Consider the following 57,671-nt stretch of genomic DNA (forward strand, 5'->3'; position numbering starts at 1 on the left):
TCATCTGTAAAATACTTGAAGTCTCCCCCGAATTTGTAGAACAAGTGCGGAAAGAGATGGAAGTGTAACGCACTTCGATCTGACAGGCACCAATCGAACGGAAATCCGATCCCCATTAAGTGTCCCCTTTGGCGCAGGTGAGACCGTTATATCCTTTACCTCACATGGTCCGGTATCTCCCAAGCGTATAATAGAAATGGAAGAAATGATGGCTTCATGTAGTGCTGGTAAAGTATATTCGGTTAGGGATTAGTTGTTGGTAATTAATTATTAACATCTGGAGCAGGAAATGAAAGTTCAAATTCCCAATCAACGTTTTGAAGTTTTACCTTTAGCTCTGCTAAGTTTTCAAGTAATGCTTCAAATGAGGGTTTAACTTCTTCATAAATCATATCTTCTTTCATTCTAGCATAATCCGCTTCCCATGCTTTTATAACATCATCAATTGGAATAGGATTAAGTGTCTTCGGGTTATGAAGGTTATAATCTACATGTCCCACTCTTGCATACTTATATCTATGAGAAACTATGGTTTCGTAAAGTTTTTTATCCTTAAATGTACTACCGACTATATCTGCTTTATATAGCTGGTATATATCATATAAATGACGACTTAACCGGTCTACTCTCATTTTATCTTTTGGTCGATGAAACTCCTCGTGAAGCAGAAAGAGCTTTTCTAACAAAGTGCGTTCCGGATCTACTGTTGGTACACTAAAAAGTGGACTGGAAAAACCTCTATCCTGATATACTTCATCCACCAAAGAACCAAATTCTCTTACTGTAAAAGGTTCACGTAAGGATCTACAGCTTATTTCTATTTGTACCCGGGGTAAAATGTATTCTGAAGAAGATTTAATGACGTTTGGGTAGTATATTTCCAGTACTCTCGGATCCTGATCGCTATCTTGTGCTTCAATGATTCTAAAATCCAGATCACTGAATCCATGACTTTCAAATTCTTGTTTTAGGTCTTCAAAAAATGTACCGGTAGTGTATTTCCCTGCCACTTTTCTTAACTTTTTTATTTGTGATTTGGAAATATCTCCTTCGTAACCTTCAAAAAATTCTTTATCAATTGCTAAATCTATATCCTCAGAAAATCGATGAATTAACTTCCATGCCTTGCTTAATGAAGTACCCCCTTTAAATACCAAATGTTTAGCTATTTCCATTTGGAAAATGATTTCTAAGGTTCTGCTTACCCACCAGTCTTTTTCTACCGCAAAGGGGGGCATTCCCTTTTCTGTTGCAATCGCATTGAAAATAGCTTATTTCTCAGCATCAGCTATAGTATAAAATGTTGCCTTACTCATTGATCAGGGCTTTTTTCATTATTTTTTGAATCCATACGGGTGCCAGTGCTATATCATGTGCTAAATGCTTTTGATCTTCTTCTTTAAGTAGGTGAAGTATTTTTTGTTCTTCTTTCGCACTTACTTTACCGTTGCCAATTTCTTTAAGTGCCTGAATGACTAAACGGCTTATTTTTCCTTTTGCTAATAAATTCTTGGGAGTTGTTTTTTTAAACTTTATAGTACGTTTTCCTATTTTTATTTCTCTTGGAGAACCGTCTGTAAGCAATACAATGTTCATAGGGATTTGGGTGCTCAAACCCAAAGCGTTTAAGGCATAGCTTCCTGTAGGTACGGTTCTTATTTTATCCCTTCTGGCAATGGCTTCTGCCACCTCTTCTGCAGTAGGAAGTATTGGACCAATCAATTCGCTGATTTTTGGACGTACATAAATACCATGAGCAATTCTAACAATGATCTTTTTGTCCTCTAATCTATCTAAGGCTTTGCGTACTGCATCGGAAGAACCATAGGCCTTATAATCACCGGGCATCACTAAAGACCCCTTTGGTTTGCTTTTTATTGATTTCTCTATTTTATTTTCAATGCTTTGCATTAATCAATAGTTGTTATTTTGTCACAAATTTAGTAAATATTTGTGACGACATAAATTATTTCTATAGCAATAAAAGATAGGGTTCCTATAAAGGAAATATCTTCTCCAGGGTGATCCCGGAACGAGTTCGGGACAGGCAACAATAATATATAATTATTGAACCGCCGTATACGAGGTACGTACGGTGGTGTGACCCGAAAGGGATGCCTATGGCAAGAGGCGCACTCCGTCCCTATTCAGGGTCGGAGCCGTCTACTCGATTGTGCGTTCGGCATTTTATTTCTTTGTGTTCAATAAGGTTTCAATCTTTTCAAATGATTCGTTCCAACCTTTTACCATATAGGGTTTCATTTCATTAAATGTTTTTCTTTCAATTTCTGTTGATTCGCCAAAGATTTCCCATTTAAAGGTCATCTTTACTTTATTCTCAGCTTCTTGTAAAAAATCAGCAGTTAGCATTAGACAGTCAGGATAGGTTTCTGAAAATGGTGCTTTTATAAAATTTCCGTTCTTATCGCTGAAGTTTTGCACATACACCAATTGTTCATTCGGGCTTATGGTTTTGTAATTTTATTTACCATATTTGGTCAATTGGTCAGGTGTTGTCATTTGCCAAAGTGCGGTTCCGTTTTCTTTTATGTCAGAATTCAAAAATGACATTTCTGCTCCTGTCGGTCCCATCCAACTTGTATAAGTTTCAGGGTCAATCCACATATTGAACAATGTTTTTTTATCCGTTTCAAATGTATGGCTGATGATAAATGTTTCTTCTAAATTTTCTGTTTCCTTTGTTTTCATTTTTATATTTTCATTGTTTTGTCCAGAATTTTTGTCTTCTTTATTCTTGCAAGCACTTAATGATACTAATGTCAAGATGAAAAATTCCAAGTGTTTTTCTCATTCTCTTTATTTGTTTTTAGGTTGTTTTCTTTAGCTGACGCACAACGGCCAAGCATATGGAGCGGACGCAGCGATAGCAAGTCTGATCTCATATGCAATGTTATTTACTTTTTTTCATTCTTTTTGTCAAATAAGTTTATTCCGATATGGTAGAATCTATGTATCATCACACCTACTTTGTCAGTCAGTTCAATTGCTTCGACTATTGTTGTTTGTTCTTCTTCAGTTAAATTACCAAATAACTGTGGAGATAGGAATGTATTATGGACATTCCCAATTAATAAAGACGAAGTTACCGCTTGAAAAGTTTGCTCATTAAGTGCTTTTAGTTCATCAATAAATTTTTGTGCCTTTTTATGCTCAGGAAGACATGAATAAAGTATGTGAGTTTTATTCTCCCTTGGAATTACAGTTAAAAATATAGGCTCATATTTATCATTGTGATCTTCAGAATGATTGAATAACTCATCTGAGAGATAATGTTTGGGAGTTAAAGTTGCAGAACAAGCTATTGGAATACAATAATTCATAGTTTGTGTTAGATAATCTAATTTCGAAAAATCTCTATTCTTCAATATTTCGTTCAATATTTTCTTGACATCCTCTGCTTCTCGTATCGCTGTTTCTGTTCCAATTACTCTACTTGTTTGTTCAAATTCCATTCCTGGAGAATTGAATCTGTCGTTTTCTTTAAAACCTTTAAGTTCTTCAATTTTTTGATGATATTCTTTTGCAGCTCCTCTATATATTAACAGAAAACAATGTTCATCTGATGAAATATCTATTTCTTGATCTTCTATTGGTTGAAAAACTCCTTTATCATGTACGGAACAAAAACCAAAGAAAGTAGATGCATTTTTCTTTCCTATTGGAGTCAGTCCAATGTACTGTCCAAAACCGTTGACTGTTGGGTTTTTGAAACAAAGTACTTTTTGGTTTCCATTTACATCAGATTCAACTAAACTCAAAACACCATTTCTCTGCAATGAGTGTGCTTGTATAATTTTATCTCCACAGTTGTCATTATCATAATGGTAACAAGATTTAATTCGAGAGTCCTTACTGAACTGTTTTTGAGCATCGCTCATTTCTCGTAGTATTTCACTTTCTTTCTTCATTTATCTAATTCTAATTGTAAATAACGGTAAATTATAAGTTACGTGGCGGATTGCGTGTGAATCTCTGTCCGGGTACGGACTAGAGATTAAGCGGAAATCCGCTGCTCGCATACCACTGAAACCGCCATGGAATTTATAAAATGTTATAGCCAGTTTTTATTTCGGGAATTCATTTTCATTGTCTCTAATTTCCTCAATATTTTTAAACCATCCGACCGTTTGTACATCCCTTCTTATCTCTTCTTCTAATGATTCTGGATATTTCTCCACTTTTTCGACAAATGCAAATTTAAATCTGTGGTCTTTGTTACTAGAAATCAAAATCATGGATTTACTTTTATAATTTGAAAAAAGATTAAAACTCTCAATAGCAAGGTTATTAAAAGTATTAATCATTTCAAGGGTCATTTCGTTTGTGTAAAAAGTGAAAACAATACCAACACCATTAAAATCACCATATCTTCTACCGAAATACAATCCTTTTTTATCCTTATATCTGTCGTGAAATTCAAAGTAACTATTTGAAATCATTCGTCTTGTAAGTCTATCAAATGAGAGGAGAGTCTTTGCTAATTTCTCTCTCATTGGATTAAGGTTTACAAACAACTCATGTTGTACAAACTTGTCAATAAAGTAGCTTGCTCTATTTGCCCTTAATTTGTTCCTTACCTTTTCCTCTTTTTGGAAATCTTTCCAGTCCTCGTCAATAATAAGGTAAAACCCATTTGAATCTTTGTTTAGTGCATCTGGAAAATTTCTCTTGTTTTTGAAAAAATGAGCGAGTAAATCTTTTTCTGTCCCCGATATTAAAATGAAGTCTGTGTTATTTTCTCCTGCAATTTGGAAAAACTCTTTTTGTGTTTCTAAAGGAAAATCGTACTCACCTCCTGGAAGGATTAGGGTAAATTTATTTTTGAATAGACTTTCCCTTTTTTCCAGATAATCAATAAAGTCAGGAATCGTATCCAGTTCTTTTATAATTGTTTGAAATGAATCTTTATCAAATATTGTTACATAATCGTCATTTTTTGTTACTTGATTGAACGGATAGAATTTAACGTCCTCTCCTAGATTAATTGTTAATAGAAAAAACTTTTTTATCTGATTTTTGGGAAAGGTCTCTAACTCTTTGTCTGGATGCTTAATCTTGACCTCTTGGTTTCCAAACAATAGTCTATAAGCTCCATGTAATTGTTTAACTGACTTTTCAATCGTATTATTAAAATACCGAAAATGTTTTCCTTTAAACTCATAATTTTTCACAGAAATAATAATTGCTATCGAATTAAATAGAATCAGTAAGTCACAGATTTCTTTTTTATCTCCATTCTCAAATTTAGGATTTGGATAGCACCAAAATTTAAAAAATGAATTGAATGCTAATTCATTAACAAAATTTTCTCCAATTGTTCCTTTGTCTTGCATGGGCGATTTTTAAATTGGCTATAACTTACTTATATATCTCATTTTATCAGACATAGCCAACACTATAGGATGAATATGTCTATATTTAGTATCTTTTATTCCCAAACTACAGCTCATCAAAGGGACTCTTTATGTTGTGAAGGCTCTTTGTACTTACATGGGTATACCCCCCTTAATGTAACAAATTAAATTCAAAACCTGACCTTTATTCAAAAAATTTTCATGAGATTTATCTAAATAAAGGTATTGAATATTCGTGATTAGTAGGATTATGCCAAATACGATAGGGTGATTTTAGAGGTGAGAAATAGAACTGTTACAACCTTCTTATTAATTCATAGTGACCCTCTATTTTTTTCAATATCTCCGGACTATGTGGATTTTTTCGGATAAGAGTGGACCAGGATTTGCTGGATTTTATAAAAAATAGAGTGGAGGAAAGGTAACGAGTGCGGATTAACGGGTTTTCAACCACTTACCCCTATAGGATATGAACCAGGGGGTCATCACGTTAGCAAACGGGCCCGGATTATTATTAGTTTTCTAACCGTTTTGAGGGGCTTATATTCTGCAACCTTTTCAATACTTACTGTAATACTGTCTATTTTATATTAATAAGAAATATATATTTTTATTGAGATTGTGAACTTTTCAATCTGCGGTTTCGTTTGCAAATTAGTTATTAATTAAAATTTCAATATGATGGAGTTGTCTAAACCTCATGAAACACAAACTTCAGAATACCTTTATGTGTATTTGATTAAAGGGAAAATTCAAATATCCGAGAATTTATTAAGAGATCACGATTGGCTCTTGAAGCATGATTATCAGGCATGTCAAAATAGTGAACTAAAACTTTATCAGCATAAGGATCGATTAAAAGATTTTGTAAGTAAATTTCATTTTACCACGATAGAAGGAGGTGCATTTATCCCAGCTTATTTATCACATAAGTTTAAATTTCAGCGGCTGGGATATTATAAACATGATGGGTTTTTATTACTTAATGCTATACGGGACAAAAAGATATACTCTTATCTCATTCAAGGAAGTATTCCGCAGAAATGTCAAAACATAGCTTCGAATGGAGACGAGTTTGATAAGTTTTTATCCAGGAATGCGACCTATTTATCCCAAATTGAATCGTTAACCAACTACGGCTTTGTACCATTATATTCATCTACGGATGAAAGATATAAATATGAGCTTTATAAATTAACTGACCTTTCTGGAAAAAGGATTCTATTTTATGTACAAACTACGTGTTGTCATGGAAATATAGAAGTACACACTTTTATGTCGGAGATTATCGCTAGAAGGTTTATTAGGGATTACAATGATTATTTCCTTTGCCATTGTTGTTAGTAGAATAAAAACTGATGAAAGATGGGAAGACAAAGAAAAAAATACTTGTTTAATAAATTCTCTGATAACCTAAAATACTTTGTAAATGTAAAAGTTGATTCAAGGCTTGTTGATGCATATTTGTGTCCTATCGGAATGTCATTACATTCGACCAAAGGCCTGGAAGGTGATTCGAATGATCCACTAACAGAGGAACATGTGCCTCCGCGGAGTATGGGTGGTGGTGCTATTTGTTTGGTAAGGAAAGATATTAATTCAATATCCGGGCATTCTATCGATAAGATGCTGCTTGATCATTTTAGATATAGGTCATTTATGAATGAAAATGGGGCATATCCGGTTCGTATAAATACCGACCATGAGCACCTTCGATTTATGAATGGTGAATTGATTATAGGGAAGAGAGAGAATCGGCCGTTCCTTCATTTTAATTTGGGGGATAAGAATCTTCAAAACTTCAAGAAAAAGGTCGTTGATAAGGGAGTTTTTCCGGGGTCTGGATATTCAGTGAAAATCCAAGAGCCAAAGGTTAATACCCAATTGCTCAATTCCGGATTTCTTAAAATAGCTTATTTAAAAGCATTCAGTAAAATAGGATATTCTTTGATATATAATCCGGATGGCGAAATTAATCCGACTTATGAAAAGGTAAGACAGCAAATATTGAACCCGGAAGAAAACATAATTGAATATCTACCTGTATTTTACAAAAATATTCCTCCGGTGGACGGTATATATATTGTGGGTTCTCCAGAAAGTTTACGATCTCTAATGGTGACATTTAATATTGTTATTGATGATAATGTAGAGTCATTTATGGTCGTATTGCCGTTGCCTTCAGATAGTATTTTCAAAGTTTATGATGCTTTTCAAGGCTATAAAGAAAATTCAGGATTATATCCCGAATTACATTTTCACCAGATTAAGGAATTGAAATTTGATGAAAACAGGTTGGATGCTTATTGGTTGTATCGTCTCCTCAAGACTTAATTAATTTAATAATGAAAGATATTGTCATTTTTATGCTTATGAACCTAATGATAGGCGCTTACCCATTAGGTAGTCAGGATTTGGCGATTGATAAGAGCGTAATTGGGATATTAAAGATGGGGGATATTAATATGGGGACTGCGTTTGTTTGTGAATACCAAAATATCATTGTATCATGCCGCCATACCTTTAACAATGTAGCAAATCTTTCTTTTCAAACTGAGAGTGGGCAATATAAAATTGAAGTATTACACATTGCATTCGAACAAGATTTTTCCATACTTAGAACCTTAGAGAAGTTAGATGCAGATCCCATTTCTATTAATCCCAGTTTGAAAGAAATTAATGTAAATGATACCATAAGTTATTATGGATACGATTCGAGAATAATGCATGATTTGGATACCATATTTCCAGTTGATTCCGGAAAAGCTACTATTAGAAGTATTGGAAAAACAAGTGAATTGAAAATCTATGAGTTAGATTTTATTGACTTTTATGGAAAAGGAATTCCGGGATATTCCGGAGGACCGGTCTTGGATAATAAAGGAAATCTGGTTGGTATTATTTATCAAGGGTATATAGAAACTTCTTTAAAGTCAGATTCGGACTTGATTGTAAATAAAGCCATTATTCCATTTAACCTAAAAGAAAAAATTGATGCCTTCAAGGACGAGATTAGTATCTACGAGAACCTGCTAAATCAAACAAAAAAAGGAAACAGGCAAAAATAGAAATACCTATCACAATTGTCCTGTAAAAATGGTGGGTAAGTTTACGGCACACATGTATTGTCTTTTTATATCCACTTCTGTAAGAATTCCGACCAAATAAGCTGAAGAATCAGGATCTTCATTATAAAGATCCGGTAGGAAATAGACTCCACATCCACTCAATCCTTTGGTCTTTGGCAGGATAATTCTTTGGCCATGAATCCATATTTTTTTCTGGTATTTAAGTATTATGTGATGTTCTGGATAATATCCTGACTTAATGAAGTCTTCTTGGTCAGGATGAGGATATGTAATAGTCCTGGTTGGAGCTGCATTGAATTCCCTAAGAGTCTTGTAATCTACAGATCCTTTGTTACTTGAATATCCAAAAACTAAATACCAGGAGTCATTATACTGTGGAACATGGTTAAATAAAACATAATCATCTTTAATTGGTGTATAACATTCTAAAAGTTCATTTACCAATTCATCTTTTGTTATTTCTATTAAGGCATAATCGAACGGACATTCTTCATCGCCTCTTTTACCTGTAGTTAATAAATTTCCCAATGTGTCAATATATAATGCTTCCTTTTTTCCGGGAAGTGGAACCATTAGTTTATTATAATCATTTAGCGAAATTAGGTGCCCCGCAGAGATCAGAAAGAATCGATCGTTTATTTCTGCAAAAATTCCTGAACCTAAAGGGAAAATTTTTCCTCCCTCACCTGTGACTATTTGTGTAGTTGCGTTTTGAATAATACGGGTAGATGAGTTTAAATTTTTTAAATTATAAGATAGGTCCATATTTTTTTGAATCCATAAGTTTGAACTAAATTAAAAAATATTATTTGTACATGTATTTTAAAAAAAATTATCAATCATATTATAAACCTCCTCGATGCCCTGATTATGTTATAAATCATATATGATGACCATACTCTCATAAGAATGTCTATTATAAAATAGCCTCCCGATAAGGAATTATCAAAGCTTCTGAAAGGGTTAATATATTCAAAATACTTTTCGGTAGCAAGCCAAAAAGCTTCCCCTGAAGAATTTATTAAGGAAAATCCCAATGGTTCGAAAACACCGTATAAAAGCGGGATAGAAAAAAATAGAAAATGTCCCAGTAGTAACCAGAACAATGGCTTTATAAAACTTTGCCCGTAGCTACTAAACCAATTACTGAAATATAAAATTAATTTATCCCAAAATTGATTGTACCATGGCCAGACCCAGGCCAATGATTTGTTATAATAATTCAGCTCTTCTGCATAAAATTTATCCTCCTGGATTTTGTCACTGTGTTTTGACATTGAAATCTTCAGCTGACGATAGGCTTCACGAATTTTAGGAACTTCTTTATTTGTTACACTGCTTCCTGAGGGTAGCGCCCCATCAGAGGCGTGAAAAGCTCGTATGTTTTTTCCCCAGTTACAATTGATGAATAAGGAATCCGTAATAAAGCTATCAATGATAATAAACTCCTGATATTTCGAAAATTGGGTCCTGAAGAATTCTGTTTTCCCAAGATTGGAGTTAGATATTTGAAAATATCTAGTATCATTGGTAGAATCTCTTGGTTCCATACTATAGAAATGTAAATAACCTTCATTCGTAAAATTTGAAATAGAAACTATATTGCTCTTTACACCTTTAAAATTATATGTATTCCCACTGTTCAGCCCTCCAATATTTATTTTAGTAAAATTTTGTCGACTGACATTGATATTCCCTAGCTTATATCCTCTGTCCCTAATTGTTAGTTTTTCAATATTTCCGTTAATTGGAAATCCTCCTATATCAATATCTTGAAACCGTCCTCCACATATTTCTATTTTATTTATAGTATATCCAGAAATGCGGATCTTCTCATATTTACCTCCCCAAATAAAGATTTTTTTTGACTCTATATATCTAAATGAAAATTCTCTATTAAATGTCCCATTTATCAAGTAAATATCTGAGGAAAAATTACAGAATTTGAATGTTACTTCACCATGACAAATCATTCCAATTATACTAAAGGGTTCGTCACTTAAAAAAGAACATTTATCAAAGATTAAATTTTCTTTTATTTCCAGTTCATCATCTAAATCAATTTCACCTTCAACATCATATCCCTCAAAATAAATAGTTCTTCCATTATCTCGAAGTAAGTAATCAGGTGGTGATTTTATTAATTCATTGAGTTCTTCCGAGTTGATTTTGGGTCTCGTAGTTTCCGGGGTTTCTTCTTGTTTCATTTATATTATTTTGATACTTATAATTTGGATTTAAATTTAATGATTTATAAGGTTTTAGACAGTTCTTCCAAAACCTTCTTTTTCTGCAAATGGCAATGTTTAAATTTCTTGCCACTACTACAGAAACATGGATCATTCCTTCCCCGGTCCCTTCCCATCCGGTTCAGAATTTCTCTTATTTCTTTCCGGTCTTTTGTATTGAATTCTTCTTCTAAGGATTCCCACACACCTTCCAAATGATGACTGTAAGAGCCGTTTTTATAAGATCCGAATTCCCGGCGGTATATTTGATTGCTATAAAAAGGAATTACATAATCCTCCAAAAAGCTTAAAACAGTAATCCGGCTATGGGATTGTTCGATTTTTTCCAGGGGACTGCATACGCAACATTCTCCATGTTTACTGATATGCCAGTCCTCTTCCCACGGAAAAACCTCGGAACGATCACGTAATATTGCAAAGCCCTTGGGATAGTTGAGGTGAAAGTAAACAGATATGGGAAAGGTCCCCCACGGGGTCCCTTCCCTATCTATAATGTCAATTTCTCCCTTTACCAAATGAGGATACTCGAATCCTTCAATGAATACATAATTCATCGAGGGGTATTTCATCTGTGCCTCGGACAAATCTCTAAAAAATCGACTTTCCTCCATCGAAGTACGGTTTATTGTCTCCTACTAGTGCACCCAATGCTTCCCTGCTTCCTTTTCCGGGTTCCTTTGGAGCCAATGGATATTTTGGCCCCAGGTGATTTTGCCACAATTTGGAAGCTTCATATCTGGATTCCTCATCAAGAGCCCGCTTAGCGTCTTGTATAAGATCCCAAAGAGCATGCATAAAGGATATGCGGAAAGATTCGTCATATCTGCTCAACAAGTCGTCGTGGGGCGTAGATGGCATGATGCATTCCCACCTCGAGTCCAAATCATTATAGATCCCACAAAGGGTATAGTACAGAGCTTTATCATCACGTCCGTCCCTCCCTGTAAAATGATTACAAACCAGCACGGTCAGGGTAAGGCCGTTAGGCATTTCGCACCACTTCTTTTTGAAGTCTGCCCATCCTTTCAGATATCGGATCAAACGTCGCAACTGTCCTTTCTCGTCCACATGTCCGTTCAGCCATTCGGTGAATTCCTGCGGGTCACTTTCTTCGAGGTTCCCGTTTTTGACTGTGAGAAGTGGGTGAGGCATGTCATCCGTCTTGTAATAGGAAGGATAATCTATGTGAAAAGGACCGAGGTAATCCGGTCTATAATAATTCCGGAGACATTTTTTCTTGTGCTTTGGCGGGGTCGATGTAGATCCCTTTAATGCTTCCAATATCCACTCCTGCAAAGTGGTACCATCTACGGAATCGGCCGGATCGCGATCAATATAGATGCCATCGTCCTGGTCGCAGTCTTCATCTTCGGTTCGGATATTCAGGTGATTCTTGTGACTGCCCTGTATCCAAAAACTGACCGGATAATCCGGGTGATGCTTTGAAAACCAATTCTTGATCCTTTCCCGGGTCGATTCACGGGATTCACTCATTTTTTCCCGTTTGGAATCAGGAATGGAAAGATTATTGTCATACGTGTCAAATAAAGAGTTTGTGTTTGCCATGTTTTTAAAATTTATACGATTTATCATGAGTAAAAAAATGTTCGATTTCATTCCATTGGGTACTGGTATAATGATGTCCGGCATCCTTCCCGTATGAGGTCAGGAGTTGGATTGACTTTTTGGAAGTGTTATCCATATCCACGATTTTGACCTGGGAGGAAGATAGCGATGGTGGAGTTAACCTGTAGAATAATCCGCCATCCCTCTCTATCAGTTTCCCGGTTTGATATGCGGCGATATAGTCCGAACCCGTCATAGCTGTACCGACCAATTTAGCCCCCCACTTGGAAAATGACCTGCGGGGATTAATAAATGGTCTTTCTCCTTTGGGATCACCCGGAAGCTTAATGGATAACATTGATACCCCGTCATAAGTGATTTTATGACCATCTATGGTATGCTCCTTTCCGATAAAATGATCCTTAGCTTCTGTGTACCCGATCATGCTGGGGTTGTTTACGTATAAGCCTCCATCCACATATTGGTCGCCTTCTATGGATACGGAAGGAAGGTAAGTAGGTGCCGCCGAAGTAGCCAGGGCTACTTCCACCATGGAGAACCGGCCATCCCGGTGATAGGGACCGAACGGTTTTTTGAAAACAGTGGGTCTGCCCTGTGTGATATTGAATGTGGGAATACACATCAGGTGATTGGCTGATGCCATCGTTTGGTGTCCTCCTAGAAATTCGTGCAATATATTTTCCAGGTTTGCATTGCCGTATTTTGTACCGAAAAAAGCCTGGCGGAGCCGCCGGAACGTTCTTTCTCCCCAGTTGCCACGTGGAAATATCAGTGGCCCGTGCTCTGTATAGAAGCGGGCTATTTGTTCACAGGGGATCCCGCACGTAATCCCCAAAGCGATAATGCCCCCGGTGGAAGTACCGCAGATCATATCAAAGTAATCACCGGTCAACTTCCCGGTTTTCCGTTCTATCCCTGCTAATAATTCAGCAGCATAAAGACCTTTTATGCCTCCTCCATCCAACGATAATATTTTAAAGTCAGTGGAAATTGGTATATTAACATCTGGAACGTTAATACCTTTGGAATTTAAGTTGTTTCTGTCGAAGTTTGGCTTCATATTATATTGATTTTATGAAATAAAATGCTTTATGATAAAGCTATCAGTACGATACGGAAAGCGACATAACGGATTTGCGTATAACTATATAGAAGGTCTTGTTAGATTGGGATAATCATAAGAAAATATCTACTGAGGATCTCGTTGAACTTATAAGTTGGCGGGGTGATGAGGATCCCGAAGTTCAAGAAAACTCAAAAAGAGCGGGTGCTATATTTTTTGACAGGTTTAGAGATAAGGTCATTCAAAAATGTGAAGTTTTGTGCAAACGATGGTCCCAGCCCCTTATGGTTGCAGAGGAATTGGTGGAAGAAACATTCAGTAAATTTTTTACGAGGCAAAAATTTGACATTAATAAATCATTGTCTGATGATTACGATGTGGCTGTTGAGCTTTATTTGTATAGAATTTCTTTTAATGCTCTTGTAGACAGATATAGAAGGTCTGTCAGTAAATATGCATCCAAATATACGGGAGAAGAAGATCTCGTATATGATATTACTGATTTGGATATTTTTAATGGGACAGTAGAATCTTCTACTAAACTAAAGGAAAAGTTATGGTTGTTGGAAAGAGCTTTGGATTCCTGTAATTGGAAACAAAGACTCATTTACTTAACCTATATGAATGCCGGGGTAGCGGAAAGCGAATACCCACCTCGTCATTTATCAAAAAAATTAAGAGACGTGACAGGATTAACTCAAAGGAGTATCCGTGTGAATAAAAAAATAGTGAGTGATAAAATTAAATTAATAATGGATATATATGCCAAAAAGAAATAGTATAAATATAAAAGCAGAACATTTGGACTTTTGGTTTGGTGCTACCGGATTTTATCTACCGAGAACCGAAAACGAACTCAGGCATTTTAATAAACTTTATGCGGATTATGAGTTTGAGTTGGATAGTGAAAATATAAAATTTGAGGACGTCTGGAAAGGTAATATCAAAAGGAAGAAGATAAAAACGCTCAGGCCAACTGGAGTGAAATCTTTTAAAATGGCTGCGAGGGGATTTAAAGATCTTCCCGAGGAGATACGGGCGAAAATTATCCGGAATCAAAGAAAAAATGAACAAGAATAGGAAAAGTGAAATTGCAGGAGTGGCCAAACATTACTCAAGAAATATTCAACAAAGTGTTCAAGTTACTGATTTGGTAGCTATTGCAAAAAGTGAGGACATAGGTTTAATTTTTGATCACTACAATGGATCTTTCGAGGGATTGACCGTATGTGATAAAGGGAATTTTTTTATTCATATTGATACGGATAGTACAAAAGATATCCATTCCGGAAGGACAAGATTTACCATTGCTCATGAACTGGGACATGCACTTATTGACGAGCATAGGATAGGTCTTCTAAGCGGTGCTATAGAACCACATATCTCCATATACCTTCTGGGTAATGAAGATAATGAAATTGAATTGGAAGCAGATTATTTTGCTTCTTGTCTGCTTATGCCGGAATCAATATTTCGAGCTGTGATTAATAGATATGAAAAGAAGTTTTCATTCGGGACATTGAAGTATTTATCAGACTATTTTCAAACCAGCTTCCTGGCTACGATACTCCGATTTGCAGAAGTGGGCCCCATGCCCGTATTTTTTACTTTCAATAACGATGGGAAAGTAAAATGGTATAAGCGGGGGGCATTTTTTCCGGAATGGGCTCTTAAATTCCGGGTACACGAAGACCTGCCAGAAGGGACATTGATTTCAGAGCTGTTTGAAAAAAGAATAATGCCTACTAATGAAATACGGGAGGTGGATCCGGATGATTGGTTTTATATCAATAGTGATGAATATGCATCCTATACTCTGTATGAACAATGCTGTTATCTGAGGGGGTATGATTATTTGATTAGTATGTTGTGGTTTGGAAAATAGATTAAAATAAAATAAGTTCATCTGAAAAAGGATTAATTAATCTTCTTCCGTTATTAGTTCAAAGTAATTATCAATATGGAAATTCACAAAATCGTATCCTGCTTCGGAAATGGCTTTAATATTTGCGTCAAACGCTCTTTTCAGAAACTTTTCATATAATGTTTTATTCTCATTCATTTCTGTTTTCGGATGGATGAAATCATCTCTTAATGAATTGCAATTTGATAAAGCCTCATACTTAGTAGGAAACTCCTGTACAAAATCCTTTTGAAAGAGTAATGGCATTAATTTTGTGATTTTTGTATTGAAGTCTAAGTATTCAGCTTTTTGCTTGGAAACTGATTCTCCATCTATAGTTTCTTCAAAGTTAAATGGTATGCAACTATTCATAAAAGCTTCTAGACTGGATATGGTTAGTATACAACCAACTGATAAAAATCTGATGTAGGAAACAAATCTATCGTATTGACTAAAATATTCTTCTGTGCCTATTGGTAGTAATTTATTTTTTTCATTTATTGCATATTCAAAGTTATAGTTGGCAGATCTATAGTAAATTCTTGAAAGGTCAGGTTCTGGAAACGATAGTACATTCTTTTTATTGGCAGCGGAATTGACCTGCAAGCTAATATGTGGAGAACTCCCCATTTCTTTTAGCATAATTACACCGTTCTTTTTTCGACTTTTAACCCACTTATTTAAGACTTTGAACAAACCTCTCTGTTTTTCACGTTCTAATGGTGTAAGATCGTATTTAATTTGTTGAGTTATACGAATATCTTTACCAGGTTTTACAGGACTTATTGGATTTGTTCTTATTTCTTTCAATTGTTTCTTCATGGTTTTCTCTTATAATTATTGGTTATTGTTCTTTGAATAAAAAACAGCTACTCCCTGATCCTATTTGAATTTGTTTTGATATATAATTTTGAAATTGAAAGTCACCTCTAAGTTGCCAATCTTGCACTTGATTAAAAAAGTCTTTATTTACCCTTGCTCCTTCGAAATTTGTATCAGGTGGAAATCGTACATTGAAGAAGTCAACCTTCTCTAATATTGCCTTTTCGAAGGAACATTCGCCTCGGAAGGTGGTATTAGAAAAATTTGCTCCAAATAGATATGCTTCTGTGAAATTAATTCTCTGAAAATCACAATTTATGAATTGTCCATTTAATATTTCACTATTTGTAAAATCGATACCGCCTCCACTAGACTTATTGAGTACTATGTTAGGCATGTTTAAATTAGAGAAATTAGTTTGGAATAGTTTAGCCCTAGATAGATTCATACCACTTAGATAATCAGGGAACAGTTCAATATTTCCAATTCTACCAAAATTAACATGGCTAAGATCAATATTTCCTCTATTCTTACTTCCTAGTTTATTCAACCTTTTGATTATGCCGATGATTCTAAATATGCTCTCCTTGGAATTCGAATATCTAAGATCATCAATTTCTTCAATATATCTTTTGATTTCAAGCTTATTTTCCCCTTTAGAATTTACCCAATTAAATAGTAGAACTAAAATTGCTGCGTCAACGATACTGGCAATCATGGATGGTTTTAAGTTCTCAAATAAGTTATCTATACTGGTTTTGGGGGAAAGTTGAAATATTATTATTGTGATCAAGATGACAATAAATAAAGTAAAAAAGGATAATTTAACTTTATCTAGTTGAATTCGTTGCCACATTATTTTTATCTTTTTAAAATAGCTTTTTTGCTTGATTTGTTTTTTTTCAGTCAGTAAGTTCAAAAACTGAATGAGAATTAATGTTATTAATGTTATTGTCACAAGACCTATAAGACACAATAAATATATTGTCATTTGCAGGATACTTAATTTTATAAAATTCTATACTCCCTCCTCCCAAACTCATCCCTCTCTTCCTTATTCAACTTCGGCACTCCACTCTTTCTATTCATATAAAAATTCAACACCCGGACCATATTTCGGGGATGAAAATCCGGACCAAAATGGTCATGGCAGGTGTGGAAGATATCCAAAGCCGTTCGTGGTGTGTTAAAATACGAATTATCCAGAAGATGATCGATATACGTTCGGACTTTATCAAAAGAATAGACAGTTAATGGAGTCGGCAGTTCTACGTGTTTTTCCTCATCTGCAAAAGTTTTGAAGTGCTGGTATTGTCCCTCCTGATTTTTGATATCGATATCGTAAACGGGCTTTCTTTTTTCATCCGGGTAAGTAGAGATTCGTAAATGATACATATCAACTTCCAATTTGGGCGCCATGAAAGTAGATAGCGGTTCTTGAAAGATCAGTTGCAAATAATTCGTGTCATTGGGATTGAATCTTTTGGTTTTGAGCGGATTTTCTGCATCGCGGAAAAAGAAATCTTGTTTTCCCAACAAGAAGGAACATTCATATGCTGAATAGCCCCACCGAATCCGGTAATCCCGGATTCGATAGATTTTGTCAAAATCCATCGCGCAACAGCTTTGTTTGAAGGTTTTCTTTTTGCGATTGGGCATATTGATATTAGAGAATTACGTTCCAACAAAATAAAAAGAAATTACAGCTTTTTATATAATGCCTCATTTTCACTCAATCGAATAAGCTTTTTTCTTTCTTCCGCTCTGGCAATAATAGCAGTGAAATGACTGGTCCTCCAGTTCTGAATAGCGTATCGATTGCAATATTCAGTAATTTCTTTTACAGAGTGCCAATCATTAAAAAAAGCATCTCCCTTTTCTAATAGGACGTTTAATATTCCAGTAGGGCCAAGGTATTCTGGAATTTCAATGACCTCCTTTTTCACCATTTTTTCAGGAAGTGGCTCGGGAGGATAAAAATCCTTCATCGTATATTCCATATAATTTCCCTGTTGTTTAGATATTTCCGTAAAAGCTTTTGCAAGTTTATTGAGGTTCTCATCTGTGTAGGAATTTGGTCTTGCACTACCTTCAATTCCTCCCAGCAAATTACTGGATGATTCTGGGTACAGAATTCTCGAAACATCCCTTTGTGATAGGCCTAATTCTAATCTTATATATCTGACTCGATTAATTATGTAAAGATGTAATTGTGGTATTTGAATGATTTCTTTCATTAACCACAATTTCGCATGAGAATAAATTATACATTGGGCGATAAATATTTTGTATTTATAGAATTATTCATTATTATTGCATTGTAGCTAGTTCATTAATGATTTATGAACAATGCTGCTTAGGTATTAACTAAAAGAGTCTCGACTACAAACTCTCACAATTTGTAATTACGGACGAGACGGTAGGTTAATGCCCATGATGATATTTTGTGTACCTTGGTATACATGAAGGAATCATGGGCTCTATCGATTTTCCGTTCCGTAAGGAGTGAGAGCCTTGTAGTACGGTAGATAGGGCCCTATTTTTCCCTTCTCTTCACACGAGGCTCGACAACGAATAATAAAAGATGCGAGCGAAGCAACCAACCGATCAGATGAAGTACTATGGAGCCGGAATCCGGGCGCTGGGAGATCTCGGTGTCATGGGGTGGACGCGGGATAGGTCTTCGTTTGGGCAGCTATCGTTGTATGAATTGATCTACCGGTTGAAACCCCGCAAGCCTGTATAGCTATTCCCGGCCTTTTCCTACGATAGGACCGGCTGCTAAGGACTGTTTAGCATCCGGCGACTCTATTATTTTTTCGGATTTACTAAACAAACAAAGATGAGTAAATATTTATGGATCCTACTCCTGGCAGGAGTATGGGGAGAGGGGTATGCACAGGAAGGAGACGAACTGATCGGGGACGGAGATACGGGTACGGCCCAGGCCGAGACAGGCTCGGCGGGCACAGCGGTGATCTATGGGGAGATCGAATCTGTGGAGCCGGTGGATACGATGAAATTGGTACTATGGCGACGATACCTGGGAAATGCAGGTGGTTTCCCGAGCGTTGAGCGCTTGCCTTCGAGGACGGAAAAGGGGAACCTATTCAACCGGACGATAGCCAGTAGGACATTTTCTTTCCATCTGGACCTGGACCGGCCGGGGTATTTTTCCCTATACCAGGATGCTTATACCTTCTGCGACCGGATGAAAATCCGGCCGGGCGACAGCGTATTTATCCATATCGATACCAAACGGGCGCTGGTACGGTTTACCGGACCGAATGCTATACGTTTTCAGGCCCAGTACGACCTGGCACGCGCCATCGATGCGGAAAAGAAGTCCCGCGATCCGGTAATGACAGGCATGGACCGGGAGACGTTTTTATCAGAAGAAAAAACACAGAAGGTATATCAAAAGGCTCGTGAAGCGGCAAAAGAAAGTATGCTTCCCCTGATGCGCATGATCTTCAACGATCAACAAAAATACCAATATCTGGAGGAATGGGTGGATAGGGATCCCTACAACCACCGGGGCTGGGAAGTGATTGCGATGTACCGCCCACTGGTGGACGAATCGGGTATCCGTTCAATGGAGTTCCGGCTCCTGGGGGAAATTCTTCAACCGATGGCTCAGTTTCTATACCTGGGTCTAAATGGCAACAAAGAATCCAAACGAATATGGGACACTTATACTGACCGGATGGAAGCTATTCCATTGCCGGATGATATATCCTACATAGAACCGGGAATCATTGATTTTTTGTACCGGAGTATCCAGGCATACCAAAAAGTAAATGGGAAAAATGTGAGTTTCGAGGAGATGATTCACAGGTATGGTACTCCACTGGGCGATTATGCCATTGCGTATTATGTAATCCGCCAATACAAGCATCAGGAAAACCCAGATTCCTTGTTTAGTCGCGCGCTGGAATTCATTCAAACATCGTGGTTACGTACCGGAGTGCAGCAAATGGCTTCCAGGATAAAGACCGGCACCCCTTTTCCTGATATCTCGCTAAAAAATGCAGACGGGAAGGAAGTCAGGCTTTCGGAGTTCCAGGGGAAGGCCGTCCTTATCGACTTCTGGTATACGGGTTGCGGGGCGTGCCTGAAATACTACCGGGAGACCCTGGGACCAGTGGAAGAGCGGATGCGGGAGGAAGACGAAGTGGTCTTCGCTTCTATATCCTCGGACCGGAACCGGGAGGTATGGCTGCGCAGCATTCAGGAGGGAAAATATACCTCTCCGGATTTGCTCAACCTGGCCACCGGGGGATTTGACCACCCGCTGCTGAAGTATTACGGGATACGTGCCTATCCCACGCAAATGTTGCTGGACCGGGAAGGGAAGATCTACCAGATCGGGAATTTTCCGAAGGACCCACGGGAATTGGAGGCATTGATCCGGGAGGTTTTGAAAAAATAAATAGAAAGTAATAATAAAAGTACCCGGGTGAATAAACCCGGGTAAAGAATTCATGCCATGCTTATGACCTGTGATTGCTGCGTCGCGTTCGGACCGGTGATGGCAGGTCAAAGCGGAGTTCTCCGGTCAAAGGACCGGAGGGAGAGTCCCGGTGGCCGGAGGGCGACCGGACAATGATTGACAGGTTGGACAGCCCCAGGTGCGCGGCGGGTGAATATTTTTTAATTAATTAGATCAAGTTGAGAATGTTTGAAAAGGACCCGATACGTACGACTGGATTTCCGGAGCAGTGTTATTGGATTCCTTCTGTCAGTACATTGCAATTCGCCATAACACTTCCGGAGCCGGTAGGGGCTGCCCCTGTTTTTATCAGGAAAAGAAAGGATTATTTTGAAGGAGCCTGGATTGATAAAGAAAAACTTTTGGTTATGAGAGAGAAAAGACGCTTCGATGATGGAACTGGATTAGAAAGAAATTAAAGAGAAAATGAATGGAAAAATTACAGAACAATTTGAAATAAATGCTCGGCTGCGGGAGAGGTAAGTCAAAATACGTGGGAGCGGGAGCCAGCATTGCGGAAGAGCATTTATTTTGACCGGCTTTTTGCTTCCTTTTTTCCGCAAAAAAGGAAGGGAGAAAATACAAACCGAAATATGAAGATGCCAATGAAAAGTAAAGATAATCTGGAAATTAAAAGCAAGGTAAAACCATGACAGAACTTAATTTGGAGAAGCTACACGAAATGTAATGAAAAAAAAATACGGAATCCGGGCTCACCAATCCTCGCTATCACACAGGCTGATGCGCGGCTTAGCGATCCCTCTAAAAAACAGCCTATGAAAACAACACAACGCATAACACTACTTATATTGATAAGCACAGCCTGGTTACAAGCCCAACAGGCCGTATACACCCTGCACGGTAGTGTATGGGACTCCTTGACACAACACGTATTGGTGGGGGCTGCCGTGCAGGTGATGGGGGAAGAAAACATAGGTTCTGTGACGGATGAATCGGGCCGTTTCACCCTGTCCCTCACCGAAGGAACCTATACATTGGAAGTCCGGTACCTGGGGTATAGACCAAAGCAACTACTTACGCACATACCGGGTACCGACTCCATTGGGGTGAACCTGGCGCCTTCGGGAATTTCACTCGGGGAAGTGGAGATCGTCTCCACGGGCTACCAGGAGTTGCCGCGGGAGCGGGCGACGGGCTCCTTCGCGACCCTGGATGAAGCTGAAGTGCAGCGCCGGGTAAGTCCTAACCTCCTGGACCGGCTGGAAGATATGGTGCCGGGATTAGTGCTCAACCGGGTAGGTGCTGATAATGATCCGATTACTATCCGTGGAAGGAGTACAATCTATGCGAATGCGCAGCCGCTGATCATAGTGGACGGCTTCCCATACGACGGGGATCTGGCGTCGATTAATCCCAATGATGTGGAGAACATCACCGTGTTGCGGGATGCGGCGGCCGCCTCCATCTGGGGGGCACGGGCCGGGAACGGGGTGATCGTGATCACGACGAAGCAGGGGAAGTATGACGAGCCGCTAAAGGTGTCCTTCAATAGTAATGCAACCTTCCAGGAACAAAGGGATCTTTATTATCGCCCGCTGATGTCGATGACGGACTACATTGAGGCGGAAGAGATCCTGTTTGACAAGGGGTACTACAGCAGTATGGAAAACTCGAGTAACCAACCGGTATTATCGCCCGTGGCGGAGACCCTGATCGCACAACGGAACGGGTTGATAGATAACACTAAAGCAAAATCGATCCTGGACAGTTACCGGAATCACGATGTACGGGAAGAGCTGAACCAATATTACTACCGGCCGACCTGGAAGCAACAATATTCCCTGTCCCTTCAGGGTGGGACCGGACGGCATAGGTATGCGTTCTCGGTGGGGTACGATGATAACCAGGCCCAGATTATCGGCAATGGGCGGAAGCGGATCACATTGAATGCCCGGAATACATGGACTTCCCGATCTGAGCGATTGAGGACAGATATAGGACTTTACTTCTCCCGGGACCGCACGGACAATGACAATTCGGCCCCGGGGACTTACCCTTATGAGTCACTGGCTGATAATAGCGGACAACCACTACCGGTAATGCGGGGGTACCGCCGTACGTACCTGGATGGCCTGGACACAGTAGGATTGCTGGACTGGCGATACCGTCCCTTAGAAGAGATCGGGCTCCGTGACAGGAATAGCATGAATACGGAATACCGGTTACAGGCTGGGATCGGTTGGGAAATTTTCACGGGCCTGAAGATAGAAGGTAAATACCAGTACTGGCAAAGCTTGAATGAGATGCGGGACTATCAGCCTGTGGAGAGCTATGATGCCCGCAATATGGTCAACTTATTTACCCAGGTAGATGATAATGGAGATTTGTTACGCAAAGTACCGGAAGGGGGTATCCTGGATCTGAGTAATTCAGAGAGCCATAGCCACACCTTGAGAGGACAATTCCGATATGATCGGAGATCCGTATTACATGAATGGTACTTGCTGGGAGGTGTAGAAGTCCGGGATCATCCTTCGGAAAGTAATAGCATGCGATACTATGGGTATGACGATGAAACGGGAGAATTCCAAGTCGTAGATTTGGAAAGTAGGTACCCATATTTTCATAATGGACGCCAAATCACTATTCTTTCCGGTCAGTCCATCGGAGGGAGTTTGGATCGGTTTGTCTCTTATTATTTCAATGGGTCTTATAGCTACGATTACCGATATGTGATATCAGCAAGTGTCCGGAAAGATGCGTCCAATCTATTCGGCGTGCGGACCAACCAAAGGGGCGTACCTTTGTGGTCAGCTGGATTGAGCTGGAATGTAAGTGAAGAAGGTTTTTACGGGATCTCGCAAATCCCATATTTGAAATTTAGATTGACTTATGGTTACAGTGGAAATGTGGATCGATCATTATCGGCTCTTACAAGAGCAAGTTACCGTTCTGCGGCACTAAATAATAACATTAGTGGTTTTCCTATACCCTATGCACAGATCATATCTCCACCAAATTCGGAATTGCGCTGGGAGAAGATCTCAACCTGGAATATGGGGATCAATTGGAGTACAATTAATCGGCGTATTCAGGGAACAGTAGAGTTCTATATAAAAACTGGGAGAGATTTAATCGGGGACCGCCAATTTCCTTATTCCAGTGGTGTTCAGGAATTGAGGGGCAATTTTGCTTCCACACGCACTGCAGGCTGGGATGTAAATGTGACGACCCGAAATACGGAGGGGAAAGTTCGATGGACCACGCGTGGAATACTGAGCATTGTAAAGGAAAAAGTAACGGACTATGAACAAGATGGTTTGACGTCAAATTATTTATACTCCTCTACCAGAAGTCCGTTTGAAGACCGGCCTTTATTTGGAATGTATAGCTATCCCTGGGCGGGGCTGGATCCGCAGACGGGGGACCCGATGATTTGGTTCGAAGGAGAAGCCAGTAGGGACTATAGTGCAATTCGTAGCCGGTTTTCGAAGGAGGATCTGATCTACCACGGTCCGGGAAGGCCACCCATATTCGGAGCGGTACGGAATGAACTGACCTGGAAGGGATGGAACTTGTCCGCCAACATAAGCTATAGATTGGGCTATTACTACCGGAGAAGATCGGTGAACTACCCCATGCTATTGAATGGTGACCTGGACCATCAGGACTTTGCGGACCGGTGGCAGCAGCCGGGAGATGAATCGCATACTAATGTTCCATCACTGCCTTCATCGATCTATTATGACAGGGATAATACTTATATCTATTCGGATATACTGGTGGAAAAGGGTGACCATATCCGGTTTCAGGACATACGGCTAAGTTATTCACTGGACCGGGATCGGATGCCGCGACTGCCTGTGGCGCATGCAGAGTTCTACGGGTACGTGAACAACATCGGTATCCTGTGGAAGGCGAGTGATGATCCCCTGGACCCGGACTTCCGGAGTGTGAAGCCGCGAAGGAGTGTAGCGGTAGGGGTGCGGGTGGAGTTTTAATTCCCCTTGTGAAAGAAGTAAATCCTGAATAGAAACCTTGAAGGTCTAGTTGGTAGGCGCTGTAAGGAGTGATCCAATTCTGAGAAAGTTTCAAAGGGTCAAATCAGAGACCTTCAAGGTTAGAGCAAAGTTCCTGTGACGGGAATTCAGGAGCAGTGAATGAAAATGGAAGCCTGTATGGAAAAGCGCTGAAGATGACCGAATGAAGTCCGACCGGAGGTCGGACCAAGGGTATGACTGAACGCAATCCCGTTGACCAACGGGATCGAAGATGGTAAATCTATCTTCGGTGAAGGAACCTCGCCTTCCATGGCGAGGGTGGGCAAGCTCTGATGAGGGAACCGAGGGTTCCGTCCCGAGGCTACAGTATATACAGGAACCGAGCCTTCCATGGCGAGGGGTGGTAAACCGCTTTATGAGGCTTGCCACGTTCTTCGTGGAAAACTTTACGGACCAGCCCTATCGGGGCTGAATATGGGTAACCCCGGGTGTTGTACCCGGGGTAAGTAAGAAACGAGTTAAAAGTTCTGGCGTGTGTTTTTGCAATCCCTCAAGGGGCCATGCCCAAGGCATCTGGCAAAGTCATCCCTATGGGGACTTCGTGGAAACCATGACAGAACTGAATTCCTGGGAAGGAAACAAGGGATATATGGTAAAAAAACAATAAAATCCGGGCTCGGGAATCCGCTGTCCTACAAGCATGGCAGGCTACCCGATCCCTCAAAATCATGAAAAATAGAAAATACACTGCGAACCTTTGCGTGAACTTTGTGAAACTCTGTGTAACAACTAAAATCACCATAACCATGAAAAAATACATACTACTTTTATTACTAACTATACTCTTCACTACCAGCTGCACTGATTATCTCAAGGAAAAACCGGAGAAAAGCCTTGTAGTACCTAAAACAATGGAAGACCTGGACAGGTTGACGAACAATATACAAGTGTTTAATATATCTCAGCCAGGGGTTGGAATTTTGACATCTGACGATTTGATGACTACAGATGAAGGATGGTCAGGGTTAAGTTCTTATGTAGAAAGGAATGCCTACATTTGGGATTATTCAAAAGGATTAGAAAATGTAGGTGAATGGATTATTGACTTCAGAAGGGTATATTACGCCAATATTGTGTTGGAGGAACTCGAACTACACCATATTGACAAAAAAGGTACAATGATCTATAATATGATCCGAGGAAGGGCTTTGTTTTACAGGGCTATGGCGTATTTTAATCTTGTTTCGTTATTTGCTCAACCTTATGAACAAGAAAAGGCCGGACAAATTCTCGGTCTTCCTTTGCGAGATACACCCAATATTGACAAACAGTATGCACGATCTTCCCTGGAAGATACATATCAATTTATTTTAGAGGATTTGGAAACGGCAGTGGATCTTTTACCTGATGTAGCTTCATGGAAGAGTCAGCCTAGCCAAAGTGTAGCTCAGGCATTATTGTCCCGAGTTTATTTGCAAATGGGAAATTTTACAAAAGCATTGGAATGGGTGGAAAAAGTAGCTTGGGATAACTATGAGTTATTGGATTTTAATTCGTTAGATAGTTTGGAACGGTACCCAATTCAATATCCGAATAAAGAGATTATGTATTATGGGGTAGCAGCGAACTATAGATTTCAAGATAATGAGTTGATATTTATTCGTCCGGAGTTAATCGACCAATATTCGAAATTTGATTTAAGACGGTCTTTATTTTTTACAGAGAATGAAGATGGTTATTTCAATTATCGAGGTAGCTATTTAGGTGAGGATGATATTTTTGGAGGGATTAGCCTGAATGAATTATACCTAATTCGCAGTGAATGTCTGGTTCGGAAAGAATCGGTGGAAGAAGGGCTTTCTTACCTTAATGAATTATTGGAAAAGCGCTATAGAAACGGGAGTTATAAACCGTACTCCGGTTTATCTAAGGAAGAGGCATTGGATCGGGTCTTGGAGGAGCGAAGAAAGGAACTAGTTTTTCGTATTACCAGATGGTTGGATTTGCGTCGTTTGAATAGAGAACCTGGGCATGAAGTTACTATCATACGTATGGTAAATGATCAGACATATCAATTATTACCGCATTCCAATGGATATGTATTTCCTATCCCGGTAGACGAGATAAACCTTACGGGAATTCAGCAGAACCCCTTATAAAAAAGAGAGACCACCTTTTAAGTGGTCTCTTGATTAAATGGGTTAATTGAGTTCAAATTCACCCTCTTCTAAAGGTGCTGATTCAATGTCAGGTTCAACATAAGTGCAGGTTTCAGATGGAGAAAATCGACATTGATAATCGACCGTGTCGGTCTTTATCCAATTTTGTCCTCCGTCCTGGGTGGCATACCCTACCTGGACTTCCCTCGGCGTAAACGCCAGTGCTAGTGTGACGGCCACAGCGGCGGCCAGTGCGGGCAGGTGTTTCACTGCCGGTTTGAATTGAAAAAAATTTTGTATATTCATAATACATTTTTTTGTGCAGCTCCGGTCCGCTGTGATATCATTACTGGCAGGCCGGAACTGCGGTTTTAAAAATTATGAACTTGAGCTCAAATTCGGTTTCAGGATCCTCATACCCGGGACATTTTGACGGGGCGACTTTGAGATGACAGGAAATACGCAACCTATTTCAATAAGCGAACGTAACCATAGCTATGGCAACGCCAGGTCATGGTAATAAGGGGCATTCCCCGCACAGAAAGTCACCAACATCAACAGTTCTGGGTAGTATATCTTGGTTCCGGGCTATACATACTTTTTCCCGGAATGGATTCGTTATAAAAAAGCGGTGCCCCGGACACCAAAATATGCCTGGCGTCCAACAACAGGCACCACCTTTTGAATGCAAAATGCACTCGGTTTGATTCTTGAATGTTTAACGTTTAGAAAATGGTCATAAGGGCGAACACCCCTTACCCGGGACATCAATAGACCGGTATGCAATGCTTCCGGCAGACATACTGAGCCTGTTACTATCAATAATAGGAAAATCCGTGAACGAACGGTGAAATGTTTTAGAATCAAGATTGTTTTCATCTCATTTTGTTTTTTATCGCTATAAATCACCCTCAGATAGACACCCATCTGATGATAGTAGTAATCGTAAAAAACAAACCGAAATACCTATTGCAATTCTCAACTCATCCTGCTAAAAGAATAGTATCACTAAATTAAACTTTTTCTATAAAAAATCAAAATATTCTGTATTTTTTTCTAAAAATTTCTTTTATTGGTTCCGGATATCACCCTATCATCTAATATTATTACTCAAAAAGAACGTCAGGCATTAAAAGAAATATCACAATATTATTTCAATTTTAACCCAATAAATAAATATTACACTTAAATTAAGTCACATATAAAATTTATAGAAATAAAAATTAATTAACATAAAATTTTATTCTTACTCTATACACCCCCTTTATTATCTATTTATAAAAATAATCGAACAAACAAAACGCATTCACCACACTCCTTTACAATCCAGGTTGGACTCCCAACTAACCAACTACCCGACTAACAGACTACCCAACTACCCGACTACCCCACTACCAGACTAACCAACTACCCGACTAACCTACTATCCTACTAACAGACTACCCGACTACCAGACTACCCGACTACCCGACTAACCTACTATCCTACTAACAGACTACCCGACTACCCAACTATCCTACTACCCGACTACCCAACTATCCGACTATCCTACTATCCGACTACCCGACTACCCAACTAACAGACTACCCAACTACCCGACTACCCCACTACCAGACTAACCAACTACCCGACTAACCAACTATCCAACTAACAGACTACCCTACTACCAGACTACCCGACTACCCGACTATCCGACTACCCAACTAACAGACTACCCCACTACCCGACTACCAGACTAACCAACTAACCAACTATCCAACTACCCGACTATCCAACTACCTAACTATCCGACTACCCAACTAACAGACTACCCGACTACCAGACTACCAGACTAACCAACTATCCAACTAACAGACTACCCCACTACCAGACTAACCAACTAACAGACTACCCCACTACCAGACTAACCAACTAACAGACTACCCCACTACCCGACTACCCAACTACCCGACTACCCGACTATCCAACTACCCGACTAACTACCTATCTTCTTTCCTCCTTTCCCAAAATTTTGATATTTTGCACCCTGAGATTGAAAGACCTAAAAACCGAAAAGGAATATGAACCGCCGAAATTTTATATCAACGTCTGCCGGTGCCGGCATTGCTACTTTGACAACACAAAAAGTGGTTTCCGAATCCACATCGGGAACGTTGACAAAAAGATACCAGGGAGGCAAAAGCCCCTGGCCCATCTGCCTTGACACTGCTACAATACGTACTGCTGGCAGCCTGGAAAAGAAAGTTGACATAGCCATCCAAGCCGGATATGATGCCATCGAACCCTGGGATGGGGAATTAGCGGAATTTGAAAAAAATGGTGGCAATCTAAAAGAATTAGGACAAAAAATCCGTGATAACGGCCTTTTTGTTCCCAGCATGATTGGACTTTGGGGCTGTATACCCCAAAATGAGGAGGCTTTTCAACAATCTCTCCAAGGAACAAGAAACCGCATGCGAATGGCCGCAGAAATTGGTTGTGGCCATGTGCAAGCCATTCCCAATGAAGTAGGGGAAAACTATGATCATGGTTTTGTTACTTCATGTTACCGCCGGTTACTGGAAATAGGTATAGAGGAATACGATATAATTCCATCCCTTGTTTTTGTCAAAATGTTCCCACTCAAAACATTGGGCCAGGCCGTGGCAGTAGCATTGGATGCAGATCATCCGGATGCGAAAGTCATCCCTGATGTTTACCATATGTATATTAGCAAAGGCGGGTTCAATGGATTGAAAAAACTGGATGGAAGCATGATTTCCATTTTCCAGTTTAACGATGCCCCCGGCGGAATGGAAATTGATCAAATGCAAGACAAGCACAGGGTCTACCCCGGGGATGGTATCCTTCCATTACCGGAAATCTTAAGCGACCTGAAAGATACGGGATTTAACGGGTGTGTATCCCTGGAACTCTACAACCCCGAATACCACAAGCAGGATTTACTACAGGTAGCTAAAACAGGTTTGAAAAAAACATTGGCCGTCATTGAAAAAGCAAAGGTATAAAATATAATACCCTGATAGAAGCAGACCTTGCCGACCATCGGGAAAAAGCCAATTTCACTTTAAAAGTTTCCGGTCGACTGTTTACCAGGCAGCCGAGTTTTTACTTCTTTTGACCGGCAGGGATTATTTTCTCGATTAAACCCGAAATTGAATACCCATAAAAAATAATGGCCCCATTGGGATGCCCTTCCCAAGGAATCCATTGGAATGGTATAAAGCTAAAAGAGCAAATAAAATCGCGGTTATGGTCGCGAAGGACCGTGGGAGCGTTCGCTCCTGACAATTCAAGGAAAGATCGTCCGGTCCTTTCCATCAAACAGCCCTGGCACGATTAATTATAAATCAATTATTTATAATCAACCGTTGCCATTATTCAGGATCTTGTCATGAATACTGTGGGCTAGGCGTCTACATTAGCATATTTGGCATTCTTCTCGATAAAAGCCCTTCGGGGGGGCACATCTTCCCCCATAAGCATAGAGAATATCCTATTAGATTCGGAGGCATCATCGATCGTAACCTGTTTCAAGTAGCGAGACTCAGGATTCATTGTGGTTTCCCACAATTGTTCCGCATTCATTTCCCCCAGCCCTTTATATCGCTGTATCCTCACAGAATCCGGATTCCCGCCGTCAGCGTAGAATTGCACGGTTTCCTTACGTTCTTCCTCTGAGAAACAATATCGAAATTCTTTCCCTTTACTGATCCTGTACAATGGCGGTTGTGCGATGTACAAATAACCTTTTTCGATAAGTGTACGCATATACCGGAAAAAGAAAGTCAATATTAATGTCACGATATGGCTACCATCTATATCGGCATCACACATAATCACAATTTTGTGATATCGCAATTTATTAATATTCAAAATACGGTCTCCGTCCTTTTCTTCTATTGAAACCCCCAGCGCAATAAAGAGATTCTTAATCTCATCGTTTTCGTAGATTTTATGCTCCAGCGCTTTTTCTACATTCAGGATCTTACCTTTCAGGGGCAATATAGCCTGAAATTGACGATCTCGACCCTGCTTCGCCGTACCACCGGCAGAATCCCCCTCTACAAGAAATATCTCCGATTCGTCCGGAATCTTGGAAGAGCAATCCGATAGTTTACCGGGCAATCCTCCACCGGTCAAAATATTTTTTCGCTGCACTATCTCCCTGGCTTTTCTGGCTGCCTCCCGGGCTGTTGCCGCCAAAATTACTTTCTCAATTATTTTTTTGGCCTTGTCGGGATTCTCCTCCAGGAAAATTTTCAACGCCTGGCCTACCGTACGGGATACGATACCGGTGACTTCAGAGTTTCCTAATTCCCCTTTTGTTTGACCTTTAAATTGGGGTTCGGGAACTTTAACTGATACGACGGCTGTCAAACCCTCCCGGAAATCCTCACTGGATACGGATATCTTAGCTTTGGTAAAAATACCTTCTTCTTTCCCGTAATTTTTAAACTCACGGGTAACAGCCATTCTAAATCCATTTACATGCGTTCCTCCTTCCCTGGTATTGATGTTATTCACAAAGGAACTGATATTTTCTGAAAAGGAAGTATTAAACTGCAATGCTACTTCGACCTCTACATTGTCTTCCTTTCCATCCACATGGATAGGCTCATTAATTAAAGGGTCCTTACTTTCATCCAAAAACTTAACAAATTCAGCAAGGCCTCCTTCCGAACAATAATCATCGCGTTTGAACTCTCCATTTTCTTCCTTTTCCCTCTTATCCGTAAGTGACAACTTCAGTCCCTTGTTCAGAAAGGATAACTCCCTCAATCGATGGGCCAGCGTGTCGTATTTGTACACTCCTGTCTCAAAAATACTCGTATCAGGCCAAAATGTGATGATGGTCCCCGTTTTGTCAGTATCCCCTACCACTTCCACTGAATCAACCGGGATTCCTTTTTCGTACTTTTGCGTAAATATCTTTCCTTCCCTGTGCACCTCTGCGTGCAAGTCAGTAGACAAAGCATTCACTACAGAAACCCCTACACCGTGTAGCCCCCCGGAGACTTTATATGTATTTTTATCAAACTTACCACCGGCGTGTAATACCGTCATCACTACTTCCAATGCAGATTTTTGCAATTTATCATGCATCCCGGTCGGTATTCCCCTTCCGTCATCTGTAACGGTAATGGAATTATCCTCATTAATGATTACATTGATTTCATTACAATATCCTGCAAGGTGTTCATCAATAGAGTTATCCACTACCTCCCATACCATATGATGAAGTCCCTTGGTATCGGTACTACCAATGTACATTCCAGGTCTTTTTCGCACAGCTTCCAGTCCTTCCAGAGCCTGGATATTATTAGCACCGTAAGTATTTGGTTGATTTGACATATATACTTTAATTTAAATCAGCGTACAAAGATACGATTTTTAATTGAGTTTACCCACAGAATTCCTTGCTTATCAACTCTCAATTATTGGCAATGGACAGACAACCTAACACATAATTCAGTGGGTGGCTATCAGTATTTATTTTAACGTAAGTTCGACAGAGAGAATAAGAGCCCTGAAGGGGCGAAATATTACTAACCCTGGGTGCCAACCCAGGGTGGAAAACAAGTTGAACCGTCGATTCTGGCATTGATTTTTTGCTTTTTTCGCAAAAATAATGACAGAATCAATTATTCGTCGAACTCACGTCAATACAAGGAAAAATGTCTCCCAATGGTGCAGTGCTAAAGTATTCTGACGGTAACTAGACTAGCATACTTTCGCTAAAGAGTCTATGAATCGGGGAGCTAGTGAAAGCTATACGTAAAGCGATCCCTGAGCCAAACCATAAACCTGAGAAGGATTAGCCACGAATTTCACGCATGGAAATCATAGGTTGATTTCCCGTAGGTCGGGCATATATGATCTGTATCAAATAGACAACGCAAAAAGAGGTTTTAGTCTTTCAGGTGGAAGAACCTTGCTTGCATTGCCAAGTGCATTGGAGAAGGGGCTTACACCTTTGAATCATACTGTGACCCTTCCAGGGTCAGGCATAAAGCTAAATGATGCTAACCTATTCAGACCCCCTCCGGGGTCTTTGGATATGGGGTAAGCAGAAAAGGGGGTAGGTAGTTGGTAAAAATTTGTAGTCTACTCCGGGTTACGTCACAGCACAGGGTTGAATCCATAAAAAAAGGCTACCCTACATTAAATAGGGTAACCTTTTTCAATATTTTCTAACAGTGCAGGATACCATTGTAAATCCCCCATACAGGAAATGTAAATCCCTATCTGCACGAATTAATTACTTATTTTCAGCGTAGTTTTCCGCTACTTTGTCCCAATTAATTACATTGAAAAATGCTTCAATGTAATCGGGTCTTCTGTTTTGATAGTTTAGGTAGTATGCGTGCTCCCATACATCGATTCCCAAAATAGGGGTACCACTGCATTCAGTACCGGGCATCAACGGATTATCCTGATTGGGAGTGGAACATACACTCACTTTACCTCCTTCCTCTACACACAACCATGCCCATCCCGAACCAAACCGGGTAGCAGCTGCCTTACTAAAAGCCTCTTTGAATTTATCAAAGCTACCAAATGCATCATCGATTGCACTTGCTAATTCCCCACTTGGGCTTCCGCCACCATCAGGGGAGAGGATTTCCCAAAAAAGAGCGTGATTATAAAAACCACCGCCATTATTTCGCACAGCAGAAGATAACTTATCCACCTTTCCCAAAATGTCTTCTATTGAAGCATTTTCCAGGTCCGTACCTTCTATGGCTGCATTTAGTTTACTGGTATATCCCGCATGATGTTTGTCATGGTGTATTTCCATAGTACGGGCATCAATATGTGGTTCTAACGCATCAAATGCATAGGGTAAATCTGGAAGTTTGAAAGCCATAGTTTTACTTTTTTAATGATTAATGATTTGTTTGATAATTATAATGAAATATATCTCTAAATGTTTTAACAGAATGCAATTAAAATTTATTATTCTGAAAAAACCAAATTATTGGGAAAAAAGTTAAAATACGGGAGGATTTGGACACAAAACCTCAAATTACAGGACAAAAAGCATCCTGGTCCCGACAAATAAGTAACAATCAAACCGATGATAAGGTCACTAATTATCAATGGTCCAATCCGGCAGATGGCCTCCGCTCTATAGTTGTAGTATTATTGTTCCAGATATTCATTAGCCCAGATCAAATCCTCTTCCGTATCAATTCCAATGGTCAGGTCTTTGGCGTCAAGCATTTTGAATTTCATGCCCATCTCCAGGATCCGCAGCGCTTCTATTACTTCAAGCTTTTCCAGTGGCGTGGGTTTTTGTTTTGAAAACCGGACAAGGGCATCTTTACGGAAAGCATAGATACCAATATGCCTATAGGTAGGAAAATCAGTTTGTTCTCTTCGAAAAGGGATATTCGAGCGACTAAAATACAGTGCATAATCTTCGAGACTACTGACCACTTTCACATAATTGGGATTCCTTCGTTCCATTTCTTTGTTGATCTCGTGGCGGAGTGAAATCACATCAATTTTTCGATCTTGGTCTTCCTCAAATTCTATAATAATGGATTGAATATCCGCTTTTTTGAGAAATGGCTCGTCCCCCTGTACGTTGATGACAATATCGGCATCAAATTCCTCTGAAAATTCAGCTATCCGGTCAGTTCCACATATGTGTTTTTGCCGGCTTTTATAGACTTTGCACCTGCCTTCTAATTCCTTTGAAATTTCGTCGGAATCCGTAACCACAACAACTTCATCAAATATTTCCATAGCTTTTGTGTTTTCCACGGTACAAGAGATCACGGTTTGTCCACCCAGGTTAGCCATCAGCTTGCCAGGCAACCGTGTCGATTGATACCGTGCGGGAATGGCGGCAATGATTTTCATCTGTTTACATTTTATCACTTTACAAATACACAAAAATGCGTTTAAATTTTATATTTGGTTCACGTGTAAACGGTTTTTTACTCAATTCTCCAATTGGAAAATATAATAGTGGTATCGATTGTATTCCTCCATTAATCATTTTCGGGCACTTATCGAATATGATAAAACCACTTACGTTGTTTACTTCATAAAGGTATTAAACACTAAAGAATCTAAGAAACTTCAAAAATCACCTATACCAACTTTGATATTTGCAACCTTTGTATGTCTTACCGGAACAAAATGCTAGATCCGTAATTGCTCATCAATATTACTTTGAAGAGTTTTAATGGGATCAACCCCGACAAGCACAGAACAACATCTTTACCCCGAAATTGAATACCCATAAAAAATATTGGCCCCATTGGGCTGCCCTTCCCAAGGAATCCATTGGAATGGCATAAGGCTAAAAGAGCTAACAAAATTAAGGTTCTTGTCAGGTCGCGAAGGACTCCTGGGAGAGTCCGCTCCTGACAACTTAAGGAAAGATCGTCAGGTCAGTCCTGGCATATATCGTCATTATCCTCCCGAAAGCCTTTCCCGCGGGGATCACTTTGTAGCGGGATTATCATGAATAAAGCGGGTTAAAATTCTATTCTAAAAGTTTCCAGTATGTGCTTTTACTTTTTCTCAGTATTTTCGCATTTTAGTCAATCACATAAATTAAAAAATGGCATACAGAAAAGAAAAAGACAGTATAGGATATATAGATGTTCCTGCAGATAAATATTGGGGTGCCCAGACCCAACGATCCACACAAAATTTTAAAATTGGAGGTCAAATAATCCCTTTGGAAGTCATTCGCGGATTTGCTATTCTCAAGAAGGCAGCTGCAGCTACAAATCAACAGTTGGGGGTACTATCGAAAGATAAGTCAGCCCTTATTGCCCAGGTGGCGGATGAAATTCTGGAAGGAAAACTGGATGACCAATTCCCTCTGGTCGTATGGCAAACCGGCTCAGGCACTCAATCCAATATGAACGTAAACGAAGTAATAGCCAATAGGGGACATGTGTTACAAGGTGGTTCTCTGGAAGATTCTGAAAAAGTATTACATCCCAACGATGATGTCAATAAATCCCAATCATCAAATGATACTTTCCCCACCGCTATGCATATAGCCGCCTATCAAAAAGTAGTGGAGAAAGTAATTCCTGCAATGGAAGAATTGAAAGCAGTGCTTGACAAAAAGTCAAAGGAATTCGCTGATGTTGTAAAAATCGGCCGCACACACTTTATGGATGCAACACCCGTGACTATGGGGCAGGAATTATCTGGCTATGTAAGTCAACTCGACCACGGCATACAAGCGTTGAAAAATACATTAGATCATTTGTCGGAATTAGCTTTGGGGGGAACTGCCGTGGGCACCGGGCTCAATACACCTGAGGGGTATGCTGAAGCCGTTGCTTCCCAAATCAGTACATTAACCAATCTTCCCTTCAAAACGGCAGAAAACAAATTTGAATCGCTGTCTGCCCACGATGCGATAGTGGAATCACATGGTGCTCTGAAAACAATAGCTGTTTCTCTCATGAAAATAGGAAATGATATCCGCATGTTGGCTTCGGGTCCCAGGAGTGGAATTGGAGAATACCTGATTCCGGCCAATGAACCGGGAAGTTCCATTATGCCGGGCAAAGTAAACCCTACACAGGCAGAAGCTCTTACGATGGCTATGGCTCAAGTATTGGGGAATGACATGACCGTAAGCGTATCGGGTATGAACGGACAATTCCAATTGAATGTTTTCAAGCCTGTAATGATCTATAACTTCCTCTGGTCAGCCGACCTCATAAGCGATTCTTGCGATAGTTTCCGCGTAAATTGTGCAGAGGGAATAGAACCCAACTACAAAAGGATACAACACAATTTGGAAAATTCCCTCATGCTGGTCACGGCATTAAATACTAAGATTGGTTACGATAAAGCAGCTGAAATCGCCAAAAAAGCTTATAAAGAGGACTCTACATTGCGGGAAGCAGCTGTGGAACTGGGATATTTGACTTCAGAGCAATTCGACGAATGGGTCCGCCCGGAGGATATGGTTTGAATATAAGTACAAATAAGGAAAAGATCCAGGGAATCAGATGAAGGTATTGCATCCGGCTATAGGTATTGTACAATTCCAAAATGGGCTATTGGGGAAAAGTCTTTCGCATTGATAATTAAAGATTGTAAAATTATTTTGCCAATAAATATATAATCATTAAATTTAATATCAAGCGTTGGAGTTGAGTTGGCAAAACTCAATGGCGTTGCGGTCTACATTGAATCTTTTGCAATTCCGGTTCAATGAATTTGATATGAGTGAGTTAGGCCGTCTAAAATATATTGCGAAATAGTTCGGATTCTTTTCAAAATATAGTAAAAAATGAAAGGAAAATCTTATCTTTGCGCTCCTGAATCAACTAAAACGTTCTTTGTCATGGAAGGCTGGTCAGAATTAATTTTGAAATTGCCGGGATTACCTATGGGCATAACTGAAATTGAATCTGTTGTTACATCAGATTTTTTTACGTCATTTGACAATACTCCCATTCATAAAGCGGAGTACACAATAAAGGTGACATTTGACAAAAAACCCGGGTTGTATATCGCTATTATTGACGCCAATGGGTGGCATGGAGCTACCTGTGACCGTTGTCTGGAAGATATTCAATTACCCGGACATACTCAATATCAATACTTTTTTAAAATAGGTGTTGATGAGAACTGGGAAGAAGATGAAGATGTCATTATGATCGATGAAGGCATGGTAGAATTGGACTTGAGACCGTATGTCTATGAGGCCATTGTACTTTCCCTGCCCATTGTCAACACATATGATTGCTCATCAGATCCAGCCCCACCATGTGACGAAGATGTTTTGGATATATTGGAAGAGACCCAATACGATTCGGAAAAAAAAGATCCCACATGGGATGTTTTGAAGAACATTAAATTTGAAGATTGAAAATTTAAACCGTTATGGCGCATCCAAAGAGTAGAATCTCTAAACAAAGGAAAAGAAAAAGAAGAACGCATAAAAAAGCGGGCATTCCTCAGGTAGCTACTTGCCAGTCTACAGGAGAATCCCACTTATTTCACCATGCGTACAGAGTAGATGGCGACCTGTACTACCGTGGTAGATTGCTTGTAAAGTCTGACGAAGTAGAAGATATAGATTAATTGCTCTATGTCTAAAAAAATTGTCAACACAGATAAAGCTCCTGCACCTGTGGGGGCTTACAATCAATCCATAACTACAGGAAATCACGTATTTATTTCAGGTCAAATTGCTTTGGACCCTGCAACGGGAGAACTTATCCTTGATACTATAGAAGAGGAAACCAGACAGGTCATGAGCAATTTGGGTGCTATTCTTGAGGCGAATGACCTGGGATATGAAGATATCATTAGTTGTTCTGTTTTTGTCAAAGACATGGGCGCTTACGGACGAATCAATGAAGTTTATGCTTCTTATTTTGACGAAGCCACAGCTCCTACCAGGGCTTTAGTAGAGGTAGCCAGGCTTCCCAAGGACGTAAATATCGAGATTTCCGCTATTGCTTTTAAAAACAAATAATGGAGTCATCTTCTAAGCAAGTTCTTTCCCTTATCCAGCCTACCGGAGATATACATTTGGGAAATTACCTTGGTGCCGTCAAAAACTGGGTTGATATCCAGGAAAAATATTCAAGCGTATTAGGAGTAGCAAATTTACATGCTATGACCATGCCCTATAAGGCACCAAAATTGCGAGAAGCTACGTGGAAAATGGCGTATCAATTACTCGCAACGGGCATTAACCACGAAAACTTATTTATCCAGTCGCTCATTCCCGAACATATGGAATTGTGCTGGATACTATCTTCCGTCTGTTCATACGGGGATCTTACACGTATGACTCAATTTAAAGATAAAAGCGACCAGATAAAGGAAGTAAATGGTAAAGAGGAATTAATTTCTTCTGCTCTTTTTTTCTACCCGGTACTCCAGGCCGCTGATATCCTCATTTACAAAGCGGATTATGTACCCGTGGGCAAAGACCAGGAACAACACCTTGAGTTATCCAGAAGCATAGCTCAACGTTTCAATTATCAGTTCGGAGTGGAGTATTTCAAGATGCCCGAACCGCTGTTTACCAATACCCCCAAGATATTATCTACGGCCAATCCACACAAGAAAATGAGTAAAAGTTTGGGAGACAAACATTTTATCAATATTTTCGAAGATGAGAAAAGGATACGGAAGCAAATAAATTCTGCCGTAACTGATACCGGAGAAAACCCCGATGGGGAAATGAGCCCCGGGGTAAGTAATTTATTCCAAATCCTTAAATCCAGTGGAAATATTGAAGGGCATGATGCTTTACTTAATGATTTCAACAGTGGCAGTTTGAAATACAAAGACCTCAAACAAGAGGTAGGCAATTCACTAGTGTCCTTTTTAGAACCCATTAGGAATAAATATCTGGAAATTCAGGGTAATAAAAGAAAATACAGAGATATGGTAAAGCAATCTTCAATTGAAATTCGAAAACGCGCCCAAAAGACACTTAGTGAGGTCCGCGAAATAACTGGCATCTTAAACGTTAAGTATTAACCACCATGAAAATTTTTTGTGTCGGCAGGAATTATACTGCTCATGCCCAGGAATTAGATAATCCGGTACCGGACGAACCGTTGATTTTCACAAAGCCTTCTACTGCACTCCTTACACACAACCAAGATTTCAGATTCCCAGATTTTTCCGAAGAAATACATTATGAAGGAGAAGTAGTGATCCGGATCAGTAAAACCGGCAAGGATATTTCTCCAATGGAAGCTCAATATTATTTTGATCAAATAGCTTTTGGAATCGATTTTACTGCACGGGACATTCAGCGCAAACTTAAAGAAAAAGGCCATCCCTGGGAAATCGCAAAAGGATTTGATGGATCAGCAGCTATAAGCTCATTTTTATCGATCAATAATGTATTAGAAGACAATATATATTTCGAGACGCTCCGGAATGGTTTGGCCGTTCAAACAGGAAATACTCGTGATATGATTTTTTCTTATACAGATATTATTGTTTATTTGTCTAAGTATTTTACTTTAGAAGTAGGCGATATTATTTTTACCGGAACACCCGAAGGTGTAGGACCGGTTCGCCCCGGAGATTTGCTGGAAGGTGTGATCGATGGAAGAAAAGTATTGTCCTGTAAAATTATTTAAATTTATAATTTATGGCTTATTATTTTACTTCAGAATCCGTTTCTGAAGGACATCCTGATAAGGTTGCAGATCAAATTTCCGATGCGGTATTAGACGAATTTTTGCGGCAAGATCCGCAGTCAAGAGTGGCCTGTGAAACTTTGGTTACCACCGGTCTGGCTATGCTTGCCGGAGAAGTCCGTTCCAATGCATACGTTGACCTTCAAAAAGTAGTGCGCGAAACCATTCAAAAAATTGGTTATACTAAAGCAGACTATCGATTTGATTGTGATTCGTGCGGAGTGATCAGCGCTATCCACGAACAATCATCTGACATCGCCATGGGCGTTGATTCAAATGACGAAGGAAAAGACATAGGAGCTGGAGACCAGGGCATGATGTTTGGCTACGCTACGAATGAGACGGAAAATTATATGCCCCTTAGTATTTATCTTGCCCATAAATTATTAATCGAATTAGCCGATTTACGTAGAAGTGGTGACCTAATCCCTTACCTGCGTCCAGACTCAAAGTCACAGGTCACCATAGAATATTCCGACGACCATCTCCCCATAGGGATTAATGCGATAGTCTTATCGACACAGCACGACCCTTTTGATAGCGACGATAAAAAAATGCTGGCGAAAATTGGAGAAGATATTAAAGGGATATTAATTCCCCGGGTAAAAGAACAATGCTCCCCGGATATCCAAAAATTATTTGACAGTATAAAGAATTACCATATCAACCCAACCGGTAAATTTGTAATTGGTGGTCCCCACGGAGATGCAGGACTTACCGGAAGGAAAATAATTGTGGACACATACGGTGGAAAAGGAGCCCACGGAGGTGGCGCATTTTCAGGAAAAGATTCTACTAAAGTTGACCGTTCAGCAGCTTATGCTACAAGACATATTGCTCGCAATTTGGTCGCAGCAGGGGTTTCTGAAAAATGTCTCGTACAGGTAGCTTACGCGATAGGAGTATCCCAACCAGTGGGATTGTTCGTTGATACATATGGCACATCAAATCTGGGTTTGAGTGACAGTGAAATAGCCAAAAATGTTCTTGACCTTTTTGACTTGAGACCATCAGCTATTATCAATAACTATCAATTAAATAAACCTATTTTTACCGAAACTGCAGCATACGGACACATGGGAAGAACACCCGGTACCAAAAAAGTATCATTGGGCCCTAATGGGAATGAAAAAGAAGAGGAGGTAGAAACATTTACCTGGGAAAAAGAAGATCGAATTGATGATATTAGAACTCATTTCAAACTGTAGTTCTAATCCTAAACTATTAATTGGCAATATTGTATCTTCGCCGTTGTATAAATTATCAAGTGCCAGGGATAATATTGCTTTTTGAATTTATACATAGAGTCTTATTCGGGAACACTACTTAGTTATTCATTGTATTATAGTATCCTTTTACAGATAATATAGTTCCAATGAATGCTTTCGGTTAATACGGAGTGGAAATAATGACTAAAAAGGACTCAATACCAATTTTGATTATAAACGAGAATATTTGATGTTGGTAATGCTCGTGTTCTGAAATAATTACTTCTCGATACTGTAAGCATTCCATAGAGCAATTTATCTGATAACAGCATATTATTTATTGGATCAGATTTAATCACTTATATTTTTTTACATGGGGCAACTTATCAATTTCGAGAATAGGCATATTGGATTATCTGAATCAGATAAGCAAGCAATGCTCGATCAAATAGGGATCGAATCTTCAGAAAAATTGATTAGAAAAATAATTCCACAAGATATTCAGCTGGAAGATTTTGATTTCGATCTTAAAGCGCTCACAGAATTTGAATATCTGGGCCTAATCAGAGAAAAGGCTGATCAAAATAAAGTCTTCCGCTCTCTCATTGGACAAGGCTACTACGGTACTCACACCCCTTCTGTAATACGCAGAAATATTTTTGAAAACCCAGGGTGGTATACACAATACACCCCCTATCAGGCAGAAATATCCCAGGGTAGATTGGAAGCCCTGTTTAATTTCCAAACTGTTATTTCGGATTTGACCGGACTGCCCATCGCCAATGCATCACTCCTGGATGAAGGAACAGCGGCCGCTGAAGCTGTAACCATGATCACAGAATCAGTCAATAAAAAAAACAGGAAAAATCCACGCACAAAATGTTACGTGCACCAACAAATTTTTGAACAAACCAAAGACGTCATTCAATCAAGAACCGAGCCTCTGGAATTGGAAACTGTCTATTTTGATACTCTTGATGAAATTGATAAAACTACTGCCGCCTGTATAGTTATTCAATACCCCGATGCCACAGGGAATTTACATGCAGTAAAAGAAAATTACCGTGAATTTTCTGATGAGGGAATAGGGCTTATCGCCATTTGCGATATCCTGGCGCTTACCTTGATAAAATCACCCGGAGAACTGGGATTTGATGTGGCAGTCGGCTCAACACAGAGACTGGGCGTCCCTATGGGATACGGCGGGCCCCATGCAGGGTATTTTGCCTGCCTGGATAAATACAAGCGAATCCTTCCCGGTAGGATCATAGGTTTAAGCAAAGACATTCATGGCCACGAAGCTTACAGAATGGCCTTACAAACCCGTGAACAGCATATCAAACGCGAAAAAGCCACATCAAATATATGTACAGCACAAGCTTTGCTAGCCATCATGGCAGGGATGTATGCCGTATTTCACGGCCCTAAAAACCTCAAAAGGATAGCATTTAAAATACATCTTTTAGCATCGGGTCTGAATGATGCCTTAAAAAATGAAGGATACAAAGTAAAGAATACAACCTTCTTTGATACGATTTCGATAGAACTTGACGGAGCAAAATTAAAATCAATCAGGGAAAGGGCTAGAAACAAAGGATTTAATTTTTATTACGACGAAACTCAGATCAGGATTTCTCTGGACGAATTATCAACTGAAAAAGAAATTCATCAAATCCTCGAGATATTTAATGTTACAACAGATAAAAAACTGGAGTATTCAGGTCACCTGGAGAACGGTTTTTTGAGAGAAGATGATTACCTCTCTCATCCTATATTTCACTCTCACCGCTCGGAGACACAAATGATGCGGTATATAAAAAGTCTGGAGAATAAGGATATGTCTTTAGTTCATACCATGATCCCTCTCGGCTCCTGTACCATGAAACTCAATGCGGCATCAGAATTGATCCCTGTTGCCTGGAGTGAATTTGCAGATATTCATCCTTTTACACCCCCTGATCAGGTAATCGGATACAGCTCTATTATCAATGAACTGGCGGATTACCTATGTCAAATTACAGGATTTGAAAAATGTTCTTTCCAGCCCAATTCCGGAGCCCAGGGAGAATATGCAGGATTACTCGTAATACGGGCTTATCACAAAGATCATGGCAATACCGATCGGAATTTAATGCTCATTCCAGCTTCTGCCCATGGTACCAATCCCGCCTCTGCAGTAATGGCCGGGTACAAAGTAGTGATCGTTGATTCGGATTCAAATGGCAATATTAATTTGAACCACCTGAATACTATCCTGGAAGAAAAAGGCAACCAGGTAGCGGGGTTTATGGTAACGTATCCTTCTACCCATGGCGTTTTTGAATCGACCATAAAAGAAGCTTGTGAACAGGTTCACAAAAATGGAGGCCTTGTATACATGGATGGTGCGAATATGAACGCTCAAATAGGTTATACCTCTCCCGGAAAAATAGGTGCAGATGTATGCCATTTAAACTTACACAAGACTTTTGCCATTCCGCACGGGGGTGGAGGCCCGGGTATGGGTCCGATCTGCGTAAATGAAAAACTAGTCGAATACCTACCGGGGCATCACTATTTGAATAATGAAAATAAAAAAAGCATACCTTCCGTTGCTTCAGCCCCCTTCGGTTCAGCCAGTATATTATTAATTTCCTATGCTTACATTCGAATGCTTGGAGCCCGGGGGCTTAAAAATGTAACCAGGTACGCCATTTTAAATGCCAATTATATCAAATCTGTTTTGGCAAAATATTACGATATTGTTTATACAGGTGAAGGCGGTTTCGTCGCCCATGAGTTGATACTTGATTTAAGGTCTTTTAAAGAATTGGGAATTAGTGCAGAGGATATAGCCAAACGGCTTATCGACTATGGCTTTCATGCCCCTACCCTATCATTTCCGGTAGCAGGTACATTAATGATTGAACCGACTGAAAGCGAAGATAAAGAAGAATTGGACCGATTCTGTAATGCAATGATCCAGATACGAGAGGAAATTGATGAAATTGCCCGGGGTGAATTCCCTCAGGATAATAATGTACTGATCAATGCTCCCCACCCGTTATACATAGCTACTGCAGATGAATGGGGATACCCTTATTCCAGGGAAAAAGCCTTGTATCCGGTCGAATCATTGAAAAACGGTAATAAGTTCTTTATTAATGTAGCGAGAGTGGACAATGCTTTTGGAGACCGAAACCTGATTTGTACTTGTCCCCCGATCGAAGCCTATATGGAAGAATAACATTTATCTTGCCGAACTTTGAAAACCCGGCTCCGGGTTATGTCTTTCCGGATCGCCCCATATGGCAAATGGGGCAGCATATCCCAACGTATCAAATTGGATCAGGTCATCCCGGTCAAAAGGGAAATAGTCATTGAGCCAAAAATAAGCTTCTGTTATTTCAGCAAAATACTCTCGCTCATTGGTACTGGCCGAAGCAGATACACTACCTGAGACTTGCCCCGCCCACTGTAATAAGATACTTCATCATATAATCCCGTAGTGTCTATGTGGTGAAAAGCATATGTTATAATTGGACTTTTGGAGTTGAGTACCCGGTAGTGACAGCCATGGGCAATTTCATGCAATACCCAATACAGGTAATTATCCTCCGTCCATTTTATTAAATTAACGTGAGTTCGACAGAAAAAATAAGTGCTCCAAAGGAGCGAAATATACGTAACCCTTGGTGCCAACCCAGGGTAGAAAACTAATAAAAACATCTTTTCTGGCATTGATTTCCACAAAGTCCACATAGGGATGACTCTGCCAGATGCCTTGGGCATTGCCTTTTTCGCAAAAAAAAGAACAGAAACAATTATTCGTCGAAATCACATTAAATTACAAATCTTGGAAATTGCTATACATCCCACTTTCCGGGTATATCTTCATAGGGATACCCCAGGAGGAGCTCAGCTGGTATGGCGTTAGTCCGGAATTGGTATGCCAATTTAGAAAAATAAGTTAATAGGCATTTTCGAATTTAAATGATCAATACCTATTCCATCCCTTCCTATCAGTCCACTAACTGTTTATACCAATCGTTGCCACCTGAAGTATAAGAACATTCCCGTATCCGTTGGAGAGCAGAAATATATGAAAAGTAAAGCCCCATCTTTTTTGTCATATCCTGCAGGCCAATACTTTGCCAATGGCATCTTCCCGGGTCTATATCGGAAAATAATAAGAGGTATAAATTCGATAAATTAACCGTTCCCATACGAGCTCGTAATTTTTTGGTATTTCAACAATTACTCTCTATTTGAAATTACCGTTCTAATTCTTCCAAAGGCCCTAAATGAGTCCTTTGTGTATTCACCCTCTTCCTTGTCGAGGCTCGCTACTTTCAAGTGGTCTGAATACTAAATACTCATTAAAACCAGGCTAGAAGGGATCCCTACTTCATATTGAAATCGCGCACCAGGTCCAGTGCCCGTAGTGTACTATCTTTTCTCATGTAATCACCTCTTCTACTTTTGTAATTATTCAATATCCCAACTGATTTGTAATACAGCGAACTGTCTACATCTGATGGTCTATGGTTTTTGGGTATGGCATAAACGAAACGTCCCCGCTCACCCGTATAGGCCGGAATCTGGAAGAAGTCCCGCTCCACAAAATTTCCAGTTTGAGATTCCTTAAAATAAGACTCTACAAAGAAGTCAACGGCATATTTGGGATAGCCAAATAAATATCCGTATCCTCGTAACCGTATCAATTGGTCCTGATTCTCTACCGTACTAAGGACTACTGATGGGTCGGTTCCCGGGACAATACCCATGTAACCAAAAAACTCCTGGTACCTGGCAATTACTTTATCAAGAGAATGCTTTCGTATTACATTTAGCTGCATCATTCGCAATGAGTCATGACCATATCTAAAAGGGACCATTGCGAATTCCAATCCTTTTATATTCAACTTTCTCAGTACTTCAACTATTGTTTCCAGATCACTGATTGCCACTTTATTATTTGATAAATCCACAATATTTCCGGAAAGCAATAATGCTGTATCTGAGGTATAAAAAGGGTAAGAAAAATTGGCCAGGCTGCTCATAGGTTTGATATCCGATACAAGCGTGTACAAAGCCTCATTATCAAGGCCCAGGCCAATAATGGAATCTACCAATCGCAGGTGGGTTTCATTTTTTCCAAGTTTTTTGTTACCCGATAGTTCTTTAGAGGGAAAACACCCGGTCATGACCACCAGCAATAAAATTAGACCACAAGAATAGCTTTTCATATTCATTTTTCAAATTTCATTTTTAGTTTAAAGTATACTGCCTAGAGTAACGGCAAAAACATATCTGGCAGAAGAAGGATCCTTTAGACAAATTCCATTTTCGAATTCCACCCAATAATGGTTACCATCGGTCCCATTTATTGGAAAATCAATTCGTGGTGCCAGTTTCAATTGTAAATAATTGGCACTGCGATAGAAGAAATCCGGTCCATAAATAAGCCTGTTCAATACATCAGGATTGCCTACTTCCATATTAGCATTGAGATTATACTGGTAACCGATGAAAAAGAAGACTCGTAACTTATTCCATGAGATGGTGTGGAAACCTGATAATACCACATTACTAAATTCAAAAACACCATCTACAATATGATCCCTACTGGATTCAGTCAGAAAAGACAAAGAAATTCCTGAAGATAAGTGATCATTCACAGGCGTACCAAAATCCATGTTTATTTTGAGTCCAAGGGAATTGTGATACCAATTTTTAAAGCCATACGCATAATCTTCCGTGCCTGCCCGGTGAACATCAATACTGGCATCCAGGCCCACATTCTCCGTGTTATATGCTATCAACCCTCTTCCGGAAGTTCGGGAGTACAAACCATCAGTTTGGGGATTTGCAATGCCATCGGATACTTCTTCACGACAGAAATCCATACTCCCATCCACTTTCCATTTATGGCTTAGGGTCCAGTTTAATTGGATACCAAATATATTTACATTCCTTCTTCGATCCAGTGCACGAATTGGCCCCTTAATAGCAGAGCCATAGCCACGCCCTCGAATAAGATACGTATTATTCACAGTGGAATATCCTATTTCATTTTCTTCAAAAGCCGAAGAATACGACAATTCCAGGATAATTTTATTGAGTAAACCTTCAGAAAAATCCCACTGAAATGTAGGATTGATCCGGATATACCGATACCGGAAAAATGGTTTGGGTTCGGATAGCCGGGCGCCTGTAGAAGTAGCATAGTCCAAGGCAAGTCCCACAGTCCAATTTCGGAAAGCAGGCAATGTCATACTTACCTGGGTACGGATAGCATCGCGTTGCCAATTACCACTCAGTGTATCCCCCCAAAGAAATGGATTACCATTGTAAGGATCCGATATGCCTGAGAAAAGGATATTTCGTTCAAACCTTCCTCTATACCCAAAACGTCCTTCCAACTTCCATTCCCCCAGATAGGTCTGTCCATTGGTTAAAAACCCCAGGTTAAATAAATTCTCTGCTTCCATAGCCTTACGAAAAGATCCCGTTTCACCGCCAGAAAACACTTCTATCCGTCCACTTGAAGAAGAATCCTCAGAACTACTTTGGGAACGACAAACTGTTATTTTCGTGGCGATAACTATTGCTATCAAAAAGATATACCTACGCTCCATTTATTCGAATGATCCGGGAGTAGGTGAATCCAGTTTATTAAAGTCTTCTGAAGAATTGTTAGTATCTTCCAATACTTCCCTCCCTTGTATTGTCTTCGCCACTTTCCTCCTAAAGCTCTGTGAAGAATACGTATCGTCAGCATATACAAAACCCGCATCCAGAGCCACGGGGATTCTTTTGAAAGTACCACTGTTCCCATCCTTCAAAGCTTCGAATGCGTCCAATACAAAATCCGCAGGAATTTTAATTCTCGGATCAAGTACATCTTCATATCCCGGGTAAGGGATTCTTTCCAATTTATCAAAATCATTCGCTTTGAACAAAACAATGCCAGGTCCAAATACAGTGATCAACCAATCAAATCCACCTGTAAAATACAATCTTTCAAGATTCGGAACTTCTGGGGCATCCGCATCCCGATTATCCGCTCTTTCATTAAATGTTTCCCAATCTGCACCAGAAAGGTCAACCGGGCTTAACGGATTAAGTTCTTCTGCCGTATGATCGACCCCATCTTGAGCAATTATAATACTCTCACCCGGAGCCAGTGGATGATCTTCCCCGCTTCCCGGGATCCTCCAGACACTATTAACGTATACTGCATCCTGGTCATCCTGGAATTCTGTGGGTACATTATTGGAATTAATGAGCCCGGAAACGCCATATACATCTGCGATACACAAGCTATCCAGGTAAATAATGCCTGTAGAATTATTGTAAATTTCAATAAACTGATCGGAAAAGTAATTTCCGCCGGAAGCCGTCTTGGAACCAGTATAATAAATCTCTTTAATTACCAATCCTCCCACCGGACTGCCTGCCAACAGTAAAGTAACTACGACTTCATTTCCTGCTGCAACCTGCACGTTCATTTCCAAAGCACTAAGTTGAATAGCATCTCCAATTCCGGTTAATTCTTCCGCTTCAGATTCATTTAAAGAAACACCAGTGGAAAATGTATAATTACCCGGTGTCAGCTTTTCAAATTCCGCAATACCTGCTGCAGAAGTTGTACGGATGGATTCTTCTTGATTCAATGAATTCAATGCTTTCACTTCCACACTACCAGCATACTCTTCCCCATAATTTTCCGGGTATCTCACCTCCACAGTAACAGAACCGTCCCTGGGCCCATCATCCTTTTCGCAGGATGCGAACCACAACGAAGCCAGTAAAAAACATACGATACGAGTTTTGAAATTAAATGATTTCATAATTTATTTAATTTTATAAATGATTTCTGCTCCAAATGTGATGGAAGGGTTCCTCCGAACATACCGTTCGCGTGCTGCATTCCAATGTAAGGGTCGATGATTAAAAATATTATTAACATAAAATGAAAAGCGACTTCCTTGCCTCCACTCCTTGGTCACCTTCAAATTGATCAGATGTAATGGGGGATACTTTACCCAGGCGACCGCATTTACCACTCTCAAAAGATCCTTATTTTTGTCCAACCCCGCCTCTTCTACCGTCAAATCAATAATAGCCCCACCCCTATCCATATAAGCTACGGGGAACTCGCTCAATTCGCCGTTCCTGTGCCGATCTATCCATACTACCTGCCATAGGGCTGAAAAAACAAGTCCTGCTTGCTGCAAATGCGTAATACTCCGTACGCTCGAATTCAATCGTTGTGAAATAATATCGCCGGTCTTTTCATACAGAGGAATGCGGGCAGGATCACTGGTATTAGAAAAAATAAAGCCTGGTTCAGCAATTCGCCCTTTATTATTGCTATTACTAAAATACCATGCACCATTTATCGACAAATAAGTATTCAAAGCTTCCCATTCCGGGACATCTACTACATATTCAATTCCACTATTTTTCATTTCCAGTACGTTTCCCGGAACATCTACACCTGCAAAAAAGGTATCCACACTTACCGGCTCCGGGATCAAAGCCGGAGGCGCCCCTTTCCTGACAGAGTCAATACCATACTTATCGTATGCCAAAGGTATAGCCTGCCTGGTGTAGGTAATGGAATTCCTTGATATTTCATAAAATCCGGTTAATGTGATTCCCCATCCATCGAGATCTAACTGGATTCCAGCTTCCGCTTTATTTGATGAATATGGTTCTACTTGAGATTCGTTTAAATTTAGAACTCTCGTCGTTATTATCACCAGTCTTTCAGAGGGATCACGGGCATAATAATTAAAATTAACAAGGTCAAAATATCTCTTACCCGGATACAATTGCGATAGTGTAGGTGACTTTACTGCTCTTCCCCATCCTATTCTTATGGAAATATCCTCAGATACAGACCATACGGTATTTATCCGTGGTGAAAAAACACTCCCTACCGGATCATCCCACCATCGTCCGGTAGATACCAGGTCCCATCTCAATCCAAGGGAAAACAACAAATCCTTTTCAAACAAGGAGGTCAACATCCGGTCTTCCACATAAGCCGAAAGCTGGTTTAAACCAGGAATATTTTTCCACGATTCCGGCCGGTCCCCCATACTATAATTCTGTCTCGGGGGCGTGAAGGGATCAAACTGCCTGCCATTCCCCCAATTATTTTCATATCGAATTTCAGTACCTCCTCTCCATTTGTGATGAAATCCAAGAGGGCCAAAAATTGACCCTAACGCTTCTATGCGATTATAAAAATTCAGGGGTTTTCCCTCTACTGTCGTTTGATTCAAATATTCACTACTTCCATATTTTCCTATTAAAGTAGTATCCACCAATGCATCGGACAGCGGGAATATGTCCCGTGTAATCAAATCCTGGTAATAACTTTGTTGGGATGAATATGTCAATCCGGTATTTAATGAAAAAGACTTAAATGCACGGTTATTGAATTGAAATAAAAGATTAGAATTCCACTGAAATCGCCAGTTTCTGCTATGATATTTTCGTAGATAGGAAGATACTGTTTCCTGATCTTCCCGGTATTGATCATAGCCATACGATACCGACAGAAATTGTTTCAGTCGAAATATATTTTTCGATCGTTGCCAGGCAAGGCTACCATTGAACCTTTGAAAATGTTCATGGGAATTACGTAAATCCTGGTTGGTTTTCAGCGATTCTATACCCGCGTTTATTGTATTGTAATGATTCGGGGAAAAACTGCCATACACTCCCATTTGCCACAAAGAAGGATTTACTCTAAGTATGGCTTCCGGCCTGTGAGATCCAATACGAGTATTGACCAGGACTACACCGGATGTAAGATCTCCATACCGGGCTGACGGGATACCACGGATTACCTCTACCGACTCTATATTATCTGCCGACCATTCCCTTAGGTCAGCACCCTTACCTGAAACGGTTGAAAATACCGGATCTGTTCCAGGACTACTATTGAGTATCGATACATCCCGTTGCAAGTCGGCATTATTGGAGAAAGGGATGCCATTTCGTACCATTTGGGTACCGAGTGCATTATTCCTTTGGGCAGCGGGTAAAGCTAATCCCTGCCGCAATGTCAGTTGTTGGGGATTGAGAAAATCAGGGTTATCCGCCAGGTGTCCGGGAACCAATTGAAAAACATCTGCCAGGCTAACGGCCTGGATGTGTTCTATTGCTTTTCTCCCGATTCGGGTTGAAGAACCGGTTTCCAGTTCGGTTCCGGTTACGGTAATGTTATCCAGGAAAAATGCAGATTCGTAAAGGAGAAATACCAGTGTATCCGGGGCCCTTCCGGAAATGATTGTATCCAGCGTCTGGTAACCAAGGTATGAGATACGTATTTCATCACTTTTACCCATTATATGGTCCAGGCTAAAGCGTCCTCTTTCATCTGTGACAGCATACGACCCCAAAGAAGCTCCTTCTACAAGGGCATTAACTATTGGTGTTGAGTCTTTTCCATCAAGCACCTTTCCATATATCTTATCACTTTGCTGATTTTGGCAAAGAGCGGCCACTACAAATAAATAAAGCAGCCATGCAGTAAGACTTACCTTTATGATCCATTTATTACAACCATGGAGAAAATTGCTCCTGAATACTACCATATCATTGGGGATATTCCATTGATTAAACTAGAATGAAAATGCAACACAATTGCAATAATAGTAAATTATTTTAAATGCAACATAATTGCATGTAAAATTTAATAAGAATTCTTATCTCCAATCACACTTCATTCAATTGAAATAACCTTTCCTGTTCATCCATCATTTCTATCAAAGGATAGCCTAATTGTGATTTTATTACCATTATTTCTACAGGTTTCATATTTACGCAGAAAGTTTAAAGGGAAATTATATCTAATAACCGCAAGTGTAGGTTAAAAAAGCATTCTAATTATTCCTCAGAAAAAAGGTCTCAAACATAGAATGTTTTAAAATGCTTATCCGCTTTCACACTGTAAGCCAAATTGCAAAAGCCAAAAATTTTTATTCCCGATTTCAACCAACCTTACAAAGAATTACATATATTTGCCGTCCAATTATTACGTAGGTAATAAAACAAATGCCGAAGTGGCGGAACTGGTAGACGCGCTGGATTCAAAATCCAGTTCTGGCAACAGAGTGGGGGTTCGATTCCCCCCTTCGGTACCACTCCCACAAAAATCATCCAAAAAAAAGAAAGGAAAATCGCTGAAAAACAAGGATTTACGTCAAAAATGAGAAAATCCAATTTCTCTTTTTTTGTTGTTTTTTGTCCCCTTTTGTCTCTTATTTGTCTCCCTTTTATTATATTATACCTATTGATATAATGAAAATCAAACTGCAATGAGTGTAAAGCTGCGATGGAAAACCTACCCAAATGGCACAAAATCCGCTTATCTCGATATTTACGATAAAGGCCAGAGAAGGCGAAAATCTATTGATGTCAAGATAAAGAAGGGAGACAAAAACAAAAGGGAGAAAAAAAGGATGGCAGAAGCCATACGAACAAAACACCATGAAGACTTATTAAACAATAAATGGAATCTAGTCGATGACGATAAATTGAGCACTTCATTTCTAAAGTACTTTCAATATTTTCTGGATTCGTATCAGCGGGTTGGAAAACGTAAGTATGAAGCTACACACAAGCAATTTAAAGAATTTATCAAAGTCGATGGTGGAATCAATCACAATCTTACCTTTCAGGAGTTGACACCGCAGGTATGTGAACGGTTTAGAGATTATCTCTTTTTACAAGCAGGTTTAAGCGGAGAAACACCCTATGATTATTTTTCAAGGTTCAAGGCAGTAATCAATAAAGCGATCCGCGAAAAGTTTTTATTGGATAACCCGCTTGTAGACGTAAAAATAAAGAAACCCGGTAATGATCTAAAAAAGCAAATTCTTACCGCTGAAGAAATTCAAAAATTGGCTAATACCTATTGTGGTAATAGTGATGTTAAAAAGGCTTTTATATTTGCTTGTTTTACGGGTATTGGCGAAAAGGAAGCGAGAAATTTAAAGTGGAAAGACTTGGCCGATGGTATGTTGAACATCCGACGTGCAAAAAATGAGCAAAAAGTGACTTCCAAATTACCGGCAACTGCCATCAAGGTACTGGGAGAATACGGAAAACCGGATGAAAATGTATTTACCCTACCATCGAACACAGCTATTCGGAAAAATATCAAGAATTGGAAGGATAAAGCCGGAATCAAAAAACATATTACTTTTTATTGTGCCCGGCATTCCTTCGCGATTATGAATTTGAAAAACGGAGCCAATTTATTGACCATAAGCAAGCTTATGGGACACACGGATACTTCCCACACGGTAAAATACCTGAACTACATCGATGAGGAAAAAAATAAGGCAATGGATAGTATGCCGGATATCAACATTACCTAAAGACTAAAATGTAAGAAATCCTCAATGAGTACGAATAGAAAAGATAATCAAAGTATAAGCTATCAAGAAAAACTGGAACAGTGGGTACAATGGTTCAAGGTGCATAGCCCAATTTCGAATACAAACAAAAAGATCAATTCAGAACAATTTATTGATGATATAGCCAGAAAGCCAAAATCTGATCTTAAGCCAAAATCACCAGAAGAAATTTCATTCTTAAAAGAGAAGATTCAAGAAGTTAGCCAACATCCCTTTATGGTAAAAGAACTACTTTCAGAATTTGAACCCAGAAATGAAGAAGATTGGAAGTTCAAGAACGAGGAATTATTAAAATGTTCTGAAAAGCTCTTGAAATTTGACAACTATACGGATATAGATTACCCACTACAGCCTAAATTCATTAAATCATATGATGAATTTAAGAACGAAATCACTGAAAAATTGAATTACAATGAGGGAAAAACTGCTTTCCGTCAAGATCAATTACAGGCTATAAAGGATGACTTGAATGATATTGATCAGTACCAAAATGAACTCCTAAAGTCCAATAGAACTATAATCATTAGAAAAAAATACGAGAATCTTTTATTCAGTGAGTTGGTCGAAAAAATAAAAAATAAAATTAAAGCAGGTCGTCCTTTAACTGAAGGGGAAAGCATATTTCAAACTTATCCAACATTAAAGCCAGCTATAGAATTTTCAACTAAGTCCGATAAGATTGCATGGACTCAATCTGAACTCCAACCCAATATCAAACCTCAACCTAAGGTAAGTACAACGGAAGCTTCGATTCTTATCGTAGCAAATAGTTTTGCTCAAATTATTGTTGATCTCGAAAAAGGAAGCTTTATTTCCAATGAAGGGAAAGATAAAAACAAGAAGATAGCTAAGGGAGCTACAGAAACCTTTAAATGGAAAGGTAACCCAAAGAAAGAACTTCCGGAACTGTATGAAAAGATGATTCAAGGTGAATTGATCTCAAAAGAGACAGAATTTGATCAGTTTGAATCAATCTTTATGGGTATGGTTGAAACGAAAACTTTTAAACCATTAGAATGGACTGATGAACCAGTTTTACTTGCTTATTTTATTGATACTTTAGTAACTAAGGGGAAAATTACTAAGAAAAGGAGATGGGTAATTACCTCGTTTTGTTTCAAAGATATTAATAGCAGCACGATAAGGAACCATAGTAGGAACTACAAAAATAATAATAACCCCAATCATCAAGGGAAGCCCAAGGATTACTTGAAAATTGATTCACTTTTTAATAAAGAATTATAGATTTTTATAGACTGGACTATACGCGCTATAATTTTCCTTTTCTTTCTTTTCTATACTTGCATCAGAGCTCGTGAATAGAGCTTTGATATCAAAGCCATTTTTTAAAATTTAAACTAATAAAAAATGGATACTACAACCATTTTGGACAAGTTCAACGACCTTGAAAGGTTGATCATTGTCCATAGCAAAAAAAGGGCATTGACCCTTGAAGAAACATCAGTATATACCGGGCTTTCAAAGTCAACCCTGTATAAACTTACGTCAAGTAATCAAATCCCGTACAGTAAGTTGCGTGGAAAAACGCTCTATTTTGATAAGGAAAAGCTTGACAAATGGTTACTGCAAAATCCGCAGAAGACCCAAGATGAAATAGATCGGGAAGCAGCAGATTATGTTCACTTCAATAAGGGGTTATGAAAGGCTACAAGTATGTAGCTTCTTATTTGGCGTCTGCAATAGATCATGGTGAACACAACAGTGTAAGTACTGAATCTGAACAGATTGAATACATCATCAAGAAAAATAAAGGGGAGCATGAATATTTTGACAATAAAGTGCTTCCCATTATTGAAGAACCATCTTGTAATAGGGTGTTTTTAATTAAAAAAAGTTGTTCTCAGGATGCTAATTCAGAAGGCCTTATATGGGAACTTCATGGCTCAAACGGATTTATATCAGAAGTTTATTCTATCTCAGATAATATAGGATGGATGCATTTAAAAGAAGTGGGAGTAAAAAAGGATGTAGCGATCTTGTACTTTAGAATAGATGGGAAGTGTAGTAGGATTGAAGCTATAGAAATTCATATCATAAAAAATAGCTACAATGACTTGGGGTTGTTCCAAATGGTAGCAAATTATGATTTAAAAAATGAAATAATGGAAGATGCAAAATGATCCCTTCTACTGCTGAGTTACCCCCTTTTATATATTAAGCTGTATTTAGTTACAAATTCTGTAACCATTTTATTATGAAAATTAAAAAATAAACTATGTGGGATACAATCCATAGTCGATTGCCAAGACGACATTTACCTACCCCAAAAGAAATGGATATAATATTGGCAAATTTTGATAAAGCACAATTCAATATTGATTATGAAAATGGTGAAGTAAACTACTTTGTTAAAATAAAAAACTTAGTATTTAGGACAACTGAAAACTATATTCTTATTAAATGTAGGAGCATAAGTAAATTTTTATTTGGCAATAATTTAATGACCTTGAGTAGAGAGGATATAGTGGATTTTGTTAACCTTATCAGTGCAACTTTTCATATTCCATTTGAACTGGGTGTAATTACCAGAATGGATTTTGGAATGAATGTGGTTACTGATTATTCTCCAGAAATATATTGCAATTATTTTGGCTATAGTTCTCCTTATAGAGATCGTTTAGAACAAACTAATGGTCTTTACTACAGCATGATTAATAAACAAATTTGCATTTACGATAAGTTAAAGCGGATGAAAAATAGGAAGATTCCCAATCACTACAGGGATAAGAATGTATTAAGGTTTGAATTTCGATTTAAAGGCAGAGTAGCTGATCAGCTAAATATGAAACAAGTCTTGATCAGGGATTTATACGATAAAGATTTTTTGTGCCGAATAATCAACATTATTAAGGATGAATATTTCAATATCTGTAAATATAATAAGGAATCTAATGAGATTTATGCTACGGGAAGTATACCAGATTTTATCAACCAGTTTGCAAAAATAGCAATTAAAGATTATGGGAAACACAGGGTTTTCAAAGATATTAAAGAATGGCACAAGTTGGAAAAGATTACTAAAGGCCAATCATCACGTCTTAAAAAAAGAACCAATGAAATTTTATCAATGGAATTTGAGGGTAACAAAAATGATCTTATCCAAGAACTGGATAGGAAAGTAAATTGGATGGCAAATCAAATGCATTATCTTGTCTAAGGATTAAGGTTGCTCTTTTTCCCTACCTAATAATTCACGGACATCAATATCAAGTACATTGGCTATATCACAGAGTTTCATGAGACTAACATTGTGTTTGGCATTTTCGATATAACTCATGTAAGTACGATCTATATCAGAGAGATGTGCCAAGGTCTCCTGGGAAATGTTCTTTTCCTTACGGTATTTACGGATGTTGTCTCCTACTTTTCTTAATAATTCTGGATAGTCGTTTTTCATTCGTCGCAATTGCGACAGAAAGTAAGTTGGAAAACCTAAATTAATATTCGCATATATTCGACATTTTAATATTTTTGTTGTATATATGCGAATGTTAATAAGAATGAAGCTATGAAGTATGATTTATCAAACTTTTTATGAAAATACGATGGTGAATAAAAGATAGCGGCTAAGAGTAGCTATAGAATTGGATTAATGGCTTTGATGATCCTTATGAATTAAGTCCATCAAAGAAACTTCCAGGTCATCGCAAATGATACAAAGGATTTTAATAGAGGGATTTACGTCTTGGCCGGATTCTAATTGTTGTAAATAACTTCGATTAATGCCAGTGATTCTAGAGAATTCACGTTGTGATATTCCCTTTTCGGTTCGAAGTATTTTAACATTCAATCCGATTCTTTTTACAATGGCCTCAAAGTCATTCATCAATTACAGCTTTGAATGGCCTGTAATAATATGCCAAAAAATTCCTTGTTTGGCCTGATATATAATGCCGTTTTTGTATCTTTAGCCAATGTTATTGAGCCAGACATCTATTTGCCTTAGGAATTACAACCAAAAAAGAAACCAAAATTTCTATCTAGATATGCGAATTTACTTTTTACTTCTTCTTCCCTTAATTTTATTAATAGGGTGCAGCCCCTATGGAAATCTAAGAGCAAACCTGGGAATGGGGTACGATACCATCGATTATGGATCAAGAGTGTCCAGAGACAGAACCAGGGCGCAAGTTTCACTACAGTA

Annotated in this window: 55 protein-coding genes and 1 tRNA gene (1 of these 56 running past the window's edge); 29 read left to right on the plus strand and 27 right to left on the minus strand. The window is 39.2% G+C overall.

Features of this window, described 5'->3' with window-relative positions; all coding sequences use genetic code 11:
• Positions 1-263: 263 nt before the first annotated feature.
• The 6 genes from LVD47_RS19505 to LVD47_RS19530 form a co-directional block, all read right to left on the minus strand.
• Entirely contained in the window at positions 264-1,175 is a 912-nt protein-coding gene (locus LVD47_RS19505; RefSeq protein ID WP_236979849.1) for a nucleotidyl transferase AbiEii/AbiGii toxin family protein, read from the minus strand.
• Between the two features lie 133 nt (positions 1,176-1,308).
• Complete coding sequence (locus LVD47_RS19510) at positions 1,309-1,911, minus strand: DUF6088 family protein (RefSeq protein WP_236979851.1); 603 nt, start codon at positions 1,909-1,911, stop codon at positions 1,309-1,311.
• Between the two features lie 276 nt (positions 1,912-2,187).
• Positions 2,188-2,469, minus strand: a complete 282-nt coding sequence (locus LVD47_RS19515; protein WP_369427828.1) for an SRPBCC domain-containing protein — start codon at positions 2,467-2,469, stop codon at positions 2,188-2,190.
• Between the two features lie 12 nt (positions 2,470-2,481).
• The gene (locus LVD47_RS19520) at positions 2,482-2,784 is read right to left on the minus strand and encodes an SRPBCC family protein (protein ID WP_236979855.1); all 303 of its coding nucleotides are present in this window, start codon (positions 2,782-2,784) and stop codon (positions 2,482-2,484) included.
• A 131-nt stretch (positions 2,785-2,915) separates the two neighbouring features.
• On the minus strand, positions 2,916-3,929 hold the full coding sequence (locus tag LVD47_RS19525; protein ID WP_236979856.1) for a hypothetical protein: 1,014 nt from the start codon (positions 3,927-3,929) through the stop codon (positions 2,916-2,918).
• A gap of 156 nt (positions 3,930-4,085) precedes the next feature.
• Positions 4,086-5,354 (minus strand): hypothetical protein, encoded by a 1,269-nt coding sequence (locus tag LVD47_RS19530; protein ID WP_236979857.1) that lies wholly within the window; start codon positions 5,352-5,354, stop codon positions 4,086-4,088.
• Positions 5,355-6,053: 699 nt separating this feature from the next.
• Between LVD47_RS19530 and LVD47_RS19535 the strand changes: the two genes are divergently transcribed.
• From LVD47_RS19535 to LVD47_RS19545, 3 genes are read left to right on the plus strand one after another with little or no spacing between them, the layout of a single operon-like run.
• A complete protein-coding gene (locus LVD47_RS19535; protein ID WP_236979858.1) occupies positions 6,054-6,719 on the plus strand; it encodes a hypothetical protein in 666 nt (221 codons plus the stop codon).
• 21 nt (positions 6,720-6,740) lie between these two features.
• Positions 6,741-7,709: an HNH endonuclease gene (locus LVD47_RS19540; protein WP_236979859.1), complete on the plus strand. Its 969-nt coding sequence runs from the start codon at positions 6,741-6,743 to the stop codon at positions 7,707-7,709.
• An 11-nt stretch (positions 7,710-7,720) separates the two neighbouring features.
• Positions 7,721-8,443, plus strand: a complete 723-nt coding sequence (locus tag LVD47_RS19545; protein WP_236979860.1) for a S1 family peptidase — start codon at positions 7,721-7,723, stop codon at positions 8,441-8,443.
• A 9-nt stretch (positions 8,444-8,452) separates the two neighbouring features.
• Here the strand turns inward: LVD47_RS19545 and LVD47_RS19550 are convergent, their stop codons facing one another.
• From LVD47_RS19550 to LVD47_RS19570, 5 genes are all read right to left on the minus strand, one after another.
• Positions 8,453-9,229: a hypothetical protein gene (locus LVD47_RS19550; protein WP_236979861.1), complete on the minus strand. Its 777-nt coding sequence runs from the start codon at positions 9,227-9,229 to the stop codon at positions 8,453-8,455.
• 74 nt (positions 9,230-9,303) lie between these two features.
• Complete coding sequence (locus LVD47_RS19555; protein WP_236979863.1) at positions 9,304-10,671, minus strand: hypothetical protein; 1,368 nt, start codon at positions 10,669-10,671, stop codon at positions 9,304-9,306.
• Positions 10,672-10,715: 44 nt separating this feature from the next.
• Positions 10,716-11,267, minus strand: coding sequence for a YecA family protein (locus tag LVD47_RS19560; protein ID WP_236979865.1), 552 nt, complete (start codon positions 11,265-11,267; stop codon positions 10,716-10,718).
• A 34-nt stretch (positions 11,268-11,301) separates the two neighbouring features.
• Positions 11,302-12,279 carry a cyclic GMP-AMP synthase DncV-like nucleotidyltransferase gene (locus tag LVD47_RS19565; RefSeq protein WP_236979866.1) on the minus strand — a complete coding sequence of 326 codons (978 nt, stop codon included), beginning with the start codon at positions 12,277-12,279 and terminating at the stop codon, positions 11,302-11,304.
• A gap of 4 nt (positions 12,280-12,283) precedes the next feature.
• Positions 12,284-13,360: a CBASS cGAMP-activated phospholipase gene (locus tag LVD47_RS19570; RefSeq protein ID WP_236979868.1), complete on the minus strand. Its 1,077-nt coding sequence runs from the start codon at positions 13,358-13,360 to the stop codon at positions 12,284-12,286.
• Positions 13,361-13,458: 98 nt separating this feature from the next.
• On the opposite strand from LVD47_RS19570, the gene LVD47_RS19575 reads away from it, so the two are divergent.
• The 3 genes from LVD47_RS19575 to LVD47_RS19585 are packed head-to-tail and all read left to right on the plus strand — an operon-like array spanning position 13,459 to position 15,248.
• Positions 13,459-14,142, plus strand: coding sequence for a sigma-70 RNA polymerase sigma factor region 4 domain-containing protein (locus LVD47_RS19575; protein ID WP_236979869.1), 684 nt, complete (start codon positions 13,459-13,461; stop codon positions 14,140-14,142).
• Positions 14,126-14,443: a hypothetical protein gene (locus tag LVD47_RS19580; RefSeq protein WP_236979870.1), complete on the plus strand. Its 318-nt coding sequence runs from the start codon at positions 14,126-14,128 to the stop codon at positions 14,441-14,443. Before LVD47_RS19575 ends, LVD47_RS19580 begins: the two co-directional genes overlap by 17 nt.
• Complete coding sequence (locus LVD47_RS19585) at positions 14,430-15,248, plus strand: ImmA/IrrE family metallo-endopeptidase (protein WP_236979871.1); 819 nt, start codon at positions 14,430-14,432, stop codon at positions 15,246-15,248. The genes LVD47_RS19580 and LVD47_RS19585 overlap by 14 nt, the downstream gene beginning before the upstream one ends.
• A 36-nt stretch (positions 15,249-15,284) precedes the next feature.
• On the opposite strand, the gene LVD47_RS19590 is transcribed toward LVD47_RS19585, so the two are convergent.
• The 4 genes from LVD47_RS19590 to LVD47_RS19605 all read right to left on the minus strand — a co-directional run bounded on the left by LVD47_RS19590 (position 15,285) and on the right by LVD47_RS19605 (position 18,325).
• On the minus strand, positions 15,285-16,088 hold the full coding sequence (locus LVD47_RS19590) for a hypothetical protein (protein WP_236979872.1): 804 nt from the start codon (positions 16,086-16,088) through the stop codon (positions 15,285-15,287).
• A gap of 22 nt (positions 16,089-16,110) precedes the next feature.
• Positions 16,111-17,079: a pentapeptide repeat-containing protein gene (locus tag LVD47_RS19595; RefSeq protein ID WP_236979873.1), complete on the minus strand. Its 969-nt coding sequence runs from the start codon at positions 17,077-17,079 to the stop codon at positions 16,111-16,113.
• 17 nt (positions 17,080-17,096) lie between these two features.
• Positions 17,097-17,702, minus strand: coding sequence for a hypothetical protein (locus tag LVD47_RS19600; protein WP_236979874.1), 606 nt, complete (start codon positions 17,700-17,702; stop codon positions 17,097-17,099).
• 86 nt (positions 17,703-17,788) lie between these two features.
• Positions 17,789-18,325 carry a helix-turn-helix domain-containing protein gene (locus LVD47_RS19605; protein WP_236979876.1) on the minus strand — a complete coding sequence of 179 codons (537 nt, stop codon included), beginning with the start codon at positions 18,323-18,325 and terminating at the stop codon, positions 17,789-17,791.
• A 347-nt stretch (positions 18,326-18,672) separates the two neighbouring features.
• Here LVD47_RS19605 and LVD47_RS19610 point away from each other — a divergent pair, with 347 nt between their 5' ends.
• The 5 genes from LVD47_RS19610 to LVD47_RS19630 all read left to right on the plus strand — a co-directional run bounded on the left by LVD47_RS19610 (position 18,673) and on the right by LVD47_RS19630 (position 26,701).
• On the plus strand, positions 18,673-18,834 hold the full coding sequence (locus tag LVD47_RS19610) for a hypothetical protein (protein WP_236979878.1): 162 nt from the start codon (positions 18,673-18,675) through the stop codon (positions 18,832-18,834).
• A gap of 96 nt (positions 18,835-18,930) precedes the next feature.
• The gene (locus tag LVD47_RS19615) at positions 18,931-20,520 is read left to right on the plus strand and encodes a TlpA family protein disulfide reductase (RefSeq protein WP_236979880.1); all 1,590 of its coding nucleotides are present in this window, start codon (positions 18,931-18,933) and stop codon (positions 20,518-20,520) included.
• 245 nt (positions 20,521-20,765) lie between these two features.
• A complete protein-coding gene (locus tag LVD47_RS19620) occupies positions 20,766-20,999 on the plus strand; it encodes a hypothetical protein (RefSeq protein ID WP_236974846.1) in 234 nt (77 codons plus the stop codon).
• A 357-nt stretch (positions 21,000-21,356) separates the two neighbouring features.
• A complete protein-coding gene (locus LVD47_RS19625; RefSeq protein ID WP_236979882.1) occupies positions 21,357-24,542 on the plus strand; it encodes a SusC/RagA family TonB-linked outer membrane protein in 3,186 nt (1,061 codons plus the stop codon).
• A gap of 806 nt (positions 24,543-25,348) precedes the next feature.
• A complete protein-coding gene (locus tag LVD47_RS19630; RefSeq protein ID WP_236979884.1) occupies positions 25,349-26,701 on the plus strand; it encodes a RagB/SusD family nutrient uptake outer membrane protein in 1,353 nt (450 codons plus the stop codon).
• A 42-nt stretch (positions 26,702-26,743) separates the two neighbouring features.
• On the opposite strand, the gene LVD47_RS19635 is transcribed toward LVD47_RS19630, so the two are convergent.
• Positions 26,744-27,007 (minus strand): hypothetical protein, encoded by a 264-nt coding sequence (locus tag LVD47_RS19635; protein ID WP_236979887.1) that lies wholly within the window; start codon positions 27,005-27,007, stop codon positions 26,744-26,746.
• 312 nt (positions 27,008-27,319) lie between these two features.
• Positions 27,320-27,580, minus strand: coding sequence for a hypothetical protein (locus LVD47_RS19640; protein ID WP_236979889.1), 261 nt, complete (start codon positions 27,578-27,580; stop codon positions 27,320-27,322).
• A gap of 1,181 nt (positions 27,581-28,761) precedes the next feature.
• Between LVD47_RS19640 and LVD47_RS19645 the strand changes: the two genes are divergently transcribed.
• Positions 28,762-29,709: a sugar phosphate isomerase/epimerase family protein gene (locus LVD47_RS19645; protein WP_236979891.1), complete on the plus strand. Its 948-nt coding sequence runs from the start codon at positions 28,762-28,764 to the stop codon at positions 29,707-29,709.
• Positions 29,710-30,109: 400 nt separating this feature from the next.
• Here LVD47_RS19645 and gyrB read toward each other — a convergent pair whose 3' ends face one another.
• The gene (gyrB, locus tag LVD47_RS19650) at positions 30,110-32,056 is read right to left on the minus strand and encodes a DNA topoisomerase (ATP-hydrolyzing) subunit B (RefSeq protein ID WP_236979893.1); all 1,947 of its coding nucleotides are present in this window, start codon (positions 32,054-32,056) and stop codon (positions 30,110-30,112) included.
• A gap of 496 nt (positions 32,057-32,552) precedes the next feature.
• Between gyrB and LVD47_RS19655 the strand changes: the two genes are divergently transcribed.
• Positions 32,553-32,771 carry a hypothetical protein gene (locus tag LVD47_RS19655; RefSeq protein WP_236979895.1) on the plus strand — a complete coding sequence of 73 codons (219 nt, stop codon included), beginning with the start codon at positions 32,553-32,555 and terminating at the stop codon, positions 32,769-32,771.
• 192 nt (positions 32,772-32,963) lie between these two features.
• Here LVD47_RS19655 and LVD47_RS19660 read toward each other — a convergent pair whose 3' ends face one another.
• Together LVD47_RS19660 and kdsB are read right to left on the minus strand one after the other, a co-directional pair.
• Positions 32,964-33,572, minus strand: coding sequence for a superoxide dismutase (locus tag LVD47_RS19660; protein WP_236979897.1), 609 nt, complete (start codon positions 33,570-33,572; stop codon positions 32,964-32,966).
• Positions 33,573-33,847: 275 nt separating this feature from the next.
• Positions 33,848-34,573, minus strand: coding sequence for a 3-deoxy-manno-octulosonate cytidylyltransferase (gene kdsB, locus LVD47_RS19665; RefSeq protein ID WP_236979898.1), 726 nt, complete (start codon positions 34,571-34,573; stop codon positions 33,848-33,850).
• Between the two features lie 472 nt (positions 34,574-35,045).
• Here kdsB and LVD47_RS19670 point away from each other — a divergent pair, with 472 nt between their 5' ends.
• The 9 genes from LVD47_RS19670 (at position 35,046) to gcvP (ending at position 44,307) form a co-directional block, all read left to right on the plus strand.
• Positions 35,046-35,186, plus strand: a complete 141-nt coding sequence (locus LVD47_RS19670) for a hypothetical protein (RefSeq protein ID WP_236979899.1) — start codon at positions 35,046-35,048, stop codon at positions 35,184-35,186.
• A gap of 96 nt (positions 35,187-35,282) precedes the next feature.
• Positions 35,283-36,665 (plus strand): class II fumarate hydratase, encoded by a 1,383-nt coding sequence (gene fumC, locus LVD47_RS19675; protein ID WP_236979900.1) that lies wholly within the window; start codon positions 35,283-35,285, stop codon positions 36,663-36,665.
• 321 nt (positions 36,666-36,986) lie between these two features.
• The gene (locus LVD47_RS19680; RefSeq protein ID WP_236979901.1) at positions 36,987-37,568 is read left to right on the plus strand and encodes a YceD family protein; all 582 of its coding nucleotides are present in this window, start codon (positions 36,987-36,989) and stop codon (positions 37,566-37,568) included.
• A gap of 14 nt (positions 37,569-37,582) precedes the next feature.
• On the plus strand, positions 37,583-37,783 hold the full coding sequence (gene rpmF, locus LVD47_RS19685) for a 50S ribosomal protein L32 (protein WP_236979902.1): 201 nt from the start codon (positions 37,583-37,585) through the stop codon (positions 37,781-37,783).
• A 7-nt stretch (positions 37,784-37,790) separates the two neighbouring features.
• Positions 37,791-38,180: a Rid family detoxifying hydrolase gene (locus LVD47_RS19690; protein ID WP_236979903.1), complete on the plus strand. Its 390-nt coding sequence runs from the start codon at positions 37,791-37,793 to the stop codon at positions 38,178-38,180.
• Entirely contained in the window at positions 38,180-39,199 is a 1,020-nt protein-coding gene (gene trpS, locus LVD47_RS19695) for a tryptophan--tRNA ligase (RefSeq protein ID WP_236979905.1), read from the plus strand. The genes LVD47_RS19690 and trpS overlap by 1 nt, the downstream gene beginning before the upstream one ends.
• A gap of 5 nt (positions 39,200-39,204) precedes the next feature.
• Positions 39,205-39,813, plus strand: a complete 609-nt coding sequence (locus tag LVD47_RS19700) for a fumarylacetoacetate hydrolase family protein (RefSeq protein ID WP_236979907.1) — start codon at positions 39,205-39,207, stop codon at positions 39,811-39,813.
• Positions 39,814-39,824: 11 nt separating this feature from the next.
• Complete coding sequence (gene metK / locus LVD47_RS19705; RefSeq protein ID WP_236979910.1) at positions 39,825-41,081, plus strand: methionine adenosyltransferase; 1,257 nt, start codon at positions 39,825-39,827, stop codon at positions 41,079-41,081.
• A gap of 373 nt (positions 41,082-41,454) precedes the next feature.
• Complete coding sequence (gene gcvP, locus LVD47_RS19710) at positions 41,455-44,307, plus strand: aminomethyl-transferring glycine dehydrogenase (RefSeq protein WP_236979912.1); 2,853 nt, start codon at positions 41,455-41,457, stop codon at positions 44,305-44,307.
• 775 nt (positions 44,308-45,082) lie between these two features.
• Here gcvP and LVD47_RS19715 read toward each other — a convergent pair.
• From LVD47_RS19715 to LVD47_RS19735, 5 genes are all read right to left on the minus strand, one after another.
• A complete protein-coding gene (locus tag LVD47_RS19715; RefSeq protein ID WP_236979914.1) occupies positions 45,083-45,286 on the minus strand; it encodes a hypothetical protein in 204 nt (67 codons plus the stop codon).
• A gap of 177 nt (positions 45,287-45,463) precedes the next feature.
• Complete coding sequence (locus tag LVD47_RS19720) at positions 45,464-46,315, minus strand: hypothetical protein (protein WP_236979916.1); 852 nt, start codon at positions 46,313-46,315, stop codon at positions 45,464-45,466.
• Between the two features lie 21 nt (positions 46,316-46,336).
• Entirely contained in the window at positions 46,337-47,701 is a 1,365-nt protein-coding gene (locus LVD47_RS19725) for a DUF6850 family outer membrane beta-barrel protein (RefSeq protein ID WP_236979918.1), read from the minus strand.
• Positions 47,702-48,916: a DUF4876 domain-containing protein gene (locus LVD47_RS19730; RefSeq protein WP_236979920.1), complete on the minus strand. Its 1,215-nt coding sequence runs from the start codon at positions 48,914-48,916 to the stop codon at positions 47,702-47,704.
• A 3-nt stretch (positions 48,917-48,919) separates the two neighbouring features.
• On the minus strand, positions 48,920-51,679 hold the full coding sequence (locus tag LVD47_RS19735; RefSeq protein ID WP_236979922.1) for a TonB-dependent receptor: 2,760 nt from the start codon (positions 51,677-51,679) through the stop codon (positions 48,920-48,922).
• A 462-nt stretch (positions 51,680-52,141) separates the two neighbouring features.
• Between LVD47_RS19735 and LVD47_RS19740 the strand changes: the two genes are divergently transcribed.
• The 6 genes from LVD47_RS19740 (at position 52,142) to LVD47_RS19765 (ending at position 56,684) form a co-directional block, all read left to right on the plus strand.
• Positions 52,142-52,228 (plus strand) — tRNA-Leu (locus tag LVD47_RS19740).
• 174 nt (positions 52,229-52,402) lie between these two features.
• On the plus strand, positions 52,403-53,467 hold the full coding sequence (locus tag LVD47_RS19745; RefSeq protein ID WP_236979924.1) for a tyrosine-type recombinase/integrase: 1,065 nt from the start codon (positions 52,403-52,405) through the stop codon (positions 53,465-53,467).
• 24 nt (positions 53,468-53,491) lie between these two features.
• Positions 53,492-54,751, plus strand: coding sequence for a hypothetical protein (locus LVD47_RS19750; protein WP_236979926.1), 1,260 nt, complete (start codon positions 53,492-53,494; stop codon positions 54,749-54,751).
• A 123-nt stretch (positions 54,752-54,874) separates the two neighbouring features.
• Positions 54,875-55,168, plus strand: coding sequence for a helix-turn-helix domain-containing protein (locus LVD47_RS19755; protein ID WP_236979928.1), 294 nt, complete (start codon positions 54,875-54,877; stop codon positions 55,166-55,168).
• Positions 55,165-55,647 (plus strand): hypothetical protein, encoded by a 483-nt coding sequence (locus LVD47_RS19760; RefSeq protein WP_236979931.1) that lies wholly within the window; start codon positions 55,165-55,167, stop codon positions 55,645-55,647. Before LVD47_RS19755 ends, LVD47_RS19760 begins: the two co-directional genes overlap by 4 nt.
• Before the next feature lie 152 nt (positions 55,648-55,799).
• Positions 55,800-56,684 (plus strand): phage/plasmid replication protein, encoded by an 885-nt coding sequence (locus LVD47_RS19765; protein ID WP_236979933.1) that lies wholly within the window; start codon positions 55,800-55,802, stop codon positions 56,682-56,684.
• 3 nt (positions 56,685-56,687) lie between these two features.
• Here the strand turns inward: LVD47_RS19765 and LVD47_RS19770 are convergent, their stop codons facing one another.
• The gene (locus LVD47_RS19770) at positions 56,688-56,924 is read right to left on the minus strand and encodes a helix-turn-helix domain-containing protein (protein ID WP_236979935.1); all 237 of its coding nucleotides are present in this window, start codon (positions 56,922-56,924) and stop codon (positions 56,688-56,690) included.
• Positions 56,925-57,116: 192 nt separating this feature from the next.
• Positions 57,117-57,353 (minus strand): helix-turn-helix domain-containing protein, encoded by a 237-nt coding sequence (locus LVD47_RS19775; RefSeq protein WP_236979937.1) that lies wholly within the window; start codon positions 57,351-57,353, stop codon positions 57,117-57,119.
• A gap of 160 nt (positions 57,354-57,513) precedes the next feature.
• Between LVD47_RS19775 and LVD47_RS19780 the strand changes: the two genes are divergently transcribed.
• On the plus strand, positions 57,514-57,671 hold the 5' portion of the coding sequence (locus tag LVD47_RS19780) for a hypothetical protein (protein WP_236979939.1). Its footprint extends 475 nt past the window's final position; 158 of the gene's 633 nt are visible here — the first part of the coding sequence; the start codon lies at positions 57,514-57,516; its stop codon lies off the right edge, out of view.

This window comes from Membranihabitans maritimus, assembly GCF_021729145.1.
GTDB lineage: Bacteria > Bacteroidota > Bacteroidia > Chitinophagales > Saprospiraceae > Membranihabitans > Membranihabitans maritimus.

Coding starts and splice junctions, on each gene's coding strand:
- gyrB (WP_236979893.1), bottom strand. CDS start 32,056: ATGTCAAATCAACCAAATACTTACGGTGCTAATAATATCCAGGCTCTG.
- LVD47_RS19735 (WP_236979922.1), bottom strand. CDS start 51,679: ATGGTAGTATTCAGGAGCAATTTTCTCCATGGTTGTAATAAATGGATC.
- LVD47_RS19550 (WP_236979861.1), bottom strand. CDS start 9,229: ATGGACCTATCTTATAATTTAAAAAATTTAAACTCATCTACCCGTATT.
- trpS (WP_236979905.1), top strand. CDS start 38,180: ATGGAGTCATCTTCTAAGCAAGTTCTTTCCCTTATCCAGCCTACCGGA.
- LVD47_RS19725 (WP_236979918.1), bottom strand. CDS start 47,701: ATGGAGCGTAGGTATATCTTTTTGATAGCAATAGTTATCGCCACGAAA.
- LVD47_RS19715 (WP_236979914.1), bottom strand. CDS start 45,286: ATGGGAACGGTTAATTTATCGAATTTATACCTCTTATTATTTTCCGAT.
- LVD47_RS19595 (WP_236979873.1), bottom strand. CDS start 17,079: ATGACAATATATTTATTGTGTCTTATAGGTCTTGTGACAATAACATTA.
- LVD47_RS19505 (WP_236979849.1), bottom strand. CDS start 1,175: ATGGAAATAGCTAAACATTTGGTATTTAAAGGGGGTACTTCATTAAGC.
- LVD47_RS19680 (WP_236979901.1), top strand. CDS start 36,987: ATGAAAGGAAAATCTTATCTTTGCGCTCCTGAATCAACTAAAACGTTC.
- LVD47_RS19750 (WP_236979926.1), top strand. CDS start 53,492: ATGAGTACGAATAGAAAAGATAATCAAAGTATAAGCTATCAAGAAAAA.
- LVD47_RS19640 (WP_236979889.1), bottom strand. CDS start 27,580: ATGAAAACAATCTTGATTCTAAAACATTTCACCGTTCGTTCACGGATT.
- LVD47_RS19580 (WP_236979870.1), top strand. CDS start 14,126: ATGCCAAAAAGAAATAGTATAAATATAAAAGCAGAACATTTGGACTTT.
- LVD47_RS19565 (WP_236979866.1), bottom strand. CDS start 12,279: ATGGCAAACACAAACTCTTTATTTGACACGTATGACAATAATCTTTCC.
- LVD47_RS19720 (WP_236979916.1), bottom strand. CDS start 46,315: ATGAATATGAAAAGCTATTCTTGTGGTCTAATTTTATTGCTGGTGGTC.
- LVD47_RS19635 (WP_236979887.1), bottom strand. CDS start 27,007: ATGAATATACAAAATTTTTTTCAATTCAAACCGGCAGTGAAACACCTG.
- LVD47_RS19660 (WP_236979897.1), bottom strand. CDS start 33,572: ATGGCTTTCAAACTTCCAGATTTACCCTATGCATTTGATGCGTTAGAA.
- LVD47_RS19560 (WP_236979865.1), bottom strand. CDS start 11,267: ATGAATTATGTATTCATTGAAGGATTCGAGTATCCTCATTTGGTAAAG.
- LVD47_RS19745 (WP_236979924.1), top strand. CDS start 52,403: ATGAGTGTAAAGCTGCGATGGAAAACCTACCCAAATGGCACAAAATCC.
- LVD47_RS19760 (WP_236979931.1), top strand. CDS start 55,165: ATGAAAGGCTACAAGTATGTAGCTTCTTATTTGGCGTCTGCAATAGAT.
- gcvP (WP_236979912.1), top strand. CDS start 41,455: ATGGGGCAACTTATCAATTTCGAGAATAGGCATATTGGATTATCTGAA.
- LVD47_RS19605 (WP_236979876.1), bottom strand. CDS start 18,325: ATGAAAGAAATCATTCAAATACCACAATTACATCTTTACATAATTAAT.
- LVD47_RS19540 (WP_236979859.1), top strand. CDS start 6,741: ATGGGAAGACAAAGAAAAAAATACTTGTTTAATAAATTCTCTGATAAC.
- LVD47_RS19570 (WP_236979868.1), bottom strand. CDS start 13,360: ATGAAGCCAAACTTCGACAGAAACAACTTAAATTCCAAAGGTATTAAC.
- LVD47_RS19620 (WP_236974846.1), top strand. CDS start 20,766: ATGTTTGAAAAGGACCCGATACGTACGACTGGATTTCCGGAGCAGTGT.
- LVD47_RS19645 (WP_236979891.1), top strand. CDS start 28,762: ATGAACCGCCGAAATTTTATATCAACGTCTGCCGGTGCCGGCATTGCT.
- LVD47_RS19700 (WP_236979907.1), top strand. CDS start 39,205: ATGAAAATTTTTTGTGTCGGCAGGAATTATACTGCTCATGCCCAGGAA.
- LVD47_RS19775 (WP_236979937.1), bottom strand. CDS start 57,353: ATGAATGACTTTGAGGCCATTGTAAAAAGAATCGGATTGAATGTTAAA.
- LVD47_RS19690 (WP_236979903.1), top strand. CDS start 37,791: ATGTCTAAAAAAATTGTCAACACAGATAAAGCTCCTGCACCTGTGGGG.
- LVD47_RS19600 (WP_236979874.1), bottom strand. CDS start 17,702: ATGGATTTTGACAAAATCTATCGAATCCGGGATTACCGGATTCGGTGG.
- LVD47_RS19525 (WP_236979856.1), bottom strand. CDS start 3,929: ATGAAGAAAGAAAGTGAAATACTACGAGAAATGAGCGATGCTCAAAAA.
- LVD47_RS19755 (WP_236979928.1), top strand. CDS start 54,875: ATGGATACTACAACCATTTTGGACAAGTTCAACGACCTTGAAAGGTTG.
- LVD47_RS19510 (WP_236979851.1), bottom strand. CDS start 1,911: ATGCAAAGCATTGAAAATAAAATAGAGAAATCAATAAAAAGCAAACCA.
- LVD47_RS19535 (WP_236979858.1), top strand. CDS start 6,054: ATGATGGAGTTGTCTAAACCTCATGAAACACAAACTTCAGAATACCTT.
- LVD47_RS19545 (WP_236979860.1), top strand. CDS start 7,721: ATGAAAGATATTGTCATTTTTATGCTTATGAACCTAATGATAGGCGCT.
- LVD47_RS19630 (WP_236979884.1), top strand. CDS start 25,349: ATGAAAAAATACATACTACTTTTATTACTAACTATACTCTTCACTACC.
- kdsB (WP_236979898.1), bottom strand. CDS start 34,573: ATGAAAATCATTGCCGCCATTCCCGCACGGTATCAATCGACACGGTTG.
- LVD47_RS19590 (WP_236979872.1), bottom strand. CDS start 16,088: ATGAAGAAACAATTGAAAGAAATAAGAACAAATCCAATAAGTCCTGTA.
- LVD47_RS19555 (WP_236979863.1), bottom strand. CDS start 10,671: ATGAAACAAGAAGAAACCCCGGAAACTACGAGACCCAAAATCAACTCG.
- metK (WP_236979910.1), top strand. CDS start 39,825: ATGGCTTATTATTTTACTTCAGAATCCGTTTCTGAAGGACATCCTGAT.
- LVD47_RS19530 (WP_236979857.1), bottom strand. CDS start 5,354: ATGCAAGACAAAGGAACAATTGGAGAAAATTTTGTTAATGAATTAGCA.
- LVD47_RS19770 (WP_236979935.1), bottom strand. CDS start 56,924: ATGAAAAACGACTATCCAGAATTATTAAGAAAAGTAGGAGACAACATC.
- LVD47_RS19610 (WP_236979878.1), top strand. CDS start 18,673: ATGCGAGCGAAGCAACCAACCGATCAGATGAAGTACTATGGAGCCGGA.
- fumC (WP_236979900.1), top strand. CDS start 35,283: ATGGCATACAGAAAAGAAAAAGACAGTATAGGATATATAGATGTTCCT.
- LVD47_RS19765 (WP_236979933.1), top strand. CDS start 55,800: ATGGATATAATATTGGCAAATTTTGATAAAGCACAATTCAATATTGAT.
- LVD47_RS19585 (WP_236979871.1), top strand. CDS start 14,430: ATGAACAAGAATAGGAAAAGTGAAATTGCAGGAGTGGCCAAACATTAC.
- rpmF (WP_236979902.1), top strand. CDS start 37,583: ATGGCGCATCCAAAGAGTAGAATCTCTAAACAAAGGAAAAGAAAAAGA.
- LVD47_RS19625 (WP_236979882.1), top strand. CDS start 21,357: ATGAAAACAACACAACGCATAACACTACTTATATTGATAAGCACAGCC.
- LVD47_RS19730 (WP_236979920.1), bottom strand. CDS start 48,916: ATGAAATCATTTAATTTCAAAACTCGTATCGTATGTTTTTTACTGGCT.
- LVD47_RS19615 (WP_236979880.1), top strand. CDS start 18,931: ATGAGTAAATATTTATGGATCCTACTCCTGGCAGGAGTATGGGGAGAG.